Annotated in this window: 55 protein-coding genes and 6 tRNA genes (2 of these 61 only partly in view); 13 read left to right on the top strand and 48 right to left on the bottom strand. The window is 69.3% G+C overall.

Translation table 11 applies throughout. The features are described 5' to 3' along the window. Positions 1–36, bottom strand: the start of a protein-coding gene (locus tag KGD87_RS36620; protein WP_163782936.1) for a tRNA (cytidine(34)-2'-O)-methyltransferase. The gene continues 468 nt to the left of window position 1, outside the view; 36 of the gene's 504 nt are visible here — the first part of the coding sequence; it begins with the start codon at positions 34–36; the stop codon falls past the left edge of the window. Positions 37–53: 17 nt separating this feature from the next. Here KGD87_RS36620 and KGD87_RS36615 point away from each other — a divergent pair, with 17 nt between their 5' ends. Beyond that, a complete protein-coding gene (locus KGD87_RS36615) occupies positions 54–410 on the top strand; it encodes a DUF192 domain-containing protein (RefSeq protein ID WP_284665507.1) in 357 nt (118 codons plus the stop codon). A gap of 119 nt (positions 411–529) precedes the next feature. Next, entirely contained in the window at positions 530–1,294 is a 765-nt protein-coding gene (locus KGD87_RS36610) for a Stp1/IreP family PP2C-type Ser/Thr phosphatase (RefSeq protein WP_163782938.1), read from the top strand. A 10-nt stretch (positions 1,295–1,304) separates the two neighbouring features. Here KGD87_RS36610 and KGD87_RS36605 read toward each other — a convergent pair whose 3' ends face one another. After that, complete coding sequence (locus KGD87_RS36605; protein ID WP_284665506.1) at positions 1,305–2,333, bottom strand: nucleotidyltransferase family protein; 1,029 nt, start codon at positions 2,331–2,333, stop codon at positions 1,305–1,307. A 1-nt stretch (position 2,334) separates the two neighbouring features. Beyond that, a complete protein-coding gene (locus KGD87_RS36600; RefSeq protein WP_284665505.1) occupies positions 2,335–3,375 on the bottom strand; it encodes an aminoglycoside phosphotransferase family protein in 1,041 nt (346 codons plus the stop codon). Between the two features lie 290 nt (positions 3,376–3,665). On the opposite strand from KGD87_RS36600, the gene KGD87_RS36595 reads away from it, so the two are divergent. Then, positions 3,666–5,033 (top strand): pyridoxal-phosphate dependent enzyme, encoded by a 1,368-nt coding sequence (locus KGD87_RS36595; RefSeq protein ID WP_284665504.1) that lies wholly within the window; start codon positions 3,666–3,668, stop codon positions 5,031–5,033. A gap of 75 nt (positions 5,034–5,108) precedes the next feature. On the opposite strand, the gene KGD87_RS36590 is transcribed toward KGD87_RS36595, so the two are convergent. The 6 genes from KGD87_RS36590 to KGD87_RS36565 form a co-directional block, all read right to left on the bottom strand. Continuing rightward, positions 5,109–5,549: a MaoC family dehydratase gene (locus KGD87_RS36590; protein ID WP_163782942.1), complete on the bottom strand. Its 441-nt coding sequence runs from the start codon at positions 5,547–5,549 to the stop codon at positions 5,109–5,111. A 10-nt stretch (positions 5,550–5,559) separates the two neighbouring features. Next, positions 5,560–6,099 (bottom strand): hypothetical protein, encoded by a 540-nt coding sequence (locus KGD87_RS36585; protein ID WP_284665503.1) that lies wholly within the window; start codon positions 6,097–6,099, stop codon positions 5,560–5,562. A 3-nt stretch (positions 6,100–6,102) separates the two neighbouring features. Then, the gene (locus KGD87_RS36580; protein ID WP_284665502.1) at positions 6,103–7,092 is read right to left on the bottom strand and encodes an alpha/beta fold hydrolase; all 990 of its coding nucleotides are present in this window, start codon (positions 7,090–7,092) and stop codon (positions 6,103–6,105) included. Between the two features lie 108 nt (positions 7,093–7,200). Beyond that, positions 7,201–7,623, bottom strand: coding sequence for a hypothetical protein (locus KGD87_RS36575; RefSeq protein WP_284665501.1), 423 nt, complete (start codon positions 7,621–7,623; stop codon positions 7,201–7,203). A 99-nt stretch (positions 7,624–7,722) separates the two neighbouring features. Then, positions 7,723–8,868: a cystathionine gamma-synthase gene (locus KGD87_RS36570; protein ID WP_284665500.1), complete on the bottom strand. Its 1,146-nt coding sequence runs from the start codon at positions 8,866–8,868 to the stop codon at positions 7,723–7,725. Positions 8,869–8,915: 47 nt separating this feature from the next. Further along, positions 8,916–9,677, bottom strand: coding sequence for a crotonase/enoyl-CoA hydratase family protein (locus tag KGD87_RS36565; RefSeq protein ID WP_284665499.1), 762 nt, complete (start codon positions 9,675–9,677; stop codon positions 8,916–8,918). 160 nt (positions 9,678–9,837) lie between these two features. Between KGD87_RS36565 and KGD87_RS36560 the strand changes: the two genes are divergently transcribed. Further along, entirely contained in the window at positions 9,838–10,815 is a 978-nt protein-coding gene (locus tag KGD87_RS36560) for a class I SAM-dependent methyltransferase (protein WP_284665498.1), read from the top strand. Positions 10,816–10,833: 18 nt separating this feature from the next. Here KGD87_RS36560 and KGD87_RS36555 read toward each other — a convergent pair whose 3' ends face one another. Beyond that, on the bottom strand, positions 10,834–12,042 hold the full coding sequence (locus KGD87_RS36555) for a hypothetical protein (protein WP_284665497.1): 1,209 nt from the start codon (positions 12,040–12,042) through the stop codon (positions 10,834–10,836). Positions 12,043–12,233: 191 nt separating this feature from the next. On the opposite strand from KGD87_RS36555, the gene KGD87_RS36550 reads away from it, so the two are divergent. Together KGD87_RS36550 and KGD87_RS36545 are read left to right on the top strand one after the other, a co-directional pair. After that, entirely contained in the window at positions 12,234–12,857 is a 624-nt protein-coding gene (locus KGD87_RS36550) for an RNA polymerase sigma factor (RefSeq protein ID WP_284665496.1), read from the top strand. Next, a complete protein-coding gene (locus tag KGD87_RS36545) occupies positions 12,844–14,508 on the top strand; it encodes a FecR domain-containing protein (RefSeq protein ID WP_284665495.1) in 1,665 nt (554 codons plus the stop codon). Before KGD87_RS36550 ends, KGD87_RS36545 begins: the two co-directional genes overlap by 14 nt. A gap of 23 nt (positions 14,509–14,531) precedes the next feature. Here KGD87_RS36545 and KGD87_RS36540 read toward each other — a convergent pair whose 3' ends face one another. Beyond that, the gene (locus KGD87_RS36540) at positions 14,532–15,722 is read right to left on the bottom strand and encodes a tRNA-uridine aminocarboxypropyltransferase (RefSeq protein WP_284665494.1); all 1,191 of its coding nucleotides are present in this window, start codon (positions 15,720–15,722) and stop codon (positions 14,532–14,534) included. 207 nt (positions 15,723–15,929) lie between these two features. Then, complete coding sequence (locus KGD87_RS36535; RefSeq protein WP_284665493.1) at positions 15,930–16,721, bottom strand: hypothetical protein; 792 nt, start codon at positions 16,719–16,721, stop codon at positions 15,930–15,932. A gap of 132 nt (positions 16,722–16,853) precedes the next feature. On the opposite strand from KGD87_RS36535, the gene KGD87_RS36530 reads away from it, so the two are divergent. Continuing rightward, the gene (locus KGD87_RS36530; RefSeq protein WP_284665492.1) at positions 16,854–17,618 is read left to right on the top strand and encodes a 16S rRNA (uracil(1498)-N(3))-methyltransferase; all 765 of its coding nucleotides are present in this window, start codon (positions 16,854–16,856) and stop codon (positions 17,616–17,618) included. A 31-nt stretch (positions 17,619–17,649) separates the two neighbouring features. Next, positions 17,650–19,200, top strand: coding sequence for an aminopeptidase P family protein (locus KGD87_RS36525; protein WP_284665491.1), 1,551 nt, complete (start codon positions 17,650–17,652; stop codon positions 19,198–19,200). 6 nt (positions 19,201–19,206) lie between these two features. Here KGD87_RS36525 and KGD87_RS36520 read toward each other — a convergent pair whose 3' ends face one another. The 15 genes from KGD87_RS36520 to KGD87_RS36450 all read right to left on the bottom strand — a co-directional run bounded on the left by KGD87_RS36520 (position 19,207) and on the right by KGD87_RS36450 (position 34,746). Then, the gene (locus KGD87_RS36520; RefSeq protein WP_284665490.1) at positions 19,207–20,586 is read right to left on the bottom strand and encodes a DUF2914 domain-containing protein; all 1,380 of its coding nucleotides are present in this window, start codon (positions 20,584–20,586) and stop codon (positions 19,207–19,209) included. Between the two features lie 90 nt (positions 20,587–20,676). Then, positions 20,677–20,997 (bottom strand): Grx4 family monothiol glutaredoxin, encoded by a 321-nt coding sequence (gene grxD / locus KGD87_RS36515; RefSeq protein ID WP_163782695.1) that lies wholly within the window; start codon positions 20,995–20,997, stop codon positions 20,677–20,679. A gap of 14 nt (positions 20,998–21,011) precedes the next feature. Beyond that, positions 21,012–21,269, bottom strand: a complete 258-nt coding sequence (locus tag KGD87_RS36510; RefSeq protein WP_284665489.1) for a BolA family protein — start codon at positions 21,267–21,269, stop codon at positions 21,012–21,014. Further along, a complete protein-coding gene (locus KGD87_RS36505; RefSeq protein ID WP_163782693.1) occupies positions 21,269–21,814 on the bottom strand; it encodes a YqgE/AlgH family protein in 546 nt (181 codons plus the stop codon). The genes KGD87_RS36510 and KGD87_RS36505 overlap by 1 nt, the downstream gene beginning before the upstream one ends. Before the next feature lie 71 nt (positions 21,815–21,885). Then, positions 21,886–22,347 (bottom strand): response regulator, encoded by a 462-nt coding sequence (locus tag KGD87_RS36500; protein ID WP_284665488.1) that lies wholly within the window; start codon positions 22,345–22,347, stop codon positions 21,886–21,888. Positions 22,348–22,416: 69 nt separating this feature from the next. Continuing rightward, entirely contained in the window at positions 22,417–23,229 is an 813-nt protein-coding gene (locus KGD87_RS36495) for an ABC transporter permease subunit (protein WP_284665487.1), read from the bottom strand. Beyond that, positions 23,226–24,110 (bottom strand): ABC transporter permease subunit, encoded by an 885-nt coding sequence (locus KGD87_RS36490; RefSeq protein ID WP_284665486.1) that lies wholly within the window; start codon positions 24,108–24,110, stop codon positions 23,226–23,228. The genes KGD87_RS36495 and KGD87_RS36490 overlap by 4 nt, the downstream gene beginning before the upstream one ends. Further along, positions 24,107–25,813, bottom strand: a complete 1,707-nt coding sequence (locus tag KGD87_RS36485; protein ID WP_284668741.1) for a peptide ABC transporter substrate-binding protein — start codon at positions 25,811–25,813, stop codon at positions 24,107–24,109. Before KGD87_RS36485 ends, KGD87_RS36490 begins: the two co-directional genes overlap by 4 nt. A gap of 137 nt (positions 25,814–25,950) precedes the next feature. After that, positions 25,951–28,398, bottom strand: a complete 2,448-nt coding sequence (lon, locus tag KGD87_RS36480; protein WP_284665485.1) for an endopeptidase La — start codon at positions 28,396–28,398, stop codon at positions 25,951–25,953. A 198-nt stretch (positions 28,399–28,596) separates the two neighbouring features. Further along, positions 28,597–30,762 carry a prolyl oligopeptidase family serine peptidase gene (locus tag KGD87_RS36475; RefSeq protein WP_284668740.1) on the bottom strand — a complete coding sequence of 722 codons (2,166 nt, stop codon included), beginning with the start codon at positions 30,760–30,762 and terminating at the stop codon, positions 28,597–28,599. Positions 30,763–30,959: 197 nt separating this feature from the next. Continuing rightward, a complete protein-coding gene (clpX, locus tag KGD87_RS36470; RefSeq protein WP_163782688.1) occupies positions 30,960–32,243 on the bottom strand; it encodes an ATP-dependent Clp protease ATP-binding subunit ClpX in 1,284 nt (427 codons plus the stop codon). Between the two features lie 217 nt (positions 32,244–32,460). Further along, positions 32,461–33,081 (bottom strand): ATP-dependent Clp endopeptidase proteolytic subunit ClpP, encoded by a 621-nt coding sequence (gene clpP / locus KGD87_RS36465; protein ID WP_163782687.1) that lies wholly within the window; start codon positions 33,079–33,081, stop codon positions 32,461–32,463. Between the two features lie 21 nt (positions 33,082–33,102). Further along, the gene (gene tig / locus KGD87_RS36460; protein ID WP_284665484.1) at positions 33,103–34,380 is read right to left on the bottom strand and encodes a trigger factor; all 1,278 of its coding nucleotides are present in this window, start codon (positions 34,378–34,380) and stop codon (positions 33,103–33,105) included. 106 nt (positions 34,381–34,486) lie between these two features. Further along, a tRNA-Leu gene (locus KGD87_RS36455) sits at positions 34,487–34,568 on the bottom strand. A gap of 105 nt (positions 34,569–34,673) precedes the next feature. Next, positions 34,674–34,746 (bottom strand) — tRNA-Lys (locus tag KGD87_RS36450). 384 nt (positions 34,747–35,130) lie between these two features. On the opposite strand from KGD87_RS36450, the gene bet reads away from it, so the two are divergent. Continuing rightward, entirely contained in the window at positions 35,131–36,267 is a 1,137-nt protein-coding gene (bet, locus tag KGD87_RS36445) for a phage recombination protein Bet (RefSeq protein ID WP_284665483.1), read from the top strand. A gap of 87 nt (positions 36,268–36,354) precedes the next feature. Here the strand turns inward: bet and KGD87_RS36440 are convergent. From KGD87_RS36440 to KGD87_RS36380, 13 genes are all read right to left on the bottom strand, one after another. Then, positions 36,355–36,428, bottom strand: a tRNA-Arg gene (locus tag KGD87_RS36440). Positions 36,429–36,451: 23 nt separating this feature from the next. Beyond that, a tRNA-His gene (locus tag KGD87_RS36435) sits at positions 36,452–36,525 on the bottom strand. A gap of 95 nt (positions 36,526–36,620) precedes the next feature. Then, positions 36,621–36,697 (bottom strand) — tRNA-Arg (locus KGD87_RS36430). 36 nt (positions 36,698–36,733) lie between these two features. Further along, positions 36,734–36,807 (bottom strand) — tRNA-Pro (locus KGD87_RS36425). 76 nt (positions 36,808–36,883) lie between these two features. Beyond that, positions 36,884–37,477, bottom strand: a complete 594-nt coding sequence (rdgB, locus tag KGD87_RS36420; protein ID WP_284665482.1) for an RdgB/HAM1 family non-canonical purine NTP pyrophosphatase — start codon at positions 37,475–37,477, stop codon at positions 36,884–36,886. Next, complete coding sequence (gene rph / locus KGD87_RS36415; protein WP_163783406.1) at positions 37,474–38,187, bottom strand: ribonuclease PH; 714 nt, start codon at positions 38,185–38,187, stop codon at positions 37,474–37,476. The genes rdgB and rph overlap by 4 nt, the downstream gene beginning before the upstream one ends. Positions 38,188–38,274: 87 nt before the next feature. Then, on the bottom strand, positions 38,275–39,084 hold the full coding sequence (locus KGD87_RS36410) for an N-acetylmuramoyl-L-alanine amidase family protein (protein WP_284665481.1): 810 nt from the start codon (positions 39,082–39,084) through the stop codon (positions 38,275–38,277). Between the two features lie 50 nt (positions 39,085–39,134). After that, the gene (gene selD / locus KGD87_RS36405; protein ID WP_284665480.1) at positions 39,135–40,193 is read right to left on the bottom strand and encodes a selenide, water dikinase SelD; all 1,059 of its coding nucleotides are present in this window, start codon (positions 40,191–40,193) and stop codon (positions 39,135–39,137) included. A 64-nt stretch (positions 40,194–40,257) separates the two neighbouring features. Next, entirely contained in the window at positions 40,258–41,196 is a 939-nt protein-coding gene (locus tag KGD87_RS36400) for a DUF4388 domain-containing protein (RefSeq protein ID WP_163783409.1), read from the bottom strand. Positions 41,197–41,201: 5 nt separating this feature from the next. Beyond that, positions 41,202–41,924, bottom strand: coding sequence for a tetratricopeptide repeat protein (locus KGD87_RS36395; RefSeq protein WP_163783410.1), 723 nt, complete (start codon positions 41,922–41,924; stop codon positions 41,202–41,204). 39 nt (positions 41,925–41,963) lie between these two features. Continuing rightward, the gene (locus KGD87_RS36390) at positions 41,964–42,668 is read right to left on the bottom strand and encodes a hypothetical protein (protein WP_284665479.1); all 705 of its coding nucleotides are present in this window, start codon (positions 42,666–42,668) and stop codon (positions 41,964–41,966) included. Beyond that, entirely contained in the window at positions 42,665–43,441 is a 777-nt protein-coding gene (locus tag KGD87_RS36385) for an outer membrane protein assembly factor BamD (RefSeq protein ID WP_284665478.1), read from the bottom strand. The genes KGD87_RS36390 and KGD87_RS36385 overlap by 4 nt, the downstream gene beginning before the upstream one ends. A 10-nt stretch (positions 43,442–43,451) precedes the next feature. Next, entirely contained in the window at positions 43,452–43,958 is a 507-nt protein-coding gene (locus KGD87_RS36380) for a regulatory protein RecX (protein WP_284665477.1), read from the bottom strand. Between the two features lie 35 nt (positions 43,959–43,993). Here KGD87_RS36380 and KGD87_RS36375 point away from each other — a divergent pair, with 35 nt between their 5' ends. Beyond that, positions 43,994–44,731, top strand: coding sequence for a hypothetical protein (locus KGD87_RS36375; protein ID WP_284665476.1), 738 nt, complete (start codon positions 43,994–43,996; stop codon positions 44,729–44,731). A 27-nt stretch (positions 44,732–44,758) separates the two neighbouring features. Here the strand turns inward: KGD87_RS36375 and KGD87_RS36370 are convergent, their stop codons facing one another. From KGD87_RS36370 to KGD87_RS36355, 4 genes are all read right to left on the bottom strand, one after another. Continuing rightward, positions 44,759–46,174, bottom strand: coding sequence for a type IV pilus twitching motility protein PilT (locus tag KGD87_RS36370; protein WP_284665475.1), 1,416 nt, complete (start codon positions 46,172–46,174; stop codon positions 44,759–44,761). Between the two features lie 133 nt (positions 46,175–46,307). Then, positions 46,308–46,709 (bottom strand): 30S ribosomal protein S9, encoded by a 402-nt coding sequence (rpsI, locus tag KGD87_RS36365; RefSeq protein WP_140789134.1) that lies wholly within the window; start codon positions 46,707–46,709, stop codon positions 46,308–46,310. Positions 46,710–46,723: 14 nt separating this feature from the next. Continuing rightward, entirely contained in the window at positions 46,724–47,170 is a 447-nt protein-coding gene (gene rplM / locus KGD87_RS36360; protein ID WP_284665474.1) for a 50S ribosomal protein L13, read from the bottom strand. Positions 47,171–47,350: 180 nt separating this feature from the next. After that, entirely contained in the window at positions 47,351–49,426 is a 2,076-nt protein-coding gene (locus KGD87_RS36355; RefSeq protein WP_284665473.1) for an ATP-dependent helicase, read from the bottom strand. Positions 49,427–49,553: 127 nt separating this feature from the next. Here KGD87_RS36355 and KGD87_RS36350 point away from each other — a divergent pair, with 127 nt between their 5' ends. After that, positions 49,554–50,036 carry a hypothetical protein gene (locus KGD87_RS36350; RefSeq protein WP_284668739.1) on the top strand — a complete coding sequence of 161 codons (483 nt, stop codon included), beginning with the start codon at positions 49,554–49,556 and terminating at the stop codon, positions 50,034–50,036. A gap of 16 nt (positions 50,037–50,052) precedes the next feature. Beyond that, positions 50,053–50,550, top strand: a complete 498-nt coding sequence (locus KGD87_RS36345) for a caib/baif family protein (RefSeq protein ID WP_176411102.1) — start codon at positions 50,053–50,055, stop codon at positions 50,548–50,550. A gap of 24 nt (positions 50,551–50,574) precedes the next feature. Here KGD87_RS36345 and KGD87_RS36340 read toward each other — a convergent pair whose 3' ends face one another. Together KGD87_RS36340 and KGD87_RS36335 are read right to left on the bottom strand one after the other, a co-directional pair. Continuing rightward, a complete protein-coding gene (locus KGD87_RS36340) occupies positions 50,575–51,762 on the bottom strand; it encodes a class I SAM-dependent rRNA methyltransferase (RefSeq protein WP_284665472.1) in 1,188 nt (395 codons plus the stop codon). A gap of 5 nt (positions 51,763–51,767) precedes the next feature. Beyond that, a complete protein-coding gene (locus tag KGD87_RS36335; RefSeq protein WP_284665471.1) occupies positions 51,768–52,970 on the bottom strand; it encodes a metallopeptidase family protein in 1,203 nt (400 codons plus the stop codon). Positions 52,971–53,082: 112 nt separating this feature from the next. Here KGD87_RS36335 and KGD87_RS36330 point away from each other — a divergent pair, with 112 nt between their 5' ends. Continuing rightward, positions 53,083–53,664: a Maf family protein gene (locus KGD87_RS36330; protein WP_284665470.1), complete on the top strand. Its 582-nt coding sequence runs from the start codon at positions 53,083–53,085 to the stop codon at positions 53,662–53,664. Positions 53,665–53,714: 50 nt separating this feature from the next. Here KGD87_RS36330 and KGD87_RS36325 read toward each other — a convergent pair whose 3' ends face one another. Beyond that, positions 53,715–54,677 carry a hypothetical protein gene (locus KGD87_RS36325; RefSeq protein WP_284665469.1) on the bottom strand — a complete coding sequence of 321 codons (963 nt, stop codon included), beginning with the start codon at positions 54,675–54,677 and terminating at the stop codon, positions 53,715–53,717. 13 nt (positions 54,678–54,690) lie between these two features. After that, a protein-coding gene (locus KGD87_RS36320) for a zinc ribbon domain-containing protein (protein WP_284665468.1) crosses the window boundary here: on the bottom strand, positions 54,691–55,005 show its final stretch. Its footprint extends 630 nt past the window's final position; 315 of the gene's 945 nt are visible here — the last part of the coding sequence; the start codon falls outside the window, past its right edge; its stop codon occupies positions 54,691–54,693.

Genomic DNA, 55,005 nt, shown 5'->3' with positions numbered 1-55,005 from the left:
GACCAGGTGGAGAGGACGCGCCAGGGGCTCGAGCATGGGGTAGAAGGCGCTACATGCGCTGGAAGGTGAACAACGAGACGCGGCAACGGCTGCTGGCGGACCGGGCCGACAAGGCCACCTCGTTCCTCCAACGGTTCAAGGGACTCATGGGGCGCCGCTCGCTGGAGGTGGGCGAGGGGCTCCATATCGTCCCCTGCAACTCCATCCACACTTTCTTCATGCGCATCCCCATTGACGTGCTGTTCCTGGACGCCCAGGGCCGCATCGTCAAGCAGCTGCCCGCCTTGCCGCCCTGGCGCGCGACATCCGTGTATTTCCAGTCACGCTCGGTCCTGGAGCTCCCCGCGGGGGTCCTGGCCGCCAGCGGCACCCAGGAAGGTGACGTGCTGAGCTTCGAGCCGGTTCCTTGAGGCCCTGCCCGAAGTGCCCCTGCCTGTCCGGCCGGGATGCACGAGTTTTGACCGATTTCCGAGCGCTTTGGTAACCTCCGGCGCCACGTTTTCTCGCCCCTTTAGAAGAGTTCTCGCGCATGCGCATCGAGGTCGCTGGCAGCACCCACGTTGGGATGAAGCGGAATCACAACGAGGACAACTTCCTGATGCTCCCGGAAGAGTTTCTCTTCTGCGTGGCGGATGGCATGGGTGGCCACTCGTCTGGAGAAATCGCCAGCCGCATCGCGGTGGACGAACTCGGGGAGTTCTACAAGCTCACGGCCAAGGACCAGGACTGCACCTGGCCCTTCAAGATGGACAAGACGCGCAACTATGACGAGAACCGGATCGCCACCGGCATCAAGCTCGCCAACGCGCGCATCTTCGAGAAGGCCTGCTCCGAGTCCAAGTACAAGGGCATGGGCACCACCATCGTCACGGTGCACTTCGGCCAGAGCGCCGTCTACGTGGGCCACGTCGGCGACAGCCGCGTGTACTACTTCCGCGGCGGCGCCCTGAAGCAGGTGACGGAGGACCACTCCCTCCTCAACGACTACCTCAAGGCGAAGAAGCTCTCGCCGGAGGAAATCGAGAACTTCCCCCACAAGAACGTCATCGTCCGCGCGCTGGGCATGAAGGAGAACGTCCAGGTGGATGTCTCCCGCGTGGAGCCGCAGGAGGACGACGTCTTCCTGCTCTGCTCGGACGGCCTGAGCGGCATGGTGACGGACGCGCAGATGCAGGAAATCCTGCAGCGCACGCCGGAGCTGGAGAAGGCCTGCTCGCAGCTCATCGACATGGCCAACGCCGCGGGTGGCAACGACAACGTCACCTGCGTGCTGGCCCGCTACCACGCCGCCTGAGCGGCGGCGCTCAGCGCCCCTTCAGCGGCGCGGCAATCCGGTGCGCGCCCCAGGCGAGCACCTCGGAGAGCGACTCCCCGGAGGACACCTCGGTGTCCTCGAAGACGGTGGCTCGCGCAAGCCGCGCCCCTGAAGCCACCTTCGCGCCCGGCTCCAGCGACACGCCCGGCCCCACGCAGGCCCCGTCCGCCACCGCGCAGCCCCGCCCCAGGTACACCGGGCCCTCCACCGCGCCGTCCACGCGCGCCTCCGCGTGCGCCCAGGTGCTGCTCGCGCCGCGCGCGGTCCCCGCCAGCGGTGAGTCCGCGCCCAGCCACTCCAGCCGGACGCGGCCGGCGAGCACGTCCTGCACGGTGGCGAGGTAGCGCGACGGCGTGCCCAGGTCGGACCAGTACCCGTCCACCCGCACGCCGCGCACCATCTGCCCCGCCGCCATGGCGCGCACGTAGACCTCGCGGTTGATGTCCTCCGCACCCTCCGGCGACATGAAGTCGAAGACGCGCGGCGACATCACGTGCACGCCGGTGAAGTGCCACGGCGCCAGGCCCTCACCGCCGGGGCCGTGGCCAGCGATGCGGCGCACACGGCCCTCCACGTCCAGCTCCACCGCCGCGTAGGTCTCCCCCGCGGGCATGGGCTGCAGCACCATGGTGGCCAGCGCGCCAGAGGCCTTATGCACGGCCACCACCGGCCGCAGGTCCACCGGGTAGAGGATGTCGCCGTTGAAGACGATGAAGTCGCCGTCCGACAGGAAGTCCCGCAGGCCGCGGACGCCGCCGCCGGTGCCCTGGATGACGGGCTCGTTCACCCCGTGCAGCGGCAGCCCCGCGCGGGCGCACTCGGCGCGGGCCACGGCCGCCATGGTGTCCGGCAGGTGGTGGGTGTTGATGCCCACCGCCGTCACGCCCGCGGCCTTCAGCACCGCCAGGTGGTAGCGCAGCAGCGGCTGCCCCAGGAAGGGCATCGCCGGCTTGGGCCAGCGTTCGGTGAGCGGGCGCAGGCGCGTGCCCAGGCCCGCGCAGAGGACCATGGCCTTCATCTCAGGCCGCCAGCTCCGGGACGTACTTCGCCACCAGCTCCTGCAGCTTGCGCAGCTCCGGCCGCCGCGCGAAGCCGTCACGCACGTAGCGCAGCGACGCGGGGATGGACACCAGGAAGCCCGGGTTGCCCTTCACGCGGTGGATGAACTCGAAGCGGCCCGCGTCCTTCAGCTTGCGCTGGATGGTGAGCAAATCGAAGAAGGCCTTGAAGGACGCCGCGTCGATGCGCTCGCCGCTCACCTCCTGGAAGGTGGCGATGTAGCGGTCCAGCATCGCGTCCACGAAGTCACGCTCCAACTCCACGTAGCTGTCGCGCAGGAGCGCCACCAGGTCGTACTGGCGCGGGCCCTGGAGCGCGTCCTGGAAGTCGATGACGACCAGCTCCCCCTCCTTCACCATGATGTTGCGGCTCTGGTAGTCGCGGTGCGTGAAGCCTCGGGGCGCGGCGGCCAGCTGCCGGGCGATGTCGCGGAAGGTGGCGTCCAGTTCGGCGCGCTCGGCGTCCGTGGGCGTCTTGCCGCTCCACGCCTCCAGGCCCCACTCGCGGAAGTGGTGCAGCTCCCAGTCGTAGAGGTCCTCGTCGAAGGCGCGCGTGAAGGCCAGGCAGTCCGGGTCCCGCTGCTTCTCCGCCGCCGCGCGCAGGCGCGCCAGCAGGTCCACGGCGCGGGTGTAGAGCGCCTCGTGGTGCTTGCCGCCCTCCAGCGCGGACTCGAAGGTGATGTCGCTCAAATCTTCAATCACCATCATCCCCGCCGGCTCGTCGTAGCGGAGGATGCGCGGCACCCGCACGCCCAGCTTCTCCAGGTAGCGGTGCACGTTGAGGAAGGGCAGCTCCTGGGGCGGCTCGCCCTGGGTGGCCTCGTCGCTCTTCTTCGTCGAGTCGGGCGGCATCACCATCACCACCCAGCTCTCGGGCGACGCGCCAACGCGGTAGTACGAGCGGCTGCTCGCCTCGCCCTTCAGCTTCGTGATGGGGGCGTTGGGAACGGGACGGCCAATGGCCTGTCCCACCTGGTCGCGCAAGGCGGCCTCGAGTTCCATATCGACGGGGTTCTCCGGAGGGGGTTGACGCAAGTCGCACCCGAGTATCGGAGGCGCGCCCATCCGGGTCAAAGGCCTGTCCGAGGGGATGCCCGCCCGCCCTCTGGGCTGTCGCCAACCCGACGAGCGGCCAGCCATCCTCCGCATACGTCCGGGTGCGTCGGAACTCCCTGCCCACCGGGGTGGGTTCAACGCTCTCCAGGGTCGCAAGAGGCCACACGCTGTCGACCGGGCCAGTGCGGCGGCATATAAGACGCGCCGCGAACCCTCATTTACCTACGGAAGCCGCGATGGACATCCACGAGAACATTCTCTCCGCCATTGGCAACACGCCGCTGGTCAAGCTCAACAAGCTCGTCGGGCCGAACGACGCGACCGTGCTGGTCAAGTGCGAGTTCATGAACCCGGGCGCGTCCATCAAGGACCGCATGGCGCTCTACATCCTCGAGAAGGCCGCGCGGGAGGGGAAGCTCAAGCCCGGCGGCACCATCGTCGAGAACACGTCCGGCAACACCGGCATGGGCGTGGCGCTGGCGGCGGCCGTCAAAGGCTACAAGTGCATCTTCACCATGCCGGACAAGATGTCCCTGGAGAAGATCAACCGCCTCAAGGCGCTGGGCGCGCAGGTGGTGGTGACGCCGACGAACGTGCCGGCCGAGGACCCGCAGAGCTACTACGAGACGGCCAAGCGCCTGCACCGCGAGACGCCGGGCGCGTTCATGCTGAACCAGTACCACAACCCCGACAACATCGAGGCGCACTACAACACCACCGGTCCTGAAATCTACGAGCAGACCGAGGGCAAGTTCGACTACTTCGTCGCGGGCCTGGGCACCGGCGGCACCATGAGCGGCGCCGGCAAGTTCCTGAAGGAGAAGATTCCCGGCCTCAAGAATGTCGGCGTGGACCCGGAGGGCTCCGTCTACGAGGGCTACTTCAAGACGGGCAAGCTGACCGAGCCGCACGTCTACAAGGTGGAAGGCATCGGCGAGGACATGCTGTGCGGCGCCATGGACTTCACCCACCTGGACGACGTGCGCCAGGTCGATGACCGCCAGTGCTTCACCGCCGCGCGCCGCCTGGCGCGTGAGGAAGGCATCTTCGCCGGCGGCTCCTCGGGCGCGGCGATTCACGTCGCGGTGCAGTTGGCCAAGGAAGTGGGCAAGGGCAAGACGATTGTCGTCGTGCTGCCGGACTCGGGCAGCAGCTACATCAGCAAGTTCCACTCGGACGAGTGGATGCGTGACAACGGCTTCCTGGAGGAGAAGGGCGCCGGCACCATCCGCGACGTCCTGGGCGACCAGCGCAAGGAGGTGAAGACGGCGCGCCGCGGTGACAAGGTGGACCAGGTGGTGGAGACGATGCGCGGCCACGGCATCAGCCAGATGCCGGTGGTGGGCGCCGACGGCCGCACGGTGGGCATGGTGCACGAGTATGACCTGCTCAACGCGCTGGTGGCCGGCAAGGCGAAGTTCTCCGACACCATCGACAGCATCATCGCGCCGCTGCAGGGCGCGCTGTCCCTGGACACCAGCATCGCCCGCCTGCGTGAAGTCTTCGCTCAGGACAACGTGGCGGTGGTGAAGGACGGCGAGAAGGTGGTCGGCATCGTCAGCAAGATCGACCTCATCGACTACCTGCACCGCACGGCGGCGTAGTCCCCAGCGCGCTCGCGCCTGGAAAGCACCGAGGGCCTCCACGTCTCCCCAGCGGAGACGGGAGGCCCTTCGTGTTCACGGACGCCGGCCGAAGAGCACGTTGGCCAGCTCCGTCATCACCACCTCGTCCTGCTGGTTGCGCACCTCCATGCGGAGCTTGATGGCGCCCCGGTCCGGCTTGCTGCGCGACGGCGTGGCGGAGACGACCTCCACGCGCACGCGCAACGTGTCCCCGGGGCGCACGGGCTTGAGCCAGCGCAGCTCATCCAAGCCGGGCGAGCCCAGGCTGGACGTCTGCCCCAGGAAGCCCTGCACCAGCAAGCGGTGACACAGGGAGGCGGTGTGCCAGCCACTGGCCACCAGGCCCCCGAAGATGCTGCCGCGGGCGGCCTCGTCGCTCAGGTGGAAGGGCTGCGGGTCGAACTGCGTCGCGAAGGCGATGATTTCCTCGCGCGACACCACGTGGGGGCCGTGTTCGCTCACGTCCCCGGGCTGGAAGTCCTCGAAGTAGCGCATGGGCGCTACTTCAACCCGGCGGGTCCTTGGGTTCCAGCTCCTCCGGATGGAACACGCGCGAAGCGACGCGGTCCAACACCTGGGAGTTCCACTTGATGCTGGCCTTCATCAGCCGGCGCATCTCCTTGGCGAAGGCGCGCTCGGCCGGCATGCGGGTGTACGTCCGGGCCAGGTAGAGGCCCCGGTTCTCCCGCTCGTAGTCCACGGTGCCGCCGCCGGAGTCCGTGCCCTCCCGCTCCTCCGCCTGGAAGCCTTCAATGACGCCGGGCTTGGGCGGCTCGCGGAAGCGGTACACCAAGGCGCTGCACTTCAGCGCCTGGGTGTCCTCCAACCACTCGAAGTACAGCGATGCGCCCCCCGCGTTGAGCCCACCAAAGCCCTGGGGATTGATGCCCGGGCTGGGCGGCGTGCCCTCTTCATGGAGGAAACCCTGGACCAGCCGCTGGGCAGACTCCCGCGTCAGCGGCGTATCCGCCGGAGCAGCGGGGCCCAGGCCCGAAATCCAGGACCTGAGCAGGCCAGCGAGGCCACTGCGGGGAGCGGTCGCCATGGGTTACTGGTTGAAGTTGCCTTCGCGGGCCTGGTCGAACGGCACGCGGTTCTTGAGGTAGACGTCCTCGAACTTGTGGCCGTCGAACGGGTTCAGGTGGAACTCGTTGAAGTGGTGGACCTTGGAGCCCTCGCCACCGTCCGCGATGGGGTTCCACTTGTCCGCGACGGGGCCCAGGCCGAACATGCTGGGGACCGGGTCGCCACGGTTCACGTAGTGCACGTAGTTCGGGCCGTCCGGGTACGTGGTGGCGGCGGCGCCGAAGGTCTCCACGTCAATCTTCCCCATCAGCGCCTGGGCGTCCTGCTTGGACATCCCGTCTTCGATGCGCAGCCGGTTGTACACGTCGTTCAGCGCGCGGCTGGAGATGAGGCCACCCTGGCTGTGCGCCATCAGGTGCACGTCACGGCCGGCCTTGATTTCCGTGTAGAGCGCGTCCGCCAGGGTGTCCACGGCGGGGTTGGTGCCCTTGTCCAGCTTGTCCTTCACGCACTGGGCCAGGTCCGCGCCCATGCCCTCGGTGGCGTTGTGGATGCCGACGACGCGCGAGCCCGTCGCGTTGGCGATGGCCTGCAGGCTCTCGGACTGGGCCTCCTTCGACGTCAGGATGCCGTTGACGTAGAGGACCGTCGTCTGCGGGTTCGGGTTGTTGGCCGGCGTCACGCCCGGGATGTCCGCCAGCGGGGTGCCCGGGGGGAAGGTCGCGCCGTCCGCGCCCAGCAGCTTGCCGTCGTGCACGCGGTCCGGCTGGTTGCCGCCGCCGAAGAACTCCTGCACGCCCCGAGTCGCGCCACCGACGACGTTGCCCACGCCCCGGGCGGCGCCGGAGGCGGCGTTCTCGAAGCCATCCACGAACTGGCCGACCTTGCGGCCACCGGCGGCAGCGGCGTCCTTCACGTTGTCGACGGCGTTGCCAACGGCGTCCTGCGTGCGGTCAATGGCCTTCTCGGCACCGGTACGGACCTTGTTGATGAACTTCCCGATGGGGTTCATGGGGGGCTCCAGGACGATTTGTAAGGAGTGGACTGCTGGTGAGGGGATTATCGTCCCAGGGTCTGGGAAGTTGCGGTGCCCCTCACTTTGCCGCACTGCGACAAAGGATCAGCGTCCGAAGACGCGGTCCGCCACCCGGTTCAGGACGGTGCTGCTCCACTCGAGGCTGGCCTTCATCAGCCGCTTCATGTCGTCGTTGAAGATGGGGATCTGGGGCGCGGTGGTGTAGGTGCGGCTGAGGAACAGGGACTTGTTCTCCGGCTCGAAGTCCACGGTGCCGCCGCCGGTGTCGGTGCCGGCCTTCTGCTCCTCCTGGAAGCCCTCCAGGATGCCCGGCTTCGGGGTGTCCCGGAACCGGTGGATGAGGGCGCTGCACTCCAGCGCCTGCTCCTTGTCGTGCCACTCGAAGTAGAGCTGGGCGTCGCCCAGGGCGACGCCGCCGAAGCCCTGCGGGTTGATGCCGACGCTGTTGGGGTTGCCGTTGGCGGCGAGGAACGCTTGCGCCAGCATCTGCGCTTCTTCTCGGGTCATGGGGGGTCGGTCTCCAGGGGCGAGCACTGCCTGAGCGGGCAGCCTAGCAAATCAGCCCGCCGCCTCCAGCCTGGACGGCGGGCCACGAGGCCCTGGCGGCTACTTCGCGGCGTCGAGCGCCTGCGCCAGGTCGTCCACCAGGTCCTGCCCGTCCTCGATGCCCACCGACAGGCGGATGAAGCCGTCGGTGATGCCCAGCTGCTCGCGCGTCTCCTTGGGGATGGAGGCGTGGGTCATGATGGCCGGGTGCTCGATGAGGGACTCGACGCCGCCGAGCGACTCGGCGCAGGCGAACACCTTCACCGTCTTGAGGAAGGTGCGCGCCGCCGCAAGCCCCCCCTGGATGTCGAAGGTCACCATGCCGCCAAAGCCCTTCATCTGCTGCTTCGCGAGCGCGTGTTGCGGGTGCGACTCCAGGCCCGGGTAGGTGACCTTCTTCACCTTGGGGTGCGTGGCCAGGAACTGGGCCACCTTCATCGCGTTCTGCGCGTGGCGGTCCATGCGCACGTGCAGCGTCTTCACGCCGCGCAGCACCATGAAGCTGTCGAAGGCGCCGGACACGCCGCCCACCGCGTTCTGGAGGAAGTACATCCGCTCCGCCACGTCCTCGCGGCTGGTGCAGACGAAGCCGCCCACCACGTCGCTGTGGCCGTTGATGTACTTGGTGGTGGAGTGCGCCACCACGTCGAAGCCGAGCTCCAGCGGGCGCTGGAAGTACGGCGTCATGAAGGTGTTGTCGGCGACGGAGAGGATGTTCCGCTTCTTGGCGACCTCGGCGATGCGCGCCAGGTCGATGAGCTTGAGCATCGGGTTGGTGGGGGACTCCACCCACACCATCTTCGTCTTCGGCGTAATCGCCGCCTCGAAGTTCTCCGGCTTGGACAGGTCCACGAAGGAGAAGTGCAGCCCGGCCCGCCGGAACACCTTGTCGAAGAGGCGGAAGGTGCCGCCGTACACATCGTCCGAGACGACCACGTGGTCTCCCGAATCCAGCATGTGCATCAGCATGTCCGTGCCCGCCAGGCCGGAGGCGAAGGCCGCGCCGTGCTTCGCGCCCTCGAGCGCGGCCAGACAGGCCTGGAGCGCGTTGCGGGTGGGGTTCTGCGTCCGGCTGTACTCGAAGCCCTTGTGCTCTCCGGGGCCGTCCTGGACGTAGGTGGAGGTCAGGTAGACGGGCGTCATGATGGCGCCCGTGGTGGGGTCCGGCTCCTGACCGGCGTGGATGGCAAGCGTGTCGAAGCGCATGCTGGGGCAACTAACACAGTCCCTCCCGGCCGCGCAGCAGGACCCACCTATTCGAACGTCCCGTGACGCCCCGCCCCCTGGGCGAAACGCGTGGCGCCGACAATGGACTCCGACTCCAGCACCTTGACGCCCCGGGCGAACTCCTGACGCAGTGCTTCCTCGGTGCCCAGCCCCGCCTGGGTGTAGGCGGAGCGCCGGTCCGCGTTCAAACACGCCTGCGGGAAGGCGGCCACCTGGCGCGCCAGGGACTCCGCGGCCTCGCGCGCCTGTCCCCGGGGCACCACGCGGTTGACCAGCCCCATGGCCAGCGCCTCCTGGGCGGACACAGGCCGGCCCGTTAGGATGAGGTCCAGCGCGCGCGACAGGCCGATGAGCCGCGGCAACCGCACCGTCCCCCCGTCGATGAGGGGCACGCCCCAGCGGCGGCAGAAGACGCCCAGGACGGCGTCCTCCTCGGCCACGCGCAAGTCACACCACAGCGCCAGCTCCAGCCCGCCCGCCACGGCATGGCCGCAAATGGACGCGATGACGGGCTTGGACAGCACCATGCGCGAGGGGCCCATGGGCCCATCTCCGTCCAGCTCCAGGCGGGGCATCCGGCCCTCGGAGACGGCCTTCAGGTCCGCTCCGGAGCAGAAGGTGCCCCCGCCTCCATGGAGCACGCCCACCCGCGCGTCCGGGTCCGCGTCGAAGGCACGAAAGGCCTCCGCCAGCGCGTGGGCGGTGGCGCCATCCACGGCGTTGCGCACCTCCGGGCGGTCCAGGATGACGGTGGTGACGGGGCCGTTCTTCTCGACGCGCACGCTCATGGCGGCGGAGTCTTCTTCCCTCGCGTCCGGACCGCAACCGGTGCCCGAGCGGCACAGCGGGCAGGCCTGCCCCCCCGTGGCCGCCTTTCGGCGCTTGTCGGACGTCGGAGACTCAGGGAAGAGGGGGGCCGCGGTCGACTGGACGGAAGGACGCTTGGGCATGGCTGACAAAGAAGGCTCTCACGACACAACCGCCCCCGAGGGCATGTTCGCCAACCGCCTGCGCAAGGGGGACAAGCGCTTCCGCAAGTGGGCCCGGACGCAGCGCCTGACGGCCTTCCGCGTCTACGACAGGGACATCCCCGAGTACCCCTTCGCCATCGACGTCTACGGCGACTGCGCCCACGTCGTGGAGTACCCCCGCCGGCGCGCCATCGCCTCTGGCGCCGCGGACACGCAGCGGGAGGAAGTCCTGGCCGCGGTGACGCAGGTGCTGGCCGTGCCCCCCGAGCGCATCTTCGTGAAGACGCACACGCCCCAGCCCTGGGGCCGCTCGCAGTACGGCCGGGTGGGCCAGGACAGCGGGCGCATCGTGGTGGAGGAGCAGGGCCTGAAGTTCTGGGTGAACCTGGGCGACTACCTGGACACCGGCCTCTTCATGGACCACCGCAACACCCGCGCGCGCGTGCGGGAGGAGGCCCAGGGCAATCGCTTCCTCAACCTCTTCGCGTACACCGGGGCCTTCACCGTCTACGCCGCCGCGGGAGGCGCCGCGAGCACGATGACGGTGGACCTGTCCAACTCCTACCTGGACTGGGCCGAGGACAACCTGGAGCTCAACGGGCTGGCCGACGCGCGGCACACGCTGGTGCGCGCGGATGCCAAGGCCTGGGTGGAGGCCCAGGCCGACGCGCCGGAGCGGTACGACCTGGTGGTGTGCGACCCGCCGTCCTTCTCCACGTCGAAGAAGATGGCGGGCAGCTTCAACGTGCAGCGCGACCACCCCCGCCTGCTGGCCGCCATCCGGGCGCTGCTCGCACCCGGCGGCGTCCTCTACTTCTCCAACAACTTCCTGGGGTTCCAGTTGGAGCCGAAGGCCACGCGGGGAATGGAGGTGGAGGAAATCACCCCTCGCTCCATCCCCGAGGACTTCCAGCGCAAGGAGATCCACCGCTGCTGGCGCATGGTGGCTCCCTGACGCTGGCGTCTGTCCCGGCTACAGCCAGCAGACGTTGTCGATGCAGCGCTCGCCAGCGGGGCACTCGCAGTTGGCCTGGCAGGTGTTGCCGCTGCCCGTGTTGACGGGCTTGCAGACGCCGTCCGTGCAGGCCTGACCGGACGGGCACTCGCAGTTGGCGCGGCACACCGGGGTGGACGTTCCGGCATCCTGCACCGGCGGCGGCGCGGGCACCTTGCACTGGCCGTTGGAGCAGACCTGGCCCGACGGGCAGTCGCAGTTGGCCTGGCAGGCCGGACCCGTGCCCGCGTCCGGCGGCGGAGGCGGCGGGGCCGGCGGACGGCAGTAGCCGTTGGTGCAGACGTCACCCGAGGGGCAGTCGCAGTTGGCCACGCACGTCTGGCCCGGGTCCGGCTGCGGCGCCTTGCACTGGCCATTGAAGCAGACCTGGCCGGCGGGGCACTCGCAGTTGGCGCGGCACTCCCCCCCGTCTGGGATGGGCAGGCAGTAGCCAATCTGGCAGCTGTAGTCGTCCGGGCACTGGGTGGTGGAGTCGCAGGCCGCGCGGCACTGGCCATCCACGCAGTCCTTCCCACCGGAGCAGTCCGCCGCGGTGGAGCAGGCGTTCGGGTCCACCGGGCGCGGACGGCACAGGCCGCTCACGCAGGTGTCCGTGGCATCACACCAGGAATCGTCATAGCAGCCGCGGATGCACTGGTTGTTGATGCAGTAGTTCCCCGCGCCGCAGTCCATGTTCACGCGGCACTGCTGAGAAGAACCCCCGTCCACGCCCGCATCCGGGCGCGTCCCACCGTCGGAGCCAGCGTCCGGACGCGTCCCACCGTCCGTCCCCGAATCCGGGCGCGTCCCACCGTCGGAGCCAGCGTCCGGGCGCGTCCCGCCGTCCACGGCGCCGTTCCCGACGCAGTAGTGGTCGTCGCACCGCTGGCCCGCACCGCAGTCGGAGTTCCGCGAACAGAACTGCGAGCAGACGCTGTTGATGCAGATCTGGGACCCGGGGCAGTCCAGCGAGGACGAACACCCGCCCGAGTTGGGAGGAACGGTCCGACAGACGCCGCCGCGGCAGCTCTCACCGATGTCGCAGTCCCGGTCGGTTGAGCAGTAGCAAATGTCGTCGTCGTAGTCGTCGTACCAGTCATCCTCTCCATGGACGATGCAGCCCGGGAGGACGGAGAGGACGGCGAGCAGCGGCAGCCACATGAGGCTACGTATGGGGGTGTTCCGCATGAGTGGGGACTCCGAAAACTCAGGGGGTACCGGTCCGGCCACCGGAGGTGTTGCCCGGTTTCAGCAGCGGTGGACTCCGTAGCGCAGACGGATGATCAAAAAATTTATTTGATCGGCTTTCGTCTTTCCGGAGACCCATGGCCATGGAGGTATGTAGTGGCCTGGACCTTTCAGTGGAGGGAGCCCCCCTGGTGTTCCTGCGTGGAGCCCGCTCATTCGCGCACGTCGCCGGCCAGGACGAGGTGCGGCTCCAGGCCCTGGTCCGGCGCATCCAGGAGGGCGACCTGACGGCATTCGAACAGCTCTATGTACTCACGCAGGCGGATGCCTCGCGCACCTTGTGGCACCTGGTCGGCAACCGCGTGGACGTGGAGGATCTGCTCCAGGAGGCCTATCTCCGGCTGCTGACGGCCGTGAAGAGCTACCGGGGCGAGTCCCGATTCCGGACCTTCTTCTATCGTGTGTGCTCCAACGTGGCCTTGTCCCACCTGCGCTGGAAACGGCGCCGGCCGGAGGACTCTGTCTGGGAGCTGCCGGAAACGGCGGCGGAGGGGGAGGACCCCGAGCGGGTGGCTTCGCGGCGTCAGGCGGCCCGGCTGGTGGAGCTGGCGCTGGAACGGCTGAAGCCGAAGAAGCGCATCGTCTTCGTGTACTACGAGCTGTGTGGAATGAGCCCGGACGAGATTGCCAAGGCCGTGGGCAGCTCGCCCAACACCGTCCGCAGCCGCCTCCATCATGCGCGGCTGGAGTTCAACGAAGCCATGCAGCGGCTGCTCGGCGCCAACCGTCCCGGAGGTCTCCATGGCTCGCCATGAGCACCGCTCCCTGTGGGCCCTGGCCGCGGACGAGCTGGACGCGGACGCGCGCGGCCGGGTAGAGGCGCACATCGCCGCCTGCGTTGAATGTGCCCAGGCGCTGGAGCAGGTGCGGCAGTCCCGCGCGGTCCTCCACGAGGGACGCGGCACCCTGCCCCCGCCGCGCACGGACGCCATGGGCGAAGGACTCCGCGCGGAGGCGGCTCGGCGCATGGCCCGTGGCGCGCCCAGGGCCCGCTGGCCGTGGGCCGTGGCGCTCGCGGGCGCCTGCGCGGCGATGCTGGCGTTCTGGATGGTCCGCGCGCCCCGGGCGATGGACGAGGGCGGAGCGCTCGTGGCTCAGGGGGAGGCCCCCTCCCCTCCTGCGCCCGGTGTCTCCGTTCCGCCGCACGGCGCTGACGTGGTGCCTTCGGGTCCGGAGGCTGCCCCGCACGCCGCGGCCGGCGGCGAGCCGTCCGTGCCCACGAATGCGGCGGAGCAGCTCGACGCCACCACGGAGACGGAGCGGGTCGCCGTCGCGGGGGCCATCCTGCGCGAGGCGGGAGGCACGGAGCGCGCGCTCAAGCCCGGCATGCGGCTGCGCTCGGGTGTGGCGGTGCGGACGCCCGCGCGCTCCAGCGCGTTGCTTCGGCTGCCGGATGAGAGCCGCGTCCGGCTGTCAGCGGGCTCGGAGGTGGAGCTGTCCCGCGCGGAGTCGCGCGATGTGCACCTCACCGTGAACAAGGGACGCCTTTCCGTCGAGGCCTCGCACACCGCGCGCCAGGGCTTCATGGTGGAGGTGGCGGGCCTGCGCGTCTCCGTGGTGGGCACCCTCTTCACGGTGGAGCGCACGAAGGACGGCGCCGCCGTGGCCGTCGCGGAAGGGAAGGTCCGCGTCGAGGCGGAAGGCCAGCCGCCGCGGCTGGTCGGCCCTGGCGAGCGCGTGGAGCTGCACGCGGCGAAGCACACGCTGAACCCTCAAAAGATGTCGAAGCCGGACCTGCGGGCCATCGCGGAGCTCCGAGACCCGGAGAGTGAAGTCCCTGTGAGCGCGCCCCGCCCCATCAGCGCGCGGCCGCCCTCCAGTCAGAAGCCCGAGCCAACGGACGCGCCCGCCCCCACGGCGCCAGGCGCGGTGGCGGCCGTGACGCCCACGACGCGGGAGCCCATCGGCGAAGCCCCGGCCCCCGAGCCCGCGCCGCCGCCGGCGAATGCACTGGCGCCCGTGGCCGCCGCGGGCAGCACGCCGGCCACGCCCTCGTCTCCCGTGGACCCGAACCACGAGTTCGCGCCCTACCCTGTGCCGTCGGTGAACGTCCCTTTGCAGGCCGAGCCGGAGCCGCCGCCAGAAGCAGTGGCGAAAAAAGCCTCGAAGAAGCGCGGGCCCATGATTCCCATGGCCCTGGTTTCCAAGGACGCGGACGAGCGGTTCCTGGGCTACGCCCGGCTCCAGGTGAACTCGCGCAAGTGCGAGCGCTTCCTCGTGGGACTGGACGAGATTGCCCAGCGCAGCCCCCGGGCCGCCCACCGCGAACAGGCGCGCTACCTGCGCGCGCGGTGCTTCGAGGAGAAGCTCGAATCACACCGGGCCCGGGACGAGTACCGCCAGTACCTCAACGACTTCCCGCGAGGACGCTACGCCAAGGAGGCCAAGACGGGGCTGCTGCCCTGAGCGGGCGGCAACGGGCCGCGGACTCAGCTGCCCGTGCGAGGCAGCTTCTGGGGCGGCTCGGTGGCGTTGCCGCGAGCCACCAGCTCGCGCACCACGGACTCCAGCGCGCGGATGCGTCGGCCCGCGCGGCCCGGGGCCCACTGCGTCACCTCCGGGCCCTCCAGCTGCGTCATCGCCTGCTCCACGCCGCCCGCCTTGCCCTTCAGCGCGCGCGCGGTGGCCAGGCGCACGCTGCTCGCCGGGCGCCGGGTGATGCCACCCGCCCACAGCAGGTCCAGCGCGAACGTGGTCCACACCGCCAGCTCGTCATCGGGACGGAGGAAGGCCTCGAAGCGCTTCATCGCCTCGGCCCGAGGCTCGCCCGCGCGGAGGATGTCTTCCGACAGCTCCACATGCAGCGGCGTGCTGTAGGCCAGGGGCTGCTCGGGCGCGATGATGGCCTCGAAGCGCTCGCCCGTGGCCGGACGGCACGCCACCGCGTGCACCAGCTCCGTGGGAATCTCCTCGGCCCCCGCGGGGTGGGCATTCGCCTCGCCGTAGAAGACCACGAGCTTCTCGAAGCGCTCCGCCAGCGTGCGCAGCTCCAGCGGCGGACGCCACGGCCCGAAGTAGATGCGGCGCCGGTTGGGCGAGGTGCGCGTCGACTGCCGCGCAAGCTGCGTGTCCACCATGTACTCGAAGGCCCGCAGCATGGTGTCGAAGCGCGCCGGGTCGCCTTCCAGGACGCCCAGCATCTCCACCACCGCCTCGATGGTGGACACGCAGTGGTCCGCGGGCTCCGCGCGAATGCGGTAGTTGCTGGGCCGGCGCGGCACGAAGCCGATGCGCGGCAGCCCCGCCAGCAGCGGGTTGCGCGACACGACCTTCTTCGCCTGCGGCCACGTGCCGTCCACGACGATGAGCGTCTTGGGGGGATTCCGTCGCGCCTCCTCCACGGTGATGGCGTCCTCGCCCGGGAAGAGCACCGCCACGGAGTCCCGCTGCGCGGCCAGCTCTTCAATCCGCCGGTGGCCGGAGAAGTCCACGCCCTCATGCAGCTCGGAGTTGCTCAGCGACAGGTGGGCCATGCGCGCGGTGCCAATGGCCACGCGGCTCTCACGCGGGTGCTGGAGGAACACGACGCGCGTGCGCGTCTCCAACCGGGGCGGCAGTTGCGCGCAATAACACGCGCTCTCGGGACGGCGGCAACGCAGGCAGAGGTTACGCACGGCCACCGCCTTTACGGCACGCCCCGGTAGGGGGCAAGCCCCACCACGGGAGCCCGGGCAGCCCGAGTGCCCGGGGACCGGCTTCCCCAAGGCACCGGCGGCCGGGCACGTCCCTGGACCCAGGCGCTCTCACGCGTGCGGCCGGTGGCCCCGGTCGGCGCCGCGCCGCATTCACGGCGACCCGAACCCGCCTTCGCGGCATGACGGCGACTGTCACTGCTCGGGCAGGCCGCGCTCTCGCGCCCAGCGGCCGTGGGCATGTCGCCGCAACACGGCGAGCCGCGCTGGGTCCATCAGGGGCTCGAAGGACGCGAGCCACTCGTCCATTTCGCTGCAGTGCGCGTCCCGAGGTCCTTTGAGCGCATTGCGCATGATGGAGCCGTTCCAGGTGTCGAACTCGCGCGCCGCCGCGTGGTCGAACGCCGCGCGGCCCTCCTCGGTGGCCAGGTACTCGCCCAGGCTCGCCTCCATCCAGGTGGAGAGCTGCTCGTCGCCGTGCTGGCCTCGGCAACTGAGCAGCCGGGCCGCCGCCAGGGCGCAGGTGTCGGGAGCCCAGCCATGACGCTCGATGAGCTGGTCGAGCGTGCCCCACTGGTCGACCTCGTGGTCCAGGTCGCAGCTTCGCAGGAAGTCGATGTACGCGGGGAGCCAGGTGCGGTCGCGCAGGACCAGCGCCTCCATGGCCTGCGTGCCGGCCGGGGTCTCCGCATCGGCCCACATGCGGTTGCCATTGGCGCCCGCGCCGGTGACGACGGCGTAGTCGCGCAGCAGCGGGTGCAGGGACTCGAAGTGGGCGGCGTGCTCACACACCTCGTATTCGCTCAGCTCCCACTGGGCGGCGCCATCGGCGGTTGCCCCGCGCAGCGAGAACGTGAACGTATGCAGACCGCCGTCGCCGCTCGCCTGCCGGGCCCCATCCAGGGCCCGCATCACCGCACGCAGGACCTCGCGGCACGTGTCCTCGCCGGGGGGGCCGTCCTCCACGGCGCCGGCAATGGAAATCACGGCCGTGACGGGCGCGCGCTCGTTTTTGCCTCTGGACTGGATCAGCAGTTCGATTCCCACGCAGGCTGTCCCTTGGTCATGTTCGGCTGGCGAACACTACCTCTGCCGCGGGCGACGGAGTACAGAGGCCCGGTGAACCTGCTGCTCCTCCTGGACGAAGACCTCCTGCCCGACGGCACCGCGCGCCTCACCGGACGGAGGGCCCAGCACGCCCGCGAGGTGCTGCGCGCCGAGCCCGGCGAGTCCCTCCGCGTGGGGCGCCTGGGAGGCCTCACCGGCACCGGCGAGGTGTTGGAGAACAGCGCGGGCGTGCTGCACCTGCGCGTCACCCTCACCGAGCCCCCGCCCCCGCGCGCGGGCATCGACCTGCTGCTGGCCATCCCCCGCCCCAAGGCGCTGAAGAAGGTGCTGCCCGCGGTGGCGTCACTGGGCGTGGACCGCATCGTCCTGGTCAACGCGGCGCGCGTGGAGAAGAGCTACTTCGACTCCAAGGTGCTGGACGCCGCCTTCGTCCGCGAGCTGCTCCTCCAGGGACTGGAGCAGGCCCGGGACACGCGCCTCCCAGAGGTCCTGGTCCGCGAGCGCTTCCGCCCCTTCGTCGAAGACGAGCTCGACGCCGTCTTCGGCCTCCAGTCGCTCCGCCTGCTCCCCCACCCGCCCGCGAAGCAGCCGCTCCGGGCGCTGGGCGTGGGTCTGGCCCAGCGCGTCGTACTGGCCATTGGCCCGGACGGCGGCTGGGTGCCCTTCGAAGCCGACCTCCTGGAGGCCCATGGCTTCCGCCCCTTTTCGTTGGGGCCCCGCATTCTCCGCGTGGAGACGGCCGTGCCCGTCCTCCTGGGGCAGGTGGCGCTTCTCCGGGAGGACACTGCGGCGTCTCCCGTGACAACTCTGACTTGAAGGTCCGGCGTGGCCGGGTGAAGAGTTGTCCATGGCCACGACCCGTTCTTCCGCCGCCGCTCAGCCCGCCCTGGGCGAGCAACAGCCGATTGTCACCTCCGAGGAGCAGGCCCCCGCGGCCACGCCCGCGAAGCCCGCCACGCATGACACGGTGCCGCCGCCGGCCCTGCTCGACTTCATGATGAAGTCTTGGAAGCCGCGCTCGAAGAAGCTGCCCTCGAAAATCAAGCAAGCGGACGCCTTCAAGGCCCGCCGCCGCGCGCTCTCCAAGCTGTTCCCCGGTGAGACGCTCATCATCCCCACCGGCCACGAGAAGGTGCGCGCCAACGACACCAACTTCCGCTTCCGGCCGGGCAGCGACTTCTACTACCTCACCGGCAACCTGGAGCCGGACTGCGTCCTCGTCCTCCAGCCCAAGGAGAAGGGCGGCCACACCGACGTGCTCTTCGTGGAGCCGAACCCGGGCCGCACCGACGCCACGTTCTTCACCGACCGCGTGAAGGGAGAGCTGTGGGAAGGCCCTCGCCTGGGCGTGAAGGAGAGCCAGGCGCGCTACGGCGTGGACCAGGCCCGGGGCCTCAACGAGCTGCCGGACTTCCTCTCCGGCTTCGGCGGCGCGGGGAGCCGTCCCACGCGCGTGCTGCGCGGCCTGTCACCCAAGGTGGACGGCGCCGTGGCGGAGCCGGGTGAGAAGGGCAAGGACAAGGGGCTGGCCCAGGCGCTGTCGGAGATGCGGCTGCTCAAGGACGCGCAGGAGCTGAAGGAGCTCCAGACGTCCATCGACTCCACGCAGCGCGGCTTCGAGGACGTCATCCGCGGCCTGAAGACGGCGAAGACGGAGCGCTACGTGGAGGGCATCTTCAACCTCCGCGCCCGCGTGGAAGGCAACGACGTGGGCTACCGCACCATCGCCGCCTCCGGCGCCCATGCGTGCATCCTGCACTGGCACCACAATGACGGGCCGCTCGTCCCCGGCGACCTGCTGCTGCTGGACGCGGGCGTGGAGGGCCAGACGCTCTACACCGCGGACATCACCCGCACGCTGCCCATCTCCGGGAAGTTCTCCAAGGAGCAGCGCGAAATTTATGACCTGGTGCTGGAGGCGCAGGACGCGGCCTTCTCCGCGGTGAAGCCGGGCAACGACTTCATGGAGCCCAACCGCGCCGCCATGCGCGTGCTGGCCCAGGGCCTGCAGTCCCTGGGCATCCTCGAGGACGCCGAGGAGGCCCTCAAGGACGAGCACCAGTTCTACAAGCGCTACTCGCTCCACAACGTCAGCCACATGCTGGGCCTGGACGTGCATGACTGCGCCCAGGCGCGGCAGGAGGCCTACAAGTACGGGAAGCTCCAGGCGGGCATGGTGCTGACGGTGGAGCCCGGCCTCTACTTCCAGACGGACGACCTCACCGTGCCCAAGCGCTACCGCGGCATCGGCGTGCGCATCGAGGACGACGTCGTCGTCACCGCGCGCGGCTGCAAGGTCCTCTCCGCCGACATCCCTCGCAAGGCGAAGGACGTGGAGGCGTGGATGAAGTCCCTCTGGGCGGCGGACAAGGCCGCCCGGAAGGGCAAGAAGAAGTAAGGCGCGCTACTTCGGCTTCGCCGCCGCGGACGCGGCCCGCTTCTGCCACTCCGCGTGAGGCAGGGGCTTCACGTCCTTGAGCGTGGACACGGCGACGTCGAAGACGCGGGGCCCGGGGTTCGCATCCGGCCCCGCGGTGAAGTTGAGCCGGTGGATTTCGTGCCCATCCTCCGTCTCCAGCACCACGCGCCACGCGCCGGGCTTCAGGTTGGACGTCGTCGCGTAGTAGCGATAGCCGCCGTCCGTGCCGTTGCTGCTGACGGTGGCCATGAAGCCGTTGCCGTACGTCGTCCAGCCCTTCTGCGGGTCGTCGAAGTACCAGCGCACGCGGACCTTGTACGACTGGAAGTGCTTCGGCGCGAAGATGCGAAAGAAGTAGTAGGGCTTGTCTCCCGGCTGCATCAGGAAGTTCGGCCCGCCCCACGTCCACGGCTTGTACCAGGCGCCGGAGTCCACCGAGGACAGGTGGTAGACGCCTGGGCTCACCCGCTCCACCTGGTGGTAGAGGCCCGCGAACTGCACGGCCACCGGCAGCGGCGGAATCACGCCCACCAGGTACAGCCCCAGCAGCGCGGCCTGCACGCCGAAGCCGGGGATGGCCACGTTGCGCAGCAGGTACCGGTTGTCCGGCCGCCAGCGCCGGATGAGTCGCATCACCCCGAAGATGCTCGCGCAGCCCACGGCGACGGCCAGCAGGAAGACCCAGAAGCCCATGCGCCCCAGCACGACCGGGAGCAGGCAGACGAAGTACATCGTCACGCACAGGCTGAGCAGCACCATGCGCATGACGGGCCCCAGCTTGCGGAACAGGGGCAGCTCGTTGGCCGCCAGCAGGGCGAAGAGGCCCGCCACGAACAGGTAGGGCAGCGCGCCCGACGTGCTCTTGAAGAGCAGCAGCATGAACGCGCTGAGCAGGCTTCCGAAGAGGAAGTGGATGCCCTCCGCGCGCCAGCGCCAGACCTTCTGCAGGAACTTCGGCGGCTCCACGCCGTCCGGGTAGCGCTGCTCCAGCAGCAGCAGCCCCGTGAGGACCAGCAGGTAGCCGAAGTTCTGCGCCAGCGTCAGCGTGTCATCGATGCGGCTGATGGTGAGGACGTCGTAGATGAAGCCGCCGAAGAAGAAGACGGCCATCTCCCACTTCTCATGGCGGGCGCGGAACTGCTGCACCTTGTCCATGAGGGTGGGCGTCTTCGCCGTGTCGACCAGGTCATCCGGGTCCACCACCACGCCCGGCGCCTGGGCCGGCAACACGGTGTCCGTCAGGGGGACGGCGGCGTTGCTTTCTGCGACGGGGACGTTCGCCTCGACGGCGGGGCCCGCGGTGGGCACCTCGGCGGAGGCTTCGTCCGGATTCTCGGGGGCGTTTTGACGGGTAGCGGTGACCACGGCGGTTCCTCGGGGCAGCGGCCTCCCATCCTAGCCGCAGCGAGGGGAATCGGTCTCCCCCTCGCCCGCCACGCCCCGAGGCCCCGTCTGCTAGGCCGGGCTCTTGCCCGCGACCAGGTCGGCCAGCTCACCGCGCTCGGCCAGCTCCATGAGGATGTCGGAGCCGCCGACGAACTGCCCGTTGATGAAAATCTGGGGGATGGTGGGCCAGTTGGTGAGGTCCTTGATGCCCTGGCGAATCTCCGGGTCCGCGAGCACGTCCACCGTGTGGACCTCCCCCAGGGGCTGCAGCAGTTGCAGCGCCCGCGCGGAGAAGCCGCACTGGGGGAAGAGGGCGTTGCCCTTCATGAAGAGGACAATCTTGTGCGACCGGGTCTCCTGCTCCAACCGGGCCTTGAGTTCAGGCGTCATGGGTACCGCTCCTTCTAGCGAGTCCCGAGCTTCTGCCACTGCTCGGGAGAATAGGTTTTTAGCGCGAGCGCATGCAGCTCGCCGCTCTTCAGCCACTGCTGCAGGGGCGCGTACACGAGCTGGTGCTGCTGCACCATCGCTTTCCCAGCGAAGTCAGGGCTCACCACCCGGGCCTCGTAGTGGTCTCCCGTCCCGGTGTAGTCCCGCACCTCCACCTCGGAGCCCGGCAGGGCCTCCAGGATGCGGGCCCGGATGAATTCGGCGTCGAGCATCAGTTCATTCCCCTTCCCATCACCAGCATGGCGGGGTCCACCCCCATGCCTCGCAGCGTCGTGTCCCACAGCTTTGAAGGCTCCTGCCCGAGCACCGCCTCCGCGGAGGCCTCGGTGAAGAGCCAGGAGCCGGCGGCAATCTCGCTCTCCAACTGGCGCGGCCCCCAGCCCGCATACCCCAGGCAGAAGCGCAGGCGCGGGTTCGGATTCGTCAGCAGCGGGCCCAGCGCGTCCAGCGTCACGCTCAGGAACAGACCGGGCAGCACCGAGTGCTTCTCCCGCTGCTCCGTGTCGTCGTGGAGGACAAAGCCCCGCTGGGGCTCCACCGGGCCGCCCAGGTAGACGGAGTACTCCTTCCGCCCGGCGGCGATGCCCAGGTTCTGCCCGCGCGCCAGCTCACCGAGCGTCAAGGGGGCCGCCCGGTTGATGACGAGCCCCATGGAGCCCGTCTCCGAGTGCTCCAGCATCAAGACGACCGAGCGATAGAAGTTCGGGTCGCCGAGCTGGGGCATGGCCAGCAGCAAGCCAGGAGCAAGGTTCTTCACCCCAGGAGCATCAACCGTTCACGCGGATGGCGCAACCGGAACCCGCCCCGGCGCCCCTGGCCAGAGGGGCCTCAGTGCCAGCTCGTGTGCCTGGACCGGAGGGCCTCTGCCAGCCGCTCGGGGTCCAGGGGCTTGCCGATGAAGAGGTCCGCGCCCAGGCCCTTGCACTTGCGCGCCATGGCCCCGTCGCTCATGGCGCTGACGCCGATGAGGACGGACTGGGGGAAGCGCTCGCGCAGCCGCGACATCAGCGTGGCGCCGCTGCGGCCTGGCAGGAAGACATCGACGATGGCGGCGTCCATGCGCTTGTTGCGCACGGCGAACTCAGCCTCCTCGGCGCTGCCCACGGGCAAGGGCTCGTAGCCCCAGCCCGCCAGCATCTCCACCAGGATTTCGCGGTGGGCAGGGTCATCCTCGACGACGAGCACCGCGCCGCGCACGGGCTCCAGCTTGAGCGAGTCCGAGCGCTCCTCGCGCTCGCGGGTGTCGAGTTCGGTGGAGGTGGCAAGCTCTTCGCTGGTCATCAGGGACATGGAGGCACCAATGTGGGCAAAAGGTTTCCGTGTGAGGAGAACCCCTCCCCCAACGTTGGGAATTCCACTTCAGGACGCCCGGCGAGGTGCCCCCGAGAGCGCCTGGGAGGCGAGCGAGGCACCGAGCACCAGCAGCACGAGCAGCGCCCAGGCGGGCAGCACGACCCGGCCGCCACCCTCGTAGATGAGGGCCGCGTAGCTGGTGCCCAGGTAGCGGCCCAGGGACATGGGCTCCATCCGGGCGATGCCGAAGAAGCTCACGGTGGATTCGGTGAGGATGGCCGCGGGGAGCCGCGACAGGAACACCGCCAGCGCGAAGGGCCGGAGCGCGGGCCACAGGTGGACACGCAGCAGGTGCAGCCCCCCACCGCCGAGCGCCCGGGACGCGGCCACGTACTCCTGTGATTCGAGCGTCGCCAGGCGGTTGCGGAACATGCGCGCGGGTCCGGCCCAGCCCACCAGGGCCAGCGAGGCGACCATCAGCCAGAAGGGGCCCAGACCGCCGCCCGCGCCCGCGTCGGAGAGTGACTGCCCCGCGAGCTGGAGCACCATCACCACCAGCACGTCCGGCAGCGCGAAGACGGCGTCCACGGCGCGCAGCAGCGTCTGCTCCACCGCGCCACCGGACAGCCGCGCCACGGCGGCCACGGTGAGACCCAAAAACGTGGAGAGCGCGCCCGCCGCGAGCCCCACCGCGAGGGAGACCCAGAGTCCACCGAAGGCGAGCTCGCACACGGCGCGGTCCGGGCGCGTGGGGTCCATGCCCAGCGGACAGGTGCTGGCCAGGGCCTCCGGGAAGAGCCGCCCCGCCACGAGGCTGAGCAGGCCCAGTCCCACGAGGAGCGCCAGGCCGACGCGGGCGCGCAGGGGGACGCGGCTCATGCCGAGGCCTCCCGGGAGCGCGGGTCCACGGCGTAGCGCAGCACCTCCACCGCGAGGCTCACGACGACGAGCAGCGTCGCGAAGGTGGTGGTGGCGACGACGACGACGGCCACCTGCTTGTTGAGCACGGCGAGGACGTAGAGCTGGCCGAAGTACGGCAGGCCCAGGACGCGCTCCGCCGCGAAGGACCCGGCGAGCAGCGACGTGGCCACCGGCCCCACCGCGTCCAGCATCGCGGGCCACACGTTGGGCAGGACATGGCGGCGCAGCACGGCGGCGCGCGACAGGCCCTTGCCCAGCGCGGTGCGCACGTAGTCGCGCGACAGCTCCGTCTCCAGCGCGTCACCCACCAGCGTGCCCAGGAAGATGCCGGGCCAGATGGACGTCACCAGCGCCGCGCACAGCTCGGGCAGCAGGTGTCCACGCTCGACGACACCGGGCGCGAGCAGCAGCGCGGGGATGAAGACGGGCGTACCGAACGCCACGGCGGGCACCACGTCACCGAGCGCGGCCCACGGGCCCTTGCGCCAGCGCGTGCGCAGCAGCGCAAAGCCCAAGGCCCACGTCAGCGCGAGCGGCAACGCCAGCAAGCCCACGCCCACGCTGCCGGACAGCTTCGTCAGCAGCTCATCGCCGGTGATGCCCTGGGCGCTCGTGCCCAGGCGCTCACCGCGAAAGAGCTTCTCCCACGGGCGCAGGAAGCCCAGCGGCTCGCCGACGCCCAAGTCCCTCCGGTACGAGGCCGCGAGCTCACGCGACACCTGCCGCTTCGCGTCCGTCTCCGTGGTCAGCGGAAGCGAAGCCATGAGGAAGTACGACGCCACGGCCACGACAGGCACCAGGACGACCTGCCGCGACAGCCGCTGGGCGATGGCCCTCACTGCGACTCCCCCGCTCGGGACGAATCGGACGTCGGGCCCAAGCGAAGCGCGCGCAGCGCCAGGAAGTTGAAGGGGTCCACGTCCAGCCCGCGCAGCCGCGCGCGCGCGCGGTAGTAGCGGTCCGGGTGGTACAGGGGCGCAATCACCGCCTGCTCCCCCACCAGCACCTCCTGCGCCTGGACATACGACGCACGGGCGCTCGCCTCGTCCGGCGCGCCGTCCCCCGCCTCCAGCAGCCGCTCGAAGCGCGCCATGGGCTCACCGCCCGCCTGCGTCTCCCAGCCCGTCTGGTGATTGCCCTCACGCTCGAACAACGTGAAGAACGTATTCGGGTGCGCGTAATCCGCCCCCAGGCGCCTCAGGTACAAGTCATACGTGCGAGCCCCCTGCGCAGAGCGCCGAGAAATCTCCGCCGAGAAATCCGAGCGCGCCTCCAGCACCACCCGCACGCCCACGCGAGCCAGCTGCGCGGCCACCCGCTCCGCGATGGCCACCTCGGGCACGAATCCATCCCCGGAGCGATAGACGAGCCGCAACGGCCGCTCCAGCCCCGCCACACCCGCCAGCGCCGCACGAGCCTCCTCCGGCGCATAGGTCGGCAGCCGCGCGGCCTGCTCCGTCGTCGCGGCCCCAGGAAGCTCCGGCGGCAGCAACACATGAGACGGCCGCGCCTCGGGCAGCAGCCCCGCCAGCAGCGCCTCGCGGTCCAACGCCCGCGCCAGCGCGCGCCGCACCTCGGGCCTGTCCAGCGGCGCCTGCTCCGTGTTGAAGGCCAGGAAGTACGTGGACAGCAGCGGCTCGCGGCGCAGGTCGTCCGGCCGGTGGATGCGCAGCGCCGCGGCGCTGTCCACGAAGACGAAGTCCACCCGCTCCCGCTCGTACAGCGCCGGGCCAATCTCCGACTTCAGCAGGGTGATGACCGGAACGGGCGTCTCCCCTTCTGCCATGGGCGGAGGAAAAGACGAGGCCGGATTGAAGACCAGCCGCACCCGCTCCCCCGCGCGGTCCCACCGCTCGACGCGGTAAGGCCCCAGCGCCAGGGGCCGACCATCGCGCGGACGGTCGAAGTAGTCCCGGACCTCCTCGTCCGACTTCCCCTCCAGGTCCGCCGAGGGCGCCGGATAGAACAGATACACATTGGCCACGCGCGCCAGGAAGTAGCTGCGCGGACGCGCCAGCGTCACCCGAAGCGTGTGCGCATCCACCGCCTCCACGCCCACGCGCTCCAGCGCGGCGCGCACCTCGGCCTCCGGCGCGCCCCGCTCCTGGAGCGCTAGCGCATGGGAGGCCCCTTCCAGGTCCGCCATCTCCCCGCGCTCGCGGCCCTGCAGCGCGCGCCGCCAGCCCACGACGAAGTCACGCGCCACCAGCGGTGCGCCATTGGACCAGTGAACGTCCCGCCGCAGGTGGAACGTATAGACGTCCCGCCCCTGCCCATCCGTGACGCGCGCCCACCGCTCGGCCAGCCCTGGCTCCACGCCATGGTCCGGCCCCAGCCGCGTGAGCCCGCGCTGCGTGGCCAGCATCACCGGGTAGTTCGCCCAGCTGTCCGGGTCCGAGTGACTCCAATCCAGCGTGGTGGGCATGGCCGGCACCACCACCTTCACGCCGGGCTCCGGCTGGAAGCCACACGGCCCACACGACGCGGCCCACACGGCCAGCAGGTACCACCACCACCGGAGTCGAGCGCGCGGAGCCACCAGGGCCCCTTCTACCCCGAAGCACCATGCGCTCGAAAAGGAGAAGCCAGGAACCCGGCGACCTTGGTCGTCCGGCGTCCTGGCTTCTCTTCAGCTCAGCCCGGCGGGCGCGGTGGCCCACCGGGTGCTGTCTGGCTCCGCTAGGCCGGGGCCACGGCCGGCGACGCCGGCAGCTCCGCGCCCAGCTTGCCGCCATCCGTCGTGGGCTTGCGGCCGAACTCCTCCGGCCGCTCCAACACCAGCGCCTCGCGCAGCACGTCGTCCACGAACTCCACCGGGACGATGCGCAGCTGCTTGCGAATCTTCAGCGGGATGTCCTTCAAGTCCTTCTTGTTGGCCTTCGGGATGAGGACCGTCTTGATGCCCGCCCGGTGCGCGGCCAGCGTCTTCTCCTTCAGGCCGCCAATGGGGAGCACCCGTCCACGCAGGGTGATTTCACCCGTCATCGCCACGTCGCGGCGGATGAGCACGCGGGTGAGCGCGCTCACCAGGGCGGTGCAGATGGTGACGCCGGCGGACGGACCGTCCTTCGGAATCGCGCCCTCCGGCAGGTGGACGTGGATGTCGTAGTTCTCGAACGCCTTGCGGTCGATGCCGAAGCGCTCGGCGCGGCTGCGCACGTAGGACATGGCCGCCTGCGCGGACTCCTGCATCACCTCGCCCAGCTTGCCGGTGATGATGAGCTTGCCCTTGCCCGGCATCACCGTGGCCTCGGTGGTGAGGATTTCGCCGCCCAGCTCCGTCCAGGCGAGGCCCGTGACGATGCCCACCTGGTCCTCGCTCTCCGCCACGCCGTAGCGGTAGCGGGGCGTGCCCAGGAACTTCATGGCCATCTTCCGGTCCACTTCGATGTCCCGCTTGCCGTTCTTCAGCACGTCGCGGGCAATCTTGCGGAACACGCCACCAATCTCACGCTCGAGCGAGCGCACGCCCGACTCCCGCGTGTAGCGGTGGATGATGGTCCGCAGCGCCGGGTCGGAGATGTCCACCTTGAGGTCCGCCAGCCCGTTGGCCTCCTGCTCCTTCGGGATGAGGTAGCGCCGGGCGATGGAGAGCTTCTCCGGCTCGGTGTACCCCGCGATGCGAATCACCTCCATGCGGTCCTGCAGCGGACCGGGGATGTTGTGCATCGTGTTCGCGGTGCAGATGAACATCACCTTGGACAAGTCGTAGTCGAGGTCCAGGTAGTGGTCGTTGAAGTTGTGGTTCTGCTCGGGGTCCAGCACCTCCAGCAGCGCCGCGCTCGGGTCGCCACGGAAGTCCGTGGACATCTTGTCGATTTCGTCGAGCAGGAAGACGGGGTTGTTGCTGCCCGCCTTCTTCAGCGACTGGATGAGCTTGCCCGGCATCGCGCCGATGTACGTGCGGCGGTGGCCCCGAATCTCCGCCTCGTCCCGCACGCCGCCCAGCGACAGGCGCACGAACTTGCGGCCGGTGGCCCGGGCGATGGAGCGCGCCAGCGACGTCTTGCCCACGCCCGGAGGCCCGACGAAGCACAGCACGGGGCCCTTGAGCTTCTTCACCAGCTGCTGCACGGCCAGGTACTCGAGGATGCGCTCCTTCGGCTTCTTCAAGCCGTAGTGGTCCTCGTTGAGCACCGTCTCCGCCTCGGTGACGTCCAGGCGGTCCTGCGTCTCGTCGTACCAGGGGAGGCTGATGATCCAGTCGATGTAGTTGCGGACGACCGTGGCCTCGGCGCTCATCGGGCTCATCATCCGGAGCTTCTTCAGCTCCTTCTTGACCTTGAGCGTGGCCTCCTTGCTCATCCGCTTGTTCTTCAGCTTCTCTTCAATCTCCTGGATTTCGTTCTTGAACTCGTCGCGCTCACCCAGCTCCTTCTGAATGGCCTGCATCTGCTCATTCAGGTAGTACTCCTTCTGGGTCTTCTCCATCTGCTTCTTGACGCGCGTGCGGATCTTCTTCTCCACCTGGAGAATCTCGATCTCCCCCTGCATCAGCTCGTAGAGCTTCTCCAGGCGCTTGGCCGGGGACTCCGTCTCGAGCAGGGCCTGCTTGTCGTTCAGCTTCAGGGAGAGGTGCGCGACGATGGTGTCGGCGAGCCGCGCCGGGTCGTCGATGCTGGCCACCTGCATCAGCATCTCAGGCGGAATGCGCTTGTTGAGCTTGACGAAGGCCTCGAAGACGGAGTGGACGCTGCGAACGAGCGCCTCCAGCTCCACCGTCTTCTCCGTCTGCTCCTCCACCTCTTCCACCTCGACCATGAAGAAGGCGTCGTTGGGGTGGAACTTCTTCACCTTGGCGCGGCGCACGCCTTCCACCAGCACCTTGACCGTGCCGTCGGGCAGCGGGAGGAGCTGGATGACGTGGCCCAGCGTACCGAAGTGAAAGATGTCGTCGGGGGTGGGGTCGTTCGTCTTGGCCTTCTTCTGCGCGGCCAGCAGGATGACGGCCTTGTCGTCCGGCCCCTTGTGCGCCATCGCGTCCTTCAACGCCGCGATGGACTTCTCCCGGCCGACGAACAACGGCACCACCATGTGCGGGAACACGATGATGTCCCGAAGGGGCAAGAGCGGGACCGTCAGACCCCGCTTCTGGGCTTCCTTCTTGTCGTCACGTCCGAAGAACATGTATCCGCCACCTGCGGGCCGTCGGAGTTGCAGGCCCCTGGAAGAGTTGCCCGTCTGCTCGCTCGCCGAGCATTCGTACGGGATGCAGCAGTTCTATAACACGGCGATTCGCGGCGCCGTTCCCCGGCTCAAGATTGGGGAACGGCGTCGTGCCATCAAGGGAACACCCGAGCCTCCCTCGGGCGTCCGCTTGGGGTGTCAGCGGCCCTGGGCCGCCACCCCACCCTGTGCCCCCTGGACCTCCAGGGCATGGAACAGGAACGAATACAGGTCCACGCTGGACTCAATGGCCTTGGCCACCTGGTCCGCGCCGCCGTGGCCCGCGTTGGCTTCGATGCGCAGCAGCGTCGGCGCCGGGTTTCCGGGCGCGTTCTGCACCGCCGCCACGAACTTGCGGGCGTGCATGGGGTCCACCCGGTCGTCGTGGTCCGCCGCCATCATCAGCAGCGCGGGGTAGCGCACGTCCGGGCGCACGTGGTGGTAGGGCGAGTAGGCGTGCAGCGTCTTGAAGTCCTCGGGCTTCTCCGCCGTGCCGTACTCCGGAATCCAGGTCCGGCCGCTGCCGAAGAGGTGGTAGCGCACCATGTCCAGCAGGGGCACCGCGCACACCACCGCGCCGTACAGCTCCGGCCGCTGCGTCATGGCCGCGCCCACCAGCAGGCCGCCGTTGCTGCCGCCGTAGATGGCCAGCCGCTTGGGCTGCGTGTACTTCGCCTGGACCAGGTGCTCGGCCGCCGCGTGGAAGTCGTCGAAGACGTTCTGCTTCTTGTCCAGGCGGCCGGCGTCATGCCAGGCCTTGCCGTACTCGCCGCCGCCGCGCAGGTTGGCCACCGCGTACACGCCGCCCGCGTCCAGCCAGGGCAGGATGCTCGAGCGGAAGTTGGCCTCCATGTTCACGTTGAAGCCGCCGTAGCCGTAGAGCAGCGTGGGCGCGTTGCCGTCACGCTTCAGGTCCTTGCGGTGCACCACGAACATGGGCACCTTCGTCCCGTCCTTGGACGCGTAGAAGACCTGCTCGACCTGGTACTGCGCCGGGTCCATGGGCACGTCCACCTTGGCCCACAGCTCCGACTTCCCGGTGCTGACGGACGTCTTGTAGATTTGACGAGGCGTGGTGAAGGACGTGAAGACGTAATAGGCGTCATCCAGGTCCTCCAGGCCCACCAGGTTGGACGCCGCGCCCACGCCCGGCAGTCGCACCGTGCGCACCGGCTGGCCCTTCAGCGTGGCCACGCGCACCTCGGACGTCGCGTCCTTGAGGTACTCCAGCGCCAGGTGCCCGCCGACGATGTTGGCGGACAGCAGGGACGCGGACGGGTCCTCGGGGACGATTTCCTTCCACGACGCGCGGGCCGGCTTCGCCGGGTCCACCGCGAAGACGCGCTGGCGCGGGGCGCCCTCGTCGGTGAGGACGTAGAAGCGGTCCTTCCAGGCGTGCACCTCGTACTTGGCGCCCACGCCCTTCACCAGCAGGCGGAAGTCCTTCTCGCCCGGCCGCTTCCAGTAGACGTCGTTCTCGCTCCAGCCGCGGAGGATGTAGACGAACAGGTACTTGCCGTCGCGGCTCAGGTCGCTCTGGAGGAACGTCGTCGGGTCGCCGGTGCGCTCGTGCACCACGGTGTCCTTCGACGGGTCCGTGCCCAGCGCGTGGTAGCGGATGGTGGTGTAGCCGGGGCGCTCGTCCACCTTGATGGACGGGTCGGTGGGCAGCCACTCGTAATAGAAGCCCTTGTTGTCAGGCGTCCACTTGGGCGTGGCGTACTTGCCGCCCTCGATGACGTCCACCTTGGACCACTCGCCGGAGTCCACGTCGATGACGTGCAGCACCGCCTCATCCGCGGCGTTGGGCTTCTGGGCGAAAGCCACCTTCTTGCCGTCCCAGGACGCGGCCCACGTCCCCAGGGACACGGTGCCGTCCTTGCTCCAGCCGTTCGGATCCAACAGCACCTTCTCCTGCCCGCTCTCCCCCTGACGCCAGTAGAGGATGGCCTTCTCCTTGTCCTTGTGGGTGCGGACGTAGAAGAAGCGCCCGTCGCGGCGCGACGGGGTGGAGACGGAGTCGGTGTAGAACAGCTCCGTGAAGCGCTTATGCAGCGCGTCGCGGCCGGGGAACTTCGCCAGGGCCTCGCGGGCGTGCGCGTCCTGCGCCGCCATCCACGCCTGGACCTCGGGGGCCTTCTCGTCCTCGAGCCACCGGTACGGGTCCGCCACCTGGACGCCGTGCAACGTGTCGACAACCTGCTCTGCCCGGGTCGCCGGGTGTGACATGCGGGGAGACTCCTCAGGGACGGGGGCCGCGGAGGCTGCCGCGGGCAGCTCATCACGCGCGGCCTCCTTCTGGGAGGCACACGCCGCGAGCGACATCAGGGCGGGAACGAGCAGCTTTCTCATGGGCCCAGCACATACAGAAAGGCCCCCGGCCGTCCCACAAAAAGTGTGGCGGGGCCAACGCAGCCCGGCCCCTCCCCTGACGAAAGGGGCGCGCCCGGACCCCCACCTGCGGGTCCCGTGACGCGCCCCGTCAATCAGACGACACCGGGCCCCGGACAGGGGCCCAGGCGTCAGGCGGATTCCTTCTTCGGCTCCGCGGCTTCCTTGTCCGGCTGCGCGTGCAGCACCACCGGCTCGCTCTTCTTGAGAATCACTTCCTCGGAGATGAGCACCTCGCGGGCCGTCTTGCGGGACGGGATTTCGTACATCACGTCCAGCATGGCCGACTCCAGGATGGAGCGCAGGCCACGGGCGCCCGCCTTGCGGCGGATGGCCTCGTTGGCAATGGCCTTGAGGGCGCCGTCGGTGAACTTCAGCGTCACGCCGTCCAGTTCGAAGAGCTTGCGGTACTGCTTGGTGAGCGCGTTCTTCGGCTGGTTGAGGATGTTGATGAGGGCGGCCTCGTCCAGCTCCTCCAGCGCGGTGATGATGGGCAGGCGGCCGATGAACTCCGGAATCATGCCGAACTTCAGCAGGTCCTCCGGCTCCACGTGCTTGAGCAGCTCCGTGAGGCTGCGTTGCTTCTTGGACTGCACCTCCGCGCCAAAGCCCAGGCTGCGCCCGCCCATGCGCCGCTCAATCACCTGGTCCAGCCCGCCGAAGGCGCCGCCGCAGATGAAGAGGATGTTGGTGGTGTCCACCTGCAGGAACTCCTGCTGCGGGTGCTTGCGGCCCCCCTTGGGCGGGACGTTGGCCACGGTGCCTTCGATGAGCTTGAGCAGCGCCTGCTGAACGCCCTCGCCGCTGACGTCGCGGGTGATGGAGGGGTTCTCCGACTTGCGCGCGATCTTGTCGATTTCGTCGATGTAGACGATGCCGCGCTGGGCCCGCTCGATGTCGTGGTCGGCGGCCTGCAGCAGGTTGACGATGATGTTCTCCACGTCCTCGCCCACATAGCCGGCCTCGGTGAGGCACGTCGCGTCGGCGATGGTGAAGGGCACGTTGAGGATGCGCGCCAGCGTCTGCGCCAGCAGCGTCTTGCCGCTACCGGTGGGCCCCAGCAGAAGGATGTTGCTCTTCTGGAGCTCCACGTCCTCCATCGCGACCTTGGACTCGATGCGCTTGTAGTGGTTGTGCACGGCGACGGAGAGCGTCTTCTTCGCGCGCTCCTGCCCAATCACGTACTCGTCCAGCACCGCCTTGATTTCGGAGGGCCGGGGAATGCGCAGCTTGGTGTCCTTCGTCTCCTCGCGGTCAATCTCCTCCGCGATGATGTCGTTGCACAGCCCGATGCACTCGTCGCAGATGTAGACCGTTGGCCCCGCGATGAGCTTCTTGACCTCCTTCTGTGACTTTCCACAGAAAGAGCAGCAGAGGGTCTGGTTGTCTCGCTTCTCCACGTTCTTGCCCGCCATTTCGTCCCTCGCTGCGCCTGAAAGGCCCCCGACCCCGAACTCCACCCCGTTCCTGGCTCGGAACCAATCTAGTCAGCCCCCGTCCGGAACGTCCACGCGCCTTCCGGGTACTTAACAGGGCCTGTGCCGTGACGCAGAAAGCAGAAAGCCGGAGTCGCGGGGGCGCATTCCCGCGGCTCCGGCTGCCAACCGAGGCCCCGAAGCCTCGGCAATCCGCCTACTTCTTCTCTTCCTTGCCCAGTCCCACGACCTTCCGGGGGTTCTGGATTTCATCGATGATGCCGTAGGCCTTCGCCTCGGACGCGCCCATGAAGTAGTCGCGGTCCGTGTCCTTCTCGACACGCTCGATGGACTGCCCGGTGTGCTTGACGATGAGCTCGTTGAGCTTCGCCTTCATCCGGAGGATTTCCTTCGCCTGGATTTCAATGTCCGTGGCCTGACCGCGCACACCGCCCAGGGGCTGGTGAATCATGATGCGGCTGGACGGCAGGGCGTAGCGCTTGCCCTTGGCACCGGCGAGCAGGAGGACGGCCCCCATGGAGGCCGCCTGCCCGACGCAGATGGTGGACACCGGACACTTCACGTACTGCATGGTGTCGTAGATGGCGAGACCCGCCGTCACCGAACCACCCGGCGAGTTGACGTAGAGGTTGATGTCCTTGTCCGGGTCTTCCGACTCCAGGAACAGCAGCTGGGCGACGATGACGTTGGCCACGTCATCGTCGATCTCCGTGCCCAGCATCACGATGCGGTCCTTCAGGAGCCGACTGTAGATGTCGTACGAGCGCTCACCCCGGTGGGTCTGCTCGATGACGTAGGGAACGGGCATGAAGGGCATGTCGACCTCGGTGAGGGAACCTTACGAATACTTCGCCCGGCTCCTCAGGAATTCAATCGTCTTTTCCTCCCGGAGTCGGAGAGACAACCCGAGCCGCTCGTCGGCGCCCTTGAAGTACTTCTGCACCGTGGCCACGGGCTGGCCCGCCTCGTTGGCGAGCTGCTCGATGCGGGCGTCCACGTCCGCGTCGGAGGCCTGGATGCCCTCCTTCTGAGCGATGGCCTCGAAGAGCAGCGTGCCCTTCACTTCCTGGAGGGCCTTCTCGCGCATGTCCTCGCGCAGACGGTTGAAGTCCAGGTTGAGCTGGCGGGGGTCCACGCCGGAGCGCTGGAGTTGCTGCAGCGCGCCACGCAGCATGGAGTCCATGGCCCGCTCCACCATGGCGCGGGGCACGTCGAAGGTGTTGCGCTCCAGCAGCGCCTTCACCAGCGCCTCGCGCTCCTCGCCCTCCACCTGGGACTTGCGCGCCTTCTCCATGTCCTCACGGAGCCTGGTGCGCAGCTCGTCCATGGACTGGGAGATGCCCGTCTGCTTGGCGAAGTCGTCGTTCAGCTCGGGGACGATTTCCTTCTGCACACCCTTGAGCGTGACGTGGAAGCGCGCCGTCTTTCCGCGCACCTCCTCCACCTGGTACTCCTGCGGGAAGGCGTAGTCGATGTCCTTGGACTCGCCGACCTTCACGCCCTCCAGGGCGGCAATCTTGGACTCCACCAGCTCACCGGGCTGCACCTGCACGGTGATGCCCTCCGCCTTGCTGCCGGTGAAGGGCTGGCCGTCCACGGTGGCGTCGAAGTCCACGGTGGCGTAGTCGCCGGAGGCGGCGGTGTCGCGGTCGGTGATGGGCTCCAGCCGGGCCATCGACTGGCGCATGCGCTCCAACTGCTCGTTCACCTGCTCGTCGGTGACGGCGGTGTCGGACTTCGTCAGCGGCAGCTCGACGTAGTCCTTGGCCTCCACCTTGGGCTTCACCTCGACGCGGGCCTCGAAGGTGAACGGGGTGTTGGCCTTGAGGCCGGAGTTGGTCACCTGCGGCGTGGCGACGACCTCCACGTTGTGCTCGCGGATGGCCTCCACGTACGCGCTCTGCACCACGCGCTGGATGACCTCGTCCTCCACCTGGTCACGGAACCGCTGCTCCAGGATGCGGCGAGGCACCTTGCCCTGACGGAACCCCGGCAGCCGCACCTGGCGGCCCAGGTTGGAGTACGCGCGGGTCAGCTCCTCCGCCACGCGGGCATCGTCGACCTCGATGGAGAGCTTCTTCTCAATGGGAGAAAGCTCTTCGACCTGGACCTTCATGCGGGCCTCGCTCGCCACCGCCGCCGGACAATCAGTCGTTTCGGGCGGTGCCGGAAAAGTGGGACGTGCGCCTTTAGGGGATAGGCACGAACGGGTCAACGCGAAATGGGCGAGGAGGGACTCGAACCCTCACACCTTGCGGTACCAGATCCTAAGTCTGGCGCGTCTACCAGTTTCGCCACCCGCCCGGGTTGCGTCGTCGTGCGCTGCACCGTCTTACCGTGAAACGTCCACGGGACGGCAGAGGGCCAGAAAAACAAAAAGGCCCCTCCATTTCTGGAGGGGCCTCGCAGTGAGAGCGGAGGGAATCGAACCCACAACCTATGGATTAAGAGTCCATTGCTCTGCCAATTGAGCTACGCTCCCGGCACTGCCCCGGTCCCCCGCCTGCGCTGCGCGACGTCCAGGTGGCGGCGGTAACTACAGAACGCCGCTGGCTGTGTCAAAACGTTTTTTCGCGCCCCCCTTCATTCCTGTCCGTGGCGATCTGTCTCCGGTGAGTTCTGGAGGCGGTGCTGGTCCGCATGCCCTTCAGCCGGGCCCAGCGCGCGACGCAGGCATGTGAAGCGAGCGCCCTGCACCGATGTTCAACATGGCCGTAGCACGTGTTCGTCCCCGCCTGGCGGGACGGCGGGCGTGTGACGGCCCGCGGTCAGTCACCTCAAGAGCACCGAGCACCCCGCGGCAACCATGCGGGCGGACGGAGGTCGTCCGCCCTTTTCGCGCAGGACGTAGCAGGAGAAGACAGAGATGGAAGCCAACCCCCAACAGAAGGCGGAAGGAACGGCGAGCGGCCACGGAGGCCAACACGCCGGGTGGACGCGGGAGCGCGTGGAGCTCGTGAAGCGGACCATCTGCCCTCGCGGCATCAGCGAGGACGAGTTCGCCCTCTTCATCGAGCAGTGCAAGCGCAGTGGCCTGGACCCGCTCCTCAAGGAGGCCTTCTGCGTGGCGCGCCGGCAGAACGCCGGCAACCGCGAGCGGCCCAACTGGGTGACGAAGTACGAGTTCCAGCCCTCCGAGGCCGGAATGCTCGCGCGCGCCGAGCGCTTCCCGGACTTCAAGGGCATCCAGGCGAGCGCGGTGTTCGCCGAGGACGACATCGTGGTGGACCAGGGCCGCGGCGAGGTGGTGCACCGCTTCAACCCCGCCAAGCGCAAGGGCGCGCTGGTGGGCGCCTGGTCGCGTGTGGTGCGCGAGGACAAGCTGCCGGTGGTGGTGTGGTTGGACTTCAGCGGCTACGTCCAGCAGACGCCGCTGTGGTCCAAGATTCCCACCACCATGATTGAGAAGTGCGCCCGCGTGGCCGCCCTGCGCAAGGCGTACCCGGAGGCCTTCGGTGGACTCTACGTGCGGGAAGAGATGCCCGCCGAGGACTACGAGTCGCACGCGGATGAGCACGGCAGCGGCCCCTATGAGGTGCTGGGCGCCAAACTCGGCCCCATCAAGGCGTCCTTCTCGCCGCTGCCATCCCAGGAGCCGCGCGCGTCCCAGTCCGCCGCGGCCCAGTTGGACATCGACGTGCCGCTCCAGCCCAAGCGTCCCCGCGAGTCCCCCCTGGAGGCGACGGCCCCCCCCGCGGCCCCCCAACCGGAGCCGGTGGCCAAGGCCCCACCCGCGGCCAGTCCGGAGCCCGCGCCACGCCCCAAGCCAAGCGCCGTGGTGGTGGCGTTCGGCCCCCACAAGGGGAAGACGGCCTCCGAGCTCTCCGACGACGAGCTGAGCGAGTCCATCGACCTGGCCAACGAGAAGTTGATGGAGCAGCCCCGGGCGCGCTGGGCCAAGGCCATGCGGGAGAACCTGCTGGCGCTGGAGGCGGAGACGGAGCTGCGCTGCCGGGTGCCAGCGACGAAGGGCGGCGGCAACGGCGTGGCCCATGATGCGTGAAGCGGAGCCGGGAACCGATAGGCTGTGAGGGGGCGCCCCCGCTGCGAAAGTGGCGGGGGCGTTCCTGCTTCAACCTGCTGGAAGGTGCGCGCTCGGAGGGACTTGAACCCCCAACCCCCGGGTTCGAAGCCCGGTGCTCTATCCAGTTGAGCTACGAACGCAAATTCGAGGGTGGGTCAAGAAGGGCGGCCAACCGGGATCGAACCGGTAACCTCCGGAGTCACAGTCCGGCGCTCTAACCAGTTGAGCTATGGCCGCCATACAGCTTTACCGCGAACGGCGTTTGAAGCGGCGGCTTCCCTACCTTGGAAACCAGGGCCCTGACAAGGCCCAAATGCGACTTACGGCCAGGTTGGCGCCCCAGGCAGGACTCGAACCTGCGACCCCCGGCTTAGAAGGCCGGTGCTCTATCCAGCTGAGCTACTGGAGCTGGCCGGGCCGCCTGCTTCCGATGCTGCACTTCAAATCGGGGCGAGAGGATTCGAACCTCCGACCCCCTGCGCCCAAGGCAGGTGCGCTACCAGGCTGCGCTACGCCCCGAGAAGTCCGGCATTGTTGAACCATCCCGAACGGACGCGCAAGGCCGACGTGACTGACGGCCTCGCATTCCGAACGGCTACAAGCCCAGCAGGTGGGGCTTCATCTTCTGGAAGGCTTTCCCCCGGTGGGAGATGGCCGACTTCTCCTCCGGCGTCAGCTCCGCCAGGGCCCGCTCTCCTCCCGGGAGGATGAAGACGGGGTCATAACCGAAGCCGTGGCTGCCCTTGGGGGCGTGGCCGATGCGGCCCGTGCACTGCCCCACCTCCACCTTCGCCTCTCCTCCTCCGGGCCTCACCAGCGCCAGCGCGCAGCGGAAGGACGCGGTGCGCTTTTCGTCGGGCACGCCAGCCAGTTCGGTCAACAGCTTCTCGTAGCGGGCCCGGTCATCCCCCGGGGCATACCGCGCGGACTGCACGCCAGGCCGGCCGCCCAATGCGTCCACGCACAGGCCGGAGTCATCCGCCAACGTGAGCATCCCCGTGGCGTCCGCGTAGGCACGGGCCTTCTTCACGGCGTTCTCCTCGAAAGTGGCGCCGTCCTCCACCGGCTCGGGCACGGGGGGCAGGTCCTCCAGGGACACCACCTCCACCGCGTCTCCGACGAGGCCGCGCAGTTCGCGCAGCTTGCCCTTGTTGGACGTGGCGAAGAGCAGCCGAGCCTTCACCGTCATCCGAGCACCTGCGCCTGCGCGGCCACCAACCGCTGGATGGCGGCCAGCCCCCCGTCCACCATGGCGTCCAGGGCCTTGCGGTCGAAGAGCTGGTGCTCGGCCGTGCCCTGCAGCTCCACCATGCGGCCGTCCGCGGTGGCCACCAGGTTCAGGTCCACGTCCGCGGTGGAGTCCTCGTCGTAGTCCAGGTCCACCCGGACCTCGCCCTTGACGATGCCCACGGACACGGCCGCCAGCGGCGTGAGCTTGGGCAGCTTGGAAATCGTTCCGGCCTTCTGTAGCGAGCGCAGCGCGAGCACCAGCGCGACGTAGGCCCCGGTGATGGAGGCGGTGCGGGTGCCGCCGTCCGCCTGGAGGACGTCACAGTCCAGCGTGAGGGTGCGGGTGCCCAGGGTGGACAGGTCCACCGCGGCGCGCAGGGAGCGGCCGATGAGCCGCTGGATTTCCATGGTGCGGCCCGTCTGCTTGCCCTTGGCGGACTCGCGCGGGTTCCGTGAGTGCGTGGCGCGCGGCAACATGCCGTACTCCGCCGTCACCCAGCCGGAGCCCTTGCCCATCAGGTGCGGCGGGACGCGCTCCTCCGTGGAGCAGGTGACGAGCACCTTGGTGTGGCCGAACTCCACCTGGACCGAGCCCTCCGCGTAGCGGGAGACACCGGGGGTGAGGACGACGGGGCGAAGGTCCAGCGCACCACGTTGGAAGGAACGCACAGCAGGCTCCTGGGAAATGAGGACGAGCGTCCCCTTCTCTACCAGAGCCACGCGGCACGGGTGTCGTTTGCCTTGGCGCCGGTGCACTCAGGGTGACACGGGGCCCGCCACCTCGGTCTCCCGGGCGGCATCCCTGCGCCGCGTCTGCTTGAGGAAGGCCAGCACGCCCTCGGCAATCGCCTCGGCCAGCTTCTCCTGGTACTCCGGCCGGCCCAGCCGGGGGCCCTCCTTGGGATGGGAGATGTAGCCCACCTCCACGAGGACGGCCGGGCACTCCACGCCGGAGAGGACGAAGAAGGGGGCCTGCTGCACGCCCCGGTTCACCGCGCGGGTGCGGTGCACGAGGCGCGGGTGGATGGCGTAGGCCAGGCGCGAGGAATCCGCGTGCGCCTCCGTGCGCGCCAGGTCCTGGAGGATGAAGGCCAGCGTGGAGTCCGTCCGCGCGGCGCGCGACATGGGCGCCTCCGCGTTCTCCCGGTCCGCCACGGCGAGCGCGGCGTCACCGGAGGCGCTGGCGGACAGGAAGTACGTCTCCACGCCCTCGGTGCGCGCGCGCATCCGCCGGGTGGGCATGGAGTTGGCGTGGATGGAGATGAAGAGGTCGGGCGCGTGGTCATTGGTCCACGCCACGCGCTCCGTCAGCGACACCAGCGTGTCGCGCTCGCGCGTCAGGAACACGTCCCCCCCCGCGGCCTCGAGCTTGTCCCGGAGGCGGAGCGAAACCTGGAGCGCGACGTCCTTCTCCCGCAGCTTGCCGGGGCCCTTGGCGCCTTCCTTCGCGCCACCGTGGCCCGGGTCGATGATGATGCGCGCGGGACGCTCCGCCGCCCCGGCGATGACGGGGACCAGCCAGAGCAACGACAGGAGGCCGAGGAGAGGGCGGCGCGGCGACGACATGCTGGGGCCCCATGCTAGCGGAGCCCGGCCGCCAGCGCGAAATCCGGGCCTCAGCCCACCACGTCGATGCCGGGCTTCCCCGCCTGGACTTCACCAATCAGCGCCGCGTCCACGCCGGCCGCCTCCAGCGCCTTGAGCGCCTTGAGCGCCTGACGTGCGGGGACGCTGGCCAGGAGGCCGCCGTTGGTCTGCGCGTCCGCGAGCACCCACTGGATGCACTCCGGCAGCCCTTCGGGGAAGCGGACCTTCTTGTGGACGTGGGCGAGGTTCGACTTCGTACCGCCGGGCACCACGCCGGCCTCCGCCAGCGCGGGCACTTCCGCGATGAGGGGGATTCGCTCCAGGTCCAGCGTGGCGCGCGCCTTCGCCGCGGTCATCATCTCCAGCAGGTGCCCCAGCAGGCCGTAGCCCGTCACGTCCGTGAGGGCGTTCACCTTGAACTTCCCGGAGGCGAACACCTCACCCGCGGCGCGGTTGAGCGTCGTCATCACGCCCAGCGCCCGCTTCGCCAGCTGCTTGGAGGCCACGCCCCGCTTGATGGCGGTGGTGGCGATGCCCGAGCCCAGGGGCTTGGTGAGGAAGAGCACGTCCCCCGGCTTCGCGCCCGCGTTGGTGAGCACCTTCTTCGGGTGCACCACGCCGGTGACGGCCATGCCGAACTTCGGCTCGGGGTCCCGGATGCTGTGGCCTCCCAGGATGGGGATGCCGGCCTCGTCCGCCTTGGACTGGCCGCCCGCCAGGATTTTCGACAGCACCTTCAGCGGCAGCTCGTCCGGGAAGCACACCAGGTTGAGCGCGAAGAGGGGCCGCGCGCCCATGGCGTAGATGTCCGACAGCGCGTTGGCCGCGGCGATGGCCCCGAACTGGAACGGGTCGTCCACCACCGGTGGGAAGAAGTCCACCGTCTCCACCACGGCCATGCCGGGCGCCAGCCGGTACACGGCCGCGTCGTCGTTGGTGGAGAACCCCACCAGCGCCTGGGGCCCCTTCGAGGACTTCAGCCCTCCCAGCACCTGCGCCAGGTCCGAGGCCCGCAGCTTCGCCGCGCAGCCCGCGCAGTGGCTCAGCTCGGTGAGGCGCTTCACCTTGTTCGTCTTCTTCTCCGCCATGCCCGCTCCCCCGCGCCTCGCCGTCCCGGCACGGGCCCTGGAAAGGGCCCGGCCCGTTCACCGCTCAGGCCGCTCGGATGTAGTCCCGCTTGAGCAGCTGCACCACGGCCTCGGCGGTGACGACGTCGTCCGCGTCCGCGTGGTCCATCACCGCGTTCAGGGTGCCGTAGTTGTGCACCAGCTGCAGCACGTCCAGCAGCTCCGGCGCCAGCTCCTTGAGCGGCGGCGTCAGCGGCGAGGCCAGCGCCAGCGCGGCGTCCGCCGTCGGGAGGCTCGGCTGCAGGCGCTTGATTTCGTCCAGCTGGCGGAGCGCGTCCATGAGGAGCGCCTCGGTGGACGAGTCCAGCTCCACCATGAACTCCTGGTTGTCCGCCGGGCGCAGCTCGAAGTCGCCCTCTTCCCAGGTGATGATGCGGTTGAAGCTCTTCTGCGGACCCAGGTTGTGATGCTCACCGATGACGGCGTAGTACACGCGGCCCTGGCGCAGGTAGATGCGCCCTTCCTGGTCGCTGCGCTGCACCACCAGCACGCCGTTCTTCTTGGACGTGTGGAACAGCTGGAGCAGGTCCGGGAGGGGAATCTCTTCAATCTTCCCCGTCATGGAGCTGGACTTGTTGGTCGTCCTCGCGGCCTGGGCCGCGGCGGCCTCCTCCAGCTTCAGCCGGGCGGTGCCCTCGTCCACGCTGGCGCCTTCCGCGCCCTGGTGCACGAGCTTGAGGATGGACGTGCCAATGAGGATGCGGTCGCCTTCCTTCAGGCGCGACTGCTTCACCTTCTCACCGTTGACGAAGGTGCCGTTGGTGGAGCCCAGGTCCTCGATGGTGATGCTCCCATCGGAGAAGCTGATGCGCGCGTGCTTGCGGGAGACCATGTCCTCCACGAGCACCATGTCCAGCTCACTGGAGCGGCCGATGACGATCTGCTTGTCCGCCTTCAGCGGGAATTCGCCGCCCTGGTACTTCCCTGAGATGAACTTGAGGGCGTAGGTCTTTTGGGTGTCCATGGTCGTCAGCCAGCCTGCTCCGCCTTGCCGGGGTCCTTCACCAGGTTGAGGTACATCTGCGCGCTCTTGTTACCGGGGCTGCGCACCAGCACGTCCTCCCAGACCTGCACCGCCTCCGCCCGCCGCCCGGCCGAGTACAGCGCGACTCCATACTGGATGTGTCCCGGAATGAAAGCCGGGTTCTGGGCGATGACCTGCTCGTATTCGACGAGGGCCGCCGCGTTGTCCCCGGCGTCGCGCAGGGCGTTGCCCAGCTTGAGGCGGATGTCCACGAACTGAGGACACAGCGCGAGCGCGCGCCGGTACTCCTCAATGGCCTTGGCCCACACGCCGCTGGAGGCGAAGACGTCGCCAATCTCGCCGTACATGTTGGCGATCTTCTTCTCCACGTAGGGGTCCAGCTCGTCCGGGCCGGATTTCTGCTGGGAGAGGGCGGCCTGGTAGACCTCCTTCGCCTCGGCGTACTTCCCCATGTCGTTGTAGATGACGGCCAGGTTGAGCGCCGCCTCGGTATAGGCGGGGTTGAGCTGCAGCGCGGATTCGAACGCGCGCTGCGCCCGGGCGAACTGCCCCTGGTCGTGGTAGATGATGCCGAGCATGTTGAATACGTCCGCGAACGTCGGATTCTGCTCGACGATCTTCGCGAGGTATTGCTCGGCTTGCGCGTACTGCTTCTTCTCGAAGTAGCCGCGCCCGAGGGTCAGTAGCTGCTTGAGGGGCTCGTCCATGAATCGGCCCGCCAGGGCCCTGCCTCCGAGACGGCTAGCCTACATGAGGCTGGGAGAAAACAAGAATTCATCACCACTGAGCGACAACGAGAGTTGCCGCTGGCCCCGGGTGTCCACCGGCCGCGCCGGCAGCGCCCCCTGAAGGCGCCAATGCTCCGTCACCACCGCGTCGTCCCGCTCCAGCCGGACGTACCACGCTTCCACCTGGTAACCCCGCGCCCGGACCTGGCGCAACTGCTCCCACTCCGGCCCGCCCACTCCGGGCGTGCCCGGCCCCGCCAGCCGCCCCAGGGACTCCGCGTCCGCCGCCTGGAGCGCCCTGCGGCGGGACTCCAGTGCCGTCACCACCGCCTGGAGCCGGGGCGCTGGCGTCGTCTCCGGCACCCAGGACCCGTTTCGCACCACGAAGGGTACCCGCTCCACGCCCGCCGTGCCCACCCGGGTGTCGCCCAGGGCGCCCTCGAAGTCGAGCGTGGCCTGCGCCTCCGCCCGCTGACCTCCGGGTGCCACGTTGACGGTGATGCGGGCGAAGCGGTGCTGCCGGGACTTCAGCGGCCCCGGCGCGCCGGGCACGGGCAGCGACAGGCCGCTAGACTCCGTTTCCTTGAGCGCGGTGATGATTTCCAGCTCGGGGCCCGCCGCGGCGCCCAGGACGCGTGGAACGAACAGGGCCAGGGTGGCGCCCAGCGCCAGGATGACGATGAGGCCGCCACCCAGGCGGCTCCAGTCCTGGGTCGTCCTCACGAGCCCAGCATGCGTTGGGCGCGCTCCGCGGCGGGCGTGCCGGGCAGGCGACGCAGCACCTGGCGCAGCGTGTCCTGCGCCTTCTGCGGGTCATTCAGCTTCACGTACGCGTCGTGCAGGTCGAAGAGCGCCTCCTCCTCGTACTCCGTGCCCGGGTAGCGGCGCAGCAGCCCTTCCAGGCGTTGGGCCACGGCCTTCCAGCGCTCACGCTTCTGGTAGAACTGGGCCGCGTACAGCTCGTGCAACGCGAGCCGGCGCTGGGCGTCCTCCCGGTGCGTCTTCGCCTCCGCCACGTACTGAGACTGGGGGTACTGGCGAAGGAACCCCTCCATGGCCACCAGCGCGGAGCGGATTTCGCCCTGGTCCTTCTCGTGGGACGGCGGCAGGGCGAAGAACTCGGAGGGGTAGGCCTGCACGTGCGTCATCGCGGAGCGGAAGGCGGCGTAGTCCACCTTGGCGTGCGTGGGGTGGAGCTTGATGAAGGCCTGGTACTGCTCCTTGGCCTCGGGGAGCGCCTCGCGCTCGAAGTCCACGTCGGCCAGCTTCAGCTCGGCCTCGCGGGCGGCCTCCTGGTACGGGAACTTCGTCCGGACGTACTCGAAGTACTTCTGGGCGCGGAAGAAGTCCTTGTTCTCCAGGGCCTCGGAGCCGAGCCGCAGGTTTTCGTCGGCGACGGCGGCATAGTCAGGCTCACCGGCCTGGCCCTGCGTGAGGGACGCACACCCGGTACCGAACAGCAGGAAGGCGGACAGAAAGGCGACGGCGGAACGCATCCCCACCACGCTATTCCTCCGGCCCCGAGGGGTCCAGTGAAGCTTCTCCGAGCAACCGGTAGATGACGTCCTCCGAGAAGCCCCGGCTGTCCAGGAGCCGTCCTGCGCGGGCCCGCTCCCTGGCCTCCAGCGGGCGGCCGAGCAGCCCCCGCTTCTCCAGCACCGCGCGGGCCGTGGCCAGCGCGTCGAAGGACACCGCGTCGCTCGCCTCGGAGAGGGCCTGCTGGGCCGTCCCCTCCGCCAGCCCGTGCGCCCGCAGCCGGTGGGCCACCGCCTCCGGCCCCAGCCGGCCCCGACCCAGGAGCAGGGTGGCCCGCTCGCGCGCGAAGCGCTCGTCGTCCAGGTAGCCCCAGGCCTTCACGCGGGCGAGCGCGGCCTCGCACACCGCTTCGGTGAAGCCCTTCCGGGCCAGGGCCTGCTCCAGCTCGCGGCGGCTGCGCGCGCGCATGGACAGGAGCTTCAGGCACGCGTCCGTGGCACGGCGAACAGCGTCGGGCCCTTCGTCCTCCGGAGGCATGGCGGGATACCTAGCATGTGGTAACAGGCCCGGCCATGCACCCCGTACTCGCCCGCTTCCTCGCCGCCGACGCCGCTCGGGAGACGCTCCTCAAGCAGCAGTCGGGCGGAGACCTCTCCGCGGAAGAGCAGGCCTTCACCGACGCCGCCTCCGCGAACCCGAAGCACAAGTCCGTGCTGCTGGGTGTGGGAGGCCGAACCCTGTCCACCGATGCCCAGGCCTCGCTCGTGCTGCTGGCGGCCCACGCCGCGGTCCGCGCGCTGGACCAGGACGCCACCCTGGCCGAGCCCACGAAGAAGGCGCGCGAGGCCCTGACCGAGGAAGGCGCCAGCCCAGAGGAGACGGACGCGTTCCTGGCCTCCGTCCTCCTGGAGGAGGCCTTCGGCTACGAGCAGGACGTGGACGCGTTCGACAGCGAGTACGTGAAGGAGGCGCTGGGCGAGGTGCCCGCGCTGGCCGCGCTCACCAAGGAGGCGGTGGACGCGCTCTTCCTCACGTTCGTGAAGGCCGCGGCCAACGACGCGGAGCGGAAGGTGCGTGAGAGCATGGCCCGCGCCCTCTTCGACATCGCGTGGTCGGAAGGGCCCGCGCCCATCAACCCCGAGCACATGGAGGCCGTGCTCGACGCGGAGGTGGTGGACCGGCCCGAGGAGGAGCAGGAGGCCAAGGTGCAGGCCACCGCGCAGCTGCTCCAGGCGCTGTCCAAGGAGGGCCTCGTCGGCCCCATCCGCCTGTCCAGGCTGCGCGCGCTGCTGGGTGAGGACGACGCGTAGCAGCCACTGTCGGGAACAGCGGCTCCGTCAGAAGCGCTCGATCTGGAAGTCGTCGTCCCCGCCCGCCGCGGCGGGTGCCGGGGCCGGAGCGGGCGCTGGCGGGCGCGCGGCGGGCGGCGCCACGGGACGCCCCACCGGCGCGCCTGCCGGAGCCCCCGGACGCGTGGCCTGCGGCGGCGGAGCGCCCGGACGCATCTGCTGGGGCGCCGGAGCCGCCGGACGCATGGGCTGCGCCATGGGCGCCGGAGCGGGCGCGGCCTGCGGCGCTGGCACCCCCGTGGGCGCCCCCTTCTGCGCGAAGGCGGACGAGCCGGGGATGGGCCGCGACTCGCCGGGCTTCGAATCGAAGTTGTCCCACTTCGAGTCGGACGTGCCGCTGATGCCGGAGAAGCGCAGCGCGAAGTCGTCCGGGTTGGTGGCCTGCCGGTGGGCCTCCTCGTAGGTGACGAGCCCCTGCCGCACCAGGCTCATCAGCGACTGGTCGAAGGTCTGCATCCCGTACGTGTCCGTGCCCTGGGCAATGGCGTCGTGGATCTCCTTCGTGCGGTCCTTGTCTTCAATCATCTCGCGGACACGGGCCGTGACACGCAGCACCTCCACGGCGGCCACGCGGCCCTTGCCGTCCGCGCGCGGCACCAGCCGCTGGGACACCACGCCCTTGAGCACGCTGGCCAGCTGGAGGCGCACCTGCTTCTGCTGGTGCGGCGGGAAGGCGGAGACGATGCGGTTGATGGTCTCCGTCGCGTCCAGCGTGTGCAGCGTGGACATCACCAGGTGGCCCGTCTCCGCGGCGTGGAGCGCCGTTTCGATGGTTTCGTGGTCCCGCATTTCGCCCACGAGGATGACGTCCGGGTCCTGCCGCAGCGCGCTCTTGAGCGCCTGCGCGAAGCTCATCGTGTCCACGCCCACCTCGCGCTGGTTCACGATGGAGCGCTTGTCGCGAATGAGGAACTCGATGGGGTCCTCAATCGTCATGATGTGGCTGGTCTCGTTGGCGTTGATGTAATCAATCATCGCCGCCAGCGTGGTGGACTTGCCGGAGCCCGTCGTGCCCGTCACCAGCACCAGCCCGCGCTCCTCGCCGCAAATCTTGGCGAGAATCTGGGGCAGCAACAGGTCTTGAATCGTCATCACCTTGAAGGGGATGACACGCAGCACGGCGCCCACGGTGCCACGCTGCTGGAAGACGTTCACGCGGAAGCGCCCGAGCCCCGGCACGCCGTAGGCCAGGTCCACCTCGTTGCTCCCCTTGAACTTCTCCTTCTGGAACTCGTTCATGATGCCGAAGGCCATGCGCGCCACCTCCTCGGGAGGGAGGCGGCGGCCGTCCTTCAGCGGAACCAGCGAGCCGTCCACGCGGAACATGGGCGGCAGGCCTGCCTTGAGATGAATGTCGGAGGCACCGCCGCGCAGGGCGATCTGGAGGATCTCGTTGAGTTCCATGAGCGGAGCGGATGCTACCAGACGCTCGCGCACGCATGCGATGGGGCGTGATGGACCCCGAAAACACAACGGCGGAGGCCCCCGAATGAGGACCCCCGCCGCGTGAGGACAACCCAGCTGCCGAGCGAGTGGCTTAGCGCTTGGAGAACTGGAACCGGCGACGCGCGCCCGGCTGGCCGTACTTCTTGCGCTCGACCGCGCGAGCATCGCGGGTGAGGAAGCCGGCCTTCTTCAGCGCCGGACGGAACTCCGGGTTGAAGGAGCACAGCGCGCGGGCGATGCCGTGACGGATGGCGCCGGCCTGGCCGGAGAGACCGCCACCCTTGACGTTGACCGTGACGTCAACCTTGCCCTTCTGCTCGAGGATCTCGAGGGGCTGGTTGAGGACCATCTTGGACGTCTCGCGGCCGAAGTACTCGTTCAGCTCGCGGCCGTTGATGGTGACGAGGCCAGTGCCAGGACGAATCCAGACGCGGGCGGTGGCCTCCTTGCGGCGGCCGGTGGCGTAGAAACCGAGCTCTTGGTGGATGGGCATGGACGTTATCTCCCTTACGCCTCGACCTCGAACGCGGCAGGCTTCTGGGCCGCGTGCGGGTGCGTGTCACCTGCGTAGACCTTCAGCTTCGTCATCATCTGGCGACCCAGCGCGTTGCGCGGAAGCATGCGCCGCACGGCGTTGATGATGATGTCCTCGGGGTGACGCTGGCGGAGCTTCTCCAGGTTGGTGATCTTCAGGGCGCCCGGGAAACCCGCACGCGGGTGCCGGTAGTACATCTTGTCCTGCTCCTTCGTACCCGTCACCTTCACCATTTCGGCGTTGATGACGACCACGTGGTCGCCCGTGTCCATGGACGGCGTGTAGATGGCCTTGTGCTTGCCCTTCAGCAGGGTGGCAATCTGGCTCGCCGCGCGGCCCAGCACCTTGTCGGACACGTCAATGACGTGCCACTGGCGCTTGATGTCCCCAGCCTTCGCGCTGTAGGTCTTCTGCGACATTTCGTGCACTCCAGACTTCTCGCGGCCGCCGTGTGCATTCCAGGGACCGCTGCTCGTGCTTAGTCAACCGCGGGTCGACCGTGAAAACTTCACGGAGGCCCGGAAAGGCCGACCGTCCTAGTGGGTGTGGCGGATCAAGTCAAGGTCGCACCGCACCGGACGTCTGGATTCCCTGCCCACCTACCTGGCCGCTCCCCCGGACGGCCCGGCGCCGCCTGGAGGGACCCCTGGAATCGCGGGCTTCTTGAAGCGCTCCTTCAGGTTGGCGAAGAAGTTCTTCTCCTCCGTGGTGGGAGGCCCCTGACGCGGCGCGTCCATCTCCACCGTCTCAGTCACCTCCGGCGGCAGGTCCTCCAGGAAGCGCGAGGGCGTGCGGGGCACCTCCTTGCCGCGCTTCACGCGGGTGGCCGCCCGGGTGAGGTAGAGCACCTCCTTGGCGCGGGTGATGCCCACGTAGCAGAGGCGCCGCTCCTCCTCGAGGTTCTGCGCCTCGCCCTGCATGCCCCCATGGGGCATCAGGTCCTCCTCCATGCCAATGAAGAAGACGAGCCGGTACTCCAGGCCCTTGGAGGCGTGCACCGTCATCAGGGTGACGCGGCGGTTGCCGCCCGGCACCTCCTCTTCCTCCTGCCGGGTGTCCAGGCTCAGGCGGTTGAGGTACGTGGGCAGGCTGGCCTTGGGGCCCTCGCGCTTCTCGAAGTTCTCCAGCGAGTTGAGCACGCCGTCCACGCCCTTGAGCTTCTTGTCCGCGGCGGTGGCGCTGGTGGCATGGGCGCGGGTGGCCTCGCGGAAGCCAATCTCCTCCAGCAGCTTGCGCGTCACGTTGGCCAGCTGGCCGTGCTCATACGCGGCGCGGTAGCGCTCCACCAGGTCCACGAAGTCCGCCACCCGGGCCCCGGCCCCCGGTGGCAGGTCCTCATAGTCGGTGGCCTTCTTCATCACCGTCCACAGCGTGACACCCTCGCCCCGCGCGTGGACGTTCAGGCGCTCCATCGTCACGTCGCCAATGCCGCGCGAGGGCACGTTGACGATGCGCAAGAGCGAGATTTCGTCCAGCTTGTTCACGATGACCTTGAAGTACGCGATGACGTCCTTCACCTCGCGCCGGTCGAAGAACTCGCTGCCGCCCACCACCTCGTAGCCGATGTTCTTCTCCCGCAGCGTCTCTTCGATGGGGCGGGACTGGCCGTTGGTCCGGTAGAGCACGGCGATGTCGTCCGCGGAGACGCCCAGGGCCATGTGCTTCTGGATTTCGTGCGCGACGAAGCGGGCCTCCTCTTCGTCATTGGGGCACGTCACCACCTTCACCTTCGCGCCCCCCTTGCGGTCGGTCCACATCTGCTTGGCCTTGCGCTCGGGATTCTTCGCGATGACGGCGTTGGCCGCGTCCAGCACCGTCTGGACGGAGCGGTAGTTCTGCTCCAGCCGGACCTCCTTCCCTCCCGGGAAGAGGCGGTCGAAGTCGAGGATGTTGCGCACCTCCGCGCCGCGCCACGAATAGATGCACTGGTCGTCGTCACCCACCGCGCACACGTTGCGGGAGCGGCCCGCGAGCAGCTTCAAGAGCTCCAGCTGCGCGGTGTTCGTGTCCTGGAACTCGTCCACCAGCAGGTAGCGGAAGCGCCGGGTGTACTTCTCGTAGAGGTCCGGGTGCTCACGCAGCAGGCGCGCGGGCAGCAGCAGCAGGTCGTCGAAGTCCACGGAGCCCTGGGCCTTCAGCGACAGCTGATAGTCCGGGTACACCATGTGGGTGATGAGGTCGTAGTCATCCCCAATTCCCTCCGGCTTGGGCTCCGGCGCCTTGCCGGAGTTCTTCGCCTTGGAGATGAGGTTGAGCACCTTGCGCGCATCGAACGACCGGTCGTCGATTTTGTGCTCACGCATGGCGCGCCGGATGTTGGCCAGCTGGTCACCCATGTCGGCGATGGCGAACTTCCGGGGCCACCCCAGCCGGTGGATGTCCTCGCGGAGCATCTCCGCGCCAAAGGCGTGGAAGGTGCACACCAGCACGCCCTGCGCCCGAGGCCCCGCCATGTGGACCAGGCGCTCCTTCATCTCCGTGGCGGCCTTGTTGGTGAAGGTCACCGCCAGGATGTTGCGGGCCATGATGAGGCCCGGCCGCTCGTTGAGCAGGTGGACGATGCGGTGGGTGATGACGCGAGTCTTGCCGCTGCCAGCGCCTGCCAGCACGAGGAGCGGTCCCTCGAGGGTGACCACGGCCTCGCGCTGCGGAGGATTGAGCTTCGAGAGGTCCATTGCGCGCGGGGCGGGGATACCCTTTGATTCGTTCGTGCGCGACTCTTTTCTCCCCAGGCGCTCTGGCGCTTTTCTCGCATTCGTCCTGGGCACGGGATGCCTCGGCGAGTCCGGCGCGCCCCCGGAGGTGACGCCCGTGGTGCCGGCGGCGAGCGCGCCCTGCGTGTACTTCAAGCAACTGGCGCCCTTCCTTCCAGAACGGCTGGACGGCTTCACGGTGGCGCACACCCAGGGCTCCACCGGAAAGTACGGCGAGGTGTCCGTCTCCGAGGCCGAGCGGCGCTACACCCGAGGTGAGGGGCGCGAGGTGAAGGTGCGCATCGTGGACACCACCATGGGCGAGCGCATTGGCAAGGCCATCCAGGAGGCCGCCGACCGCTCCCGGGGCAAGCCGGCCAGTGACCCGTCCGCGCCCATCCACCTGGACGACGCCGTGGGCTTCGTGCGGTACGACGCGGAGGAGTCCGTGGCCGAAGCGAACCTCCTTGTGGGGGGGCGCTACGTGGTTGCCGTCACCAGCCGGGGATTTCCGGGTACGGTGGAGGTGCGCCGGGTGGCGCGCGGCATCGACCTCGCGGGACTGGCTCGCCTGAGGCCCGGTCCGAACTGATGAAGGAGTGTCCCAGGTGGTGAAGGACAAAGGAACGCGGCCCGAGAAGGCGGACCTGGTCGCGCAGGAGAAGGCGGCGCGGGAGCTGGTGTCCACCCTGGGCAAGCGGGAGTTCCTGGAGCAGTTCCAGAAGCTGGCCAAGAGCTTCGCGTCCGACCCGGGCAACCCCGGCTCCTACGCGTGTGAGGGCTGTCAGCGCTGCGCCAACTGCATGTTCTGCAAGGACTGCGACAGCTGCTTCACGTGCACGCACTGCACGCGGTGCGAGCTGTGCAACAACTGCTCGCACTGCGTGGACTGCAAGAGCTGCAACGCCTGCGCGTACTGCGTCCAGAGCGAGAACTGCTCCACCAGCGCGTACCTGGTGCTGAGCCGCAACCTGCAGGACTGCAACTACTGCTTCGGCTGCGTGGGCCTGGCGAAGAAGGACTTCCACATCCTCAACGTCCCCTTCCCCCGGACGGAGTACTTCAAGGTCGTGGGCCGGCTGCGCAAGGAGCTGGGGATTCCGTAGGCCCCAGCCCCGCCCCTTGCCTCGTCAGAGGGCGCGCACGTAGAGGGCCTTCAGGTACTCCGTCTCCGGCAGCCCGGCCAGCACCGGGTGGTCCAGCCCCGCGCCCCGCCGCTCCAGAATCTGCACCGGCCGCTTCGCATCCGCGGCGGCCGCCAGCACCATCTCCTCGAAGGCGGCGCGGTCCAGCTTGCCGGAGCAGGAGCAGGTGACGAGCAGCCCGTCCGGCTTGAGGCAGCGCAAGGCGCGCAGGTTCAGCTCATGGTAGGCGCGCAGCGCGGTGGCCAGGCCCTCGCGGCGCTTGGCCAGCCCGGGAGGGTCCAACACCACGGTGTCGAAGCGGCGCCCGCTGGTGTCGAAGCGTCGCAGCACGTCGAAGGCGTTGGCGTTCTCCACGGTGACGTTGGCGCGGCCGTTGGCCTCGGCGTTGGCCTTGGCGCGCGCGGCGGCCTTCTCGTCCTGCTCCACCGCCAGCACGGACGTGCAGGTGCGTGCCAGCGAGAGCGCGAAGCCGCCGTGGTAGCTGAAGAGGTCCAGCCCATCGCCGCGCGCCAGCTCCCCGGCCCGCAGGTGGTTGTCCACCTGGTCCAGGAAGGCGCCCGTCTTCATGTCGCCCTGGAGGTCGACCTCGAAGCGGTTCTCCCCCTCGTGGTAGGTGAAGCGCGCGGCGCCCTCGCCGTGCAGCAGGCGCGCCTCGCGCGGCAGGCCCTCGAAGTCACGGCCGGAGGCGTCATCCCGGCACATGACGTGGGTGGCGCCGGTGAGCTCCACCAGCATCTTCGCCAGCGCCTCCTTGCGCGCGTCCATGCCTTCGGAGAGCGTCTGGAGCGTGAGGCCCTTTCCGTAGCGGTCCACGAAGAGGCCCGGGAGCTGGTCCGCCTCGCCGTGCACCAGCCGCAGCCCGTCACGGCCGGACAGGAACGCCCGGCGCGCCAGGGCGGCCTCCAGGCGGCGGCGGAAGAAGGCGTCGTCCACCGGCTCCTCGGCGGGGCTCTTGCGCGTCAGCAGGCGCAGCGCCAGGGGCGAGCGGCGGGCGTAGAGGGCCTGGCCAATGGGGTTGCCCTGGGAGTCCACCACCAGCACCACGGCGCCGGGGCCCTTCACGTCGGGCGGGGCGGCGATTTCGGTGCGGTACACCCAGGGATTGAAGTGCCGCAGCGAGCGCGCCCCCTTGGGGCTGACACGCGCGACGGGCAGGGCTGCATGGGGGGGCATCAGGCTCACTCCAGGCCGCGAGCGGCCAGTTCTTCGTCGTCCTCGCCGCGAAGGTGCCCGATTTCGTGCAGCAACGTCACGCGGATCTGCTCGCGAAGCTCCTCGGGCGTCCGGACGGCGCGCGCCAGGTTGCGGCGGTAGAGCACCACGGAGCGGCACGGCACCTCGGAGCCGTCACAGGGCTCGCCCAGCGGCGGGCCCCGGAAGAGGCCCAGAATCGTGGGCGACAGCGGCGGCTGGTTGGCCAGCAGGTCCGCGTCCGCGGGCAGCTCCTCCGCCGTGACGGGCACGCCGTCCAAGTCCCCTCGCATGTCCCTGGGCAGCTCGGCGACGGCCTTCACCACCTGGGCGCGGAAGTCCTCCTCCGCGGGCAGCGGCGGCTCGGGGAAGTCGTCCGGCGCCAGCGTGCGCGCCTGGTCGAAGTGGCCCTGCGCCTGCTTCCACTTGCCCTCTCGCTCCAGCAGGAGCCCCAGGTGGTGGTGGGCATGCGCGGCCCGCTCCGGGTCGTCCACGAGGCTGGTGAAGGCGGTGCGGGCCTCCCGGAAGCGGCACAGCTCGAAGAGGGCCAGGGCGCGCTCGTAGAGGGCCTCGCGGCTGCCGGGGTTGCGCGCCAGGACGATGGCCGAGTGCGCCAGCGAGGACTCCGCCTGCCCCAAATCATTGAAGGCCATGGCGGCCACCAGCGCGAGGTGCGGAATCAGCTCCGGGGGCGTGTTGGGCTGGGACAGGCCGCGCTCGGCGTAGAGCGCGCCCAGTTCGTCCCGCTCCCGCGTGGAGGACAGCTGCACGGCGTACAGGTGCGCCGAGCCCAGGAGCGCGGACGGGTCCCCCGGGTCGATGGCGAGCGCCCGCGCGTAGGCGAGCTGCGCCTCCGCCTCGCGGCCCAGGGCGGCCAGCGCCACGCCGCGCTCCGCGTGGGCGGCGGCCAGGTCCGGCTCCAGCGCGGCGGCCTGGGCGGCGCAGGACAGTGATTCCTCGAAGCGGCCGTCCTCGAAGTAGCGACGCGACGCGTCCAACGGGGCCGCGCCGTCCGAGCGGCACACGGCCAGCGGCTGCATCCGGTGGGTGGCGTCCTCGGGGGGCGGCGCGGGGCGCACGCTGGCGGTGGGCGCGGCCGGGCAGGACGCGTCCGGCGCTTCGGAGGCCGGAGGGCCGCGCTTGCAGGCAGCGATGAGGAGACAGAAGGCGAGCAGACCGCGCCGCGACATGGGCCGCCAGGGTACGGCATCACCCCGTGGCCGGGAAGCCGAGACGTGCACGCTCGCCTGCTGATGCGACTGGACCCCCACCCGCCCCACACTGCACTAGGTTGCCCGTCCCATGAGCGAATTGATTCTGGCCTCCACGTCGAGCGCCCGGCGGGCCCTGCTGGATGGACTGAGGCTTCCCTACCGCGCCGAGGCCCCCGGCGTGGACGAGGTGGTGGCCCCCCACCTGTCGGTGACGGAGGCCGTGCGGGAGCTCGCGTCGCGCAAGGCCCGCGCGGTGCGGCAGCGGCACCCGGAGGCCTGGGTGCTGGGCGCGGACCAGCTCGTCGAGGTGGCGGGCGAAGTCCTCTCCAAGCCCGTGGACCGGAGCGCGGCTCGGGAGCAACTGCGCAAGCTGGTGGGCACCACCCACGCCATCCACACCGGGGTGTGCCTGGTGGGGCCCGGCGGTGAGGCGCACGAAGCCGTGGAGACGGCGCGGCTGACCTTCTACGCGGTGAAGGACGAGGAGCTGGAGCGCTACCTCGACCTGAACGAATGGGAGGGCTGCTGCGGCAGCTACCGCGTGGAGGAGGCAGGACAGGCCCTGTTGGAGCGGCTCGACGGCGACCGCGCCAACGTGCAGGGCCTGCCCATGGTGACGGTGGTGCGGCTGCTGCGACAGGCGGGCTTCCGCTTCTTCGAGCGCCGCTGACGCCGGACGACAGGCCGCTTCGTCGCGCTCGGGGCCCGCGCGCCGCGCTGTCACGCGTCGGAGGACAGCTCCGCGAGAATCTCCGCATAGGCGGCGCGCGCCTTGTCGGCCTGGTCCGCCTTGAAGCTCACCGCGGCCACCACCGAGTGCCCGCCTCCGCCGTAGCGCCCGGCGATGGCGGACAAGTCGTGCCGCCGCAGCTCCGGCTTCCACGGGTTGGAGCCGATGGACACCTTGGCCCGCGAGGCCCCCTTCCCCACCCACAGCGTGTAGCGCGCGTCCGGGTAGAGGGCGTAGGCGATGAACTTGTTGAGGCTGTCCACGCCTTCATCCACGAGGTCGAAGAAGACGACGCCGCGCTCGTAGCGCGCCTGGGCACGCACCAACTCGATGTTCGCCTGGTGACGCGCCAGCAGCGGCGCCAGCGGCGTGGCGATGAGCGGCGAGGCGGCGATGTCCGCCAGCGACTCGGACTGCATGCGGCGGATGACCTCGGGGATGAGGCCCGGGTCCTTGTTGGCCTCCAGCACCGTCATGATGCGCAGCGCCGGCTCCTCCAGCGCCACCGCCATTTGCGGCGAGGGGAACTGGGCCCCGTCGATGATTTCCGCCCAGTGGATGAGGTCCGACAGGGGCGACGCATCCCAGCCGAAGCGCTCCCGGGCCACGTCCGCCAGGTACTTCGTGCAGCTCTTGCAATGCGCGTCGTGGAACTTGCGCCCGCTGGTGTCCGCGCGGAAGTGCGCCTCGTCTCCCGGCTGCTGGAAGGCGGAGGCGTGGTGGTCGAACCACCACGTGAGCCGCGCGTCCTGGCTGTAGCGGAAGTCGACGATGACGTTCTCCTCGCCGGTGAACACCGCCGGGTCGATGCCCTCGGCGCCCGGCTTGTGGTTCAGACCGAGGTACCGGAAGGCCGCGTCCGGCCGGACGCGCTCCCGATAGAAGCGGGAGAACACGGCCGCGCTCGCGGCGCCGTCGAAGCAGCTGTCGTGAAAGAGGACCTGGACGTTCATGGCGACGAGCCCCTTACTGCAACGCGAGTCCCGCGCCCACCGTCGTGAAGGCCACCTCGTCCGCGCCGCCACTCGCCTGGGCGGCCACCACCGCCAGCCCCACGAGCCGCCCGTCCGCCAGCACCCCGCACGCCAGCGTGCCCTCCGCGCCCCCCGGCGTGCGCAGCGGATGCACGGTGGCCTTGCTCCCCAACGCCGGAGGCGCGGGCAGTGACAGCGCCTGTCCCAACGTGCCGCCCAGCGCCTGGAGCAGTCCCTTGCACCCCACGGCCGCCGCCTTGCCCGTCCCGCGCTCCACCCAGAGCAGGCCGTAGCGCCCCCGCGCCGC

The sequence above is a fragment of the Myxococcus sp. SDU36 genome (assembly GCF_030168875.1).
Lineage (GTDB): Bacteria > Myxococcota > Myxococcia > Myxococcales > Myxococcaceae > Myxococcus > Myxococcus vastator.
The sequence above is the reverse complement of the archived record's forward strand: the minus strand, read 5'-3'. Positions and strand labels throughout refer to the sequence as shown.

Excerpts from the sequence above, each read along its gene's own strand:
- KGD87_RS36615 (WP_284665507.1), top strand. The coding sequence starts at position 54 with ATGCGCTGGAAGGTGAACAACGAGACGCGGCAACGGCTGCTGGCGGAC.
- KGD87_RS36610 (WP_163782938.1), top strand. The coding sequence starts at position 530 with ATGCGCATCGAGGTCGCTGGCAGCACCCACGTTGGGATGAAGCGGAAT.
- KGD87_RS36605 (WP_284665506.1), bottom strand. The coding sequence starts at position 2,333 with ATGAAGGCCATGGTCCTCTGCGCGGGCCTGGGCACGCGCCTGCGCCCG.
- KGD87_RS36600 (WP_284665505.1), bottom strand. The coding sequence starts at position 3,375 with ATGGAACTCGAGGCCGCCTTGCGCGACCAGGTGGGACAGGCCATTGGC.
- KGD87_RS36595 (WP_284665504.1), top strand. The coding sequence starts at position 3,666 with ATGGACATCCACGAGAACATTCTCTCCGCCATTGGCAACACGCCGCTG.
- KGD87_RS36590 (WP_163782942.1), bottom strand. The coding sequence starts at position 5,549 with ATGCGCTACTTCGAGGACTTCCAGCCCGGGGACGTGAGCGAACACGGC.
- KGD87_RS36585 (WP_284665503.1), bottom strand. The coding sequence starts at position 6,099 with ATGGCGACCGCTCCCCGCAGTGGCCTCGCTGGCCTGCTCAGGTCCTGG.
- KGD87_RS36580 (WP_284665502.1), bottom strand. The coding sequence starts at position 7,092 with ATGAACCCCATCGGGAAGTTCATCAACAAGGTCCGTACCGGTGCCGAG.
- KGD87_RS36575 (WP_284665501.1), bottom strand. The coding sequence starts at position 7,623 with ATGACCCGAGAAGAAGCGCAGATGCTGGCGCAAGCGTTCCTCGCCGCC.
- KGD87_RS36570 (WP_284665500.1), bottom strand. The coding sequence starts at position 8,868 with ATGCGCTTCGACACGCTTGCCATCCACGCCGGTCAGGAGCCGGACCCC.
- KGD87_RS36565 (WP_284665499.1), bottom strand. The coding sequence starts at position 9,677 with ATGAGCGTGCGCGTCGAGAAGAACGGCCCCGTCACCACCGTCATCCTG.
- KGD87_RS36560 (WP_284665498.1), top strand. The coding sequence starts at position 9,838 with ATGGCTGACAAAGAAGGCTCTCACGACACAACCGCCCCCGAGGGCATG.
- KGD87_RS36555 (WP_284665497.1), bottom strand. The coding sequence starts at position 12,042 with ATGCGGAACACCCCCATACGTAGCCTCATGTGGCTGCCGCTGCTCGCC.
- KGD87_RS36545 (WP_284665495.1), top strand. The coding sequence starts at position 12,844 with ATGGCTCGCCATGAGCACCGCTCCCTGTGGGCCCTGGCCGCGGACGAG.
- KGD87_RS36525 (WP_284665491.1), top strand. The coding sequence starts at position 17,650 with ATGGCCACGACCCGTTCTTCCGCCGCCGCTCAGCCCGCCCTGGGCGAG.
- grxD (WP_163782695.1), bottom strand. The coding sequence starts at position 20,997 with ATGACGCCTGAACTCAAGGCCCGGTTGGAGCAGGAGACCCGGTCGCAC.
- KGD87_RS36510 (WP_284665489.1), bottom strand. The coding sequence starts at position 21,269 with ATGCTCGACGCCGAATTCATCCGGGCCCGCATCCTGGAGGCCCTGCCG.
- KGD87_RS36500 (WP_284665488.1), bottom strand. The coding sequence starts at position 22,347 with ATGTCCCTGATGACCAGCGAAGAGCTTGCCACCTCCACCGAACTCGAC.
- KGD87_RS36495 (WP_284665487.1), bottom strand. The coding sequence starts at position 23,229 with ATGAGCCGCGTCCCCCTGCGCGCCCGCGTCGGCCTGGCGCTCCTCGTG.
- lon (WP_284665485.1), bottom strand. The coding sequence starts at position 28,398 with ATGTTCTTCGGACGTGACGACAAGAAGGAAGCCCAGAAGCGGGGTCTG.
- KGD87_RS36475 (WP_284668740.1), bottom strand. The coding sequence starts at position 30,762 with ATGTCGCTCGCGGCGTGTGCCTCCCAGAAGGAGGCCGCGCGTGATGAG.
- clpX (WP_163782688.1), bottom strand. The coding sequence starts at position 32,243 with ATGGCGGGCAAGAACGTGGAGAAGCGAGACAACCAGACCCTCTGCTGC.
- clpP (WP_163782687.1), bottom strand. The coding sequence starts at position 33,081 with ATGCCCTTCATGCCCGTTCCCTACGTCATCGAGCAGACCCACCGGGGT.
- tig (WP_284665484.1), bottom strand. The coding sequence starts at position 34,380 with ATGAAGGTCCAGGTCGAAGAGCTTTCTCCCATTGAGAAGAAGCTCTCC.
- bet (WP_284665483.1), top strand. The coding sequence starts at position 35,131 with ATGGAAGCCAACCCCCAACAGAAGGCGGAAGGAACGGCGAGCGGCCAC.
- rdgB (WP_284665482.1), bottom strand. The coding sequence starts at position 37,477 with ATGACGGTGAAGGCTCGGCTGCTCTTCGCCACGTCCAACAAGGGCAAG.
- KGD87_RS36410 (WP_284665481.1), bottom strand. The coding sequence starts at position 39,084 with ATGTCGTCGCCGCGCCGCCCTCTCCTCGGCCTCCTGTCGTTGCTCTGG.
- selD (WP_284665480.1), bottom strand. The coding sequence starts at position 40,193 with ATGGCGGAGAAGAAGACGAACAAGGTGAAGCGCCTCACCGAGCTGAGC.
- KGD87_RS36400 (WP_163783409.1), bottom strand. The coding sequence starts at position 41,196 with ATGGACACCCAAAAGACCTACGCCCTCAAGTTCATCTCAGGGAAGTAC.
- KGD87_RS36395 (WP_163783410.1), bottom strand. The coding sequence starts at position 41,924 with ATGGACGAGCCCCTCAAGCAGCTACTGACCCTCGGGCGCGGCTACTTC.
- KGD87_RS36385 (WP_284665478.1), bottom strand. The coding sequence starts at position 43,441 with ATGCGTTCCGCCGTCGCCTTTCTGTCCGCCTTCCTGCTGTTCGGTACC.
- KGD87_RS36380 (WP_284665477.1), bottom strand. The coding sequence starts at position 43,958 with ATGCCTCCGGAGGACGAAGGGCCCGACGCTGTTCGCCGTGCCACGGAC.
- KGD87_RS36375 (WP_284665476.1), top strand. The coding sequence starts at position 43,994 with ATGCACCCCGTACTCGCCCGCTTCCTCGCCGCCGACGCCGCTCGGGAG.
- KGD87_RS36370 (WP_284665475.1), bottom strand. The coding sequence starts at position 46,174 with ATGGAACTCAACGAGATCCTCCAGATCGCCCTGCGCGGCGGTGCCTCC.
- rpsI (WP_140789134.1), bottom strand. The coding sequence starts at position 46,709 with ATGCCCATCCACCAAGAGCTCGGTTTCTACGCCACCGGCCGCCGCAAG.
- rplM (WP_284665474.1), bottom strand. The coding sequence starts at position 47,170 with ATGTCGCAGAAGACCTACAGCGCGAAGGCTGGGGACATCAAGCGCCAG.
- KGD87_RS36355 (WP_284665473.1), bottom strand. The coding sequence starts at position 49,426 with ATGGACCTCTCGAAGCTCAATCCTCCGCAGCGCGAGGCCGTGGTCACC.
- KGD87_RS36340 (WP_284665472.1), bottom strand. The coding sequence starts at position 51,762 with ATGCCCCCCCATGCAGCCCTGCCCGTCGCGCGTGTCAGCCCCAAGGGG.
- KGD87_RS36335 (WP_284665471.1), bottom strand. The coding sequence starts at position 52,970 with ATGTCGCGGCGCGGTCTGCTCGCCTTCTGTCTCCTCATCGCTGCCTGC.
- KGD87_RS36330 (WP_284665470.1), top strand. The coding sequence starts at position 53,083 with ATGAGCGAATTGATTCTGGCCTCCACGTCGAGCGCCCGGCGGGCCCTG.
- KGD87_RS36325 (WP_284665469.1), bottom strand. The coding sequence starts at position 54,677 with ATGAACGTCCAGGTCCTCTTTCACGACAGCTGCTTCGACGGCGCCGCG.